At 74.1% G+C, this 53,915-nt stretch carries 56 protein-coding genes and 1 pseudogene; 25 read left to right on the forward strand and 32 right to left on the reverse strand.

Annotated elements, in window-relative coordinates; all coding sequences use genetic code 11:
• The 5 genes and pseudogenes from ACZ6NC_RS35360 to ACZ6NC_RS35380 all read right to left on the reverse strand — a co-directional run.
• Positions 1-96, reverse strand: a pseudogene (locus ACZ6NC_RS35360) (electron transfer flavoprotein subunit beta); the annotation flags it as partial.
• A gap of 215 nt (positions 97-311) precedes the next feature.
• Positions 312-1,118: a family 1 encapsulin nanocompartment shell protein gene (locus ACZ6NC_RS35365; protein ID WP_465737968.1), complete on the reverse strand. Its 807-nt coding sequence runs from the start codon at positions 1,116-1,118 to the stop codon at positions 312-314.
• Positions 1,115-2,188 (reverse strand): Dyp-type peroxidase, encoded by a 1,074-nt coding sequence (locus tag ACZ6NC_RS35370; RefSeq protein WP_465737969.1) that lies wholly within the window; start codon positions 2,186-2,188, stop codon positions 1,115-1,117. Before ACZ6NC_RS35370 ends, ACZ6NC_RS35365 begins: the two co-directional genes overlap by 4 nt.
• Positions 2,189-2,389: 201 nt before the next feature.
• Positions 2,390-3,013 carry an FMN reductase gene (locus tag ACZ6NC_RS35375; RefSeq protein WP_465737970.1) on the reverse strand — a complete coding sequence of 208 codons (624 nt, stop codon included), beginning with the start codon at positions 3,011-3,013 and terminating at the stop codon, positions 2,390-2,392.
• Positions 3,010-4,122: an LLM class flavin-dependent oxidoreductase gene (locus ACZ6NC_RS35380; protein WP_465737971.1), complete on the reverse strand. Its 1,113-nt coding sequence runs from the start codon at positions 4,120-4,122 to the stop codon at positions 3,010-3,012. The genes ACZ6NC_RS35375 and ACZ6NC_RS35380 overlap by 4 nt, the downstream gene beginning before the upstream one ends.
• Before the next feature lie 231 nt (positions 4,123-4,353).
• Between ACZ6NC_RS35380 and ACZ6NC_RS35385 the strand changes: the two genes are divergently transcribed.
• On the forward strand, positions 4,354-5,115 hold the full coding sequence (locus ACZ6NC_RS35385; RefSeq protein WP_465737972.1) for a PP2C family protein-serine/threonine phosphatase: 762 nt from the start codon (positions 4,354-4,356) through the stop codon (positions 5,113-5,115).
• Between the two features lie 112 nt (positions 5,116-5,227).
• Here the strand turns inward: ACZ6NC_RS35385 and ACZ6NC_RS35390 are convergent, their stop codons facing one another.
• Both ACZ6NC_RS35390 and ACZ6NC_RS35395 read right to left on the reverse strand, forming a co-directional pair.
• Positions 5,228-7,762 carry a collagenase gene (locus tag ACZ6NC_RS35390; protein WP_465738036.1) on the reverse strand — a complete coding sequence of 845 codons (2,535 nt, stop codon included), beginning with the start codon at positions 7,760-7,762 and terminating at the stop codon, positions 5,228-5,230.
• Between the two features lie 368 nt (positions 7,763-8,130).
• On the reverse strand, positions 8,131-8,700 hold the full coding sequence (locus ACZ6NC_RS35395) for a DoxX family protein (protein ID WP_465737973.1): 570 nt from the start codon (positions 8,698-8,700) through the stop codon (positions 8,131-8,133).
• 199 nt (positions 8,701-8,899) lie between these two features.
• On the opposite strand from ACZ6NC_RS35395, the gene ACZ6NC_RS35400 reads away from it, so the two are divergent.
• Together ACZ6NC_RS35400 and ACZ6NC_RS35405 are read left to right on the forward strand one after the other, a co-directional pair.
• The gene (locus ACZ6NC_RS35400) at positions 8,900-9,496 is read left to right on the forward strand and encodes a TIGR03086 family metal-binding protein (RefSeq protein ID WP_465737974.1); all 597 of its coding nucleotides are present in this window, start codon (positions 8,900-8,902) and stop codon (positions 9,494-9,496) included.
• Between the two features lie 161 nt (positions 9,497-9,657).
• Positions 9,658-10,119 (forward strand): hemerythrin domain-containing protein, encoded by a 462-nt coding sequence (locus ACZ6NC_RS35405; RefSeq protein WP_465737975.1) that lies wholly within the window; start codon positions 9,658-9,660, stop codon positions 10,117-10,119.
• Between the two features lie 13 nt (positions 10,120-10,132).
• On the opposite strand, the gene ACZ6NC_RS35410 is transcribed toward ACZ6NC_RS35405, so the two are convergent.
• The 12 genes from ACZ6NC_RS35410 to ACZ6NC_RS35465 all read right to left on the reverse strand — a co-directional run bounded on the left by ACZ6NC_RS35410 (position 10,133) and on the right by ACZ6NC_RS35465 (position 23,348).
• The gene (locus ACZ6NC_RS35410; RefSeq protein ID WP_465737976.1) at positions 10,133-10,921 is read right to left on the reverse strand and encodes a VOC family protein; all 789 of its coding nucleotides are present in this window, start codon (positions 10,919-10,921) and stop codon (positions 10,133-10,135) included.
• A 147-nt stretch (positions 10,922-11,068) separates the two neighbouring features.
• Positions 11,069-11,833: a hypothetical protein gene (locus ACZ6NC_RS35415; protein WP_465737977.1), complete on the reverse strand. Its 765-nt coding sequence runs from the start codon at positions 11,831-11,833 to the stop codon at positions 11,069-11,071.
• A complete protein-coding gene (locus ACZ6NC_RS35420) occupies positions 11,830-13,347 on the reverse strand; it encodes an ABC transporter ATP-binding protein (protein ID WP_465737978.1) in 1,518 nt (505 codons plus the stop codon). Before ACZ6NC_RS35420 ends, ACZ6NC_RS35415 begins: the two co-directional genes overlap by 4 nt.
• Positions 13,344-14,150: an ABC transporter permease subunit gene (locus tag ACZ6NC_RS35425; RefSeq protein ID WP_465737979.1), complete on the reverse strand. Its 807-nt coding sequence runs from the start codon at positions 14,148-14,150 to the stop codon at positions 13,344-13,346. Before ACZ6NC_RS35425 ends, ACZ6NC_RS35420 begins: the two co-directional genes overlap by 4 nt.
• The gene (locus tag ACZ6NC_RS35430; protein WP_465737980.1) at positions 14,147-15,091 is read right to left on the reverse strand and encodes an ABC transporter permease; all 945 of its coding nucleotides are present in this window, start codon (positions 15,089-15,091) and stop codon (positions 14,147-14,149) included. The genes ACZ6NC_RS35425 and ACZ6NC_RS35430 overlap by 4 nt, the downstream gene beginning before the upstream one ends.
• On the reverse strand, positions 15,088-16,665 hold the full coding sequence (locus tag ACZ6NC_RS35435) for an ABC transporter substrate-binding protein (protein ID WP_465737981.1): 1,578 nt from the start codon (positions 16,663-16,665) through the stop codon (positions 15,088-15,090). The genes ACZ6NC_RS35430 and ACZ6NC_RS35435 overlap by 4 nt, the downstream gene beginning before the upstream one ends.
• Before the next feature lie 4 nt (positions 16,666-16,669).
• On the reverse strand, positions 16,670-17,473 hold the full coding sequence (locus ACZ6NC_RS35440; RefSeq protein ID WP_465737982.1) for a class I SAM-dependent methyltransferase: 804 nt from the start codon (positions 17,471-17,473) through the stop codon (positions 16,670-16,672).
• Positions 17,470-18,675, reverse strand: coding sequence for an MFS transporter (locus ACZ6NC_RS35445; RefSeq protein ID WP_465737983.1), 1,206 nt, complete (start codon positions 18,673-18,675; stop codon positions 17,470-17,472). Before ACZ6NC_RS35445 ends, ACZ6NC_RS35440 begins: the two co-directional genes overlap by 4 nt.
• Positions 18,672-19,874, reverse strand: coding sequence for an enolase C-terminal domain-like protein (locus ACZ6NC_RS35450; RefSeq protein WP_465737984.1), 1,203 nt, complete (start codon positions 19,872-19,874; stop codon positions 18,672-18,674). Before ACZ6NC_RS35450 ends, ACZ6NC_RS35445 begins: the two co-directional genes overlap by 4 nt.
• Positions 19,871-21,001, reverse strand: a complete 1,131-nt coding sequence (locus ACZ6NC_RS35455) for a PLP-dependent cysteine synthase family protein (protein ID WP_465737985.1) — start codon at positions 20,999-21,001, stop codon at positions 19,871-19,873. The genes ACZ6NC_RS35450 and ACZ6NC_RS35455 overlap by 4 nt, the downstream gene beginning before the upstream one ends.
• Positions 20,998-21,939 (reverse strand): Rossmann-like domain-containing protein, encoded by a 942-nt coding sequence (locus ACZ6NC_RS35460; protein ID WP_465738037.1) that lies wholly within the window; start codon positions 21,937-21,939, stop codon positions 20,998-21,000. Before ACZ6NC_RS35460 ends, ACZ6NC_RS35455 begins: the two co-directional genes overlap by 4 nt.
• Before the next feature lie 95 nt (positions 21,940-22,034).
• The gene (locus ACZ6NC_RS35465; protein ID WP_465737986.1) at positions 22,035-23,348 is read right to left on the reverse strand and encodes an ATP-grasp domain-containing protein; all 1,314 of its coding nucleotides are present in this window, start codon (positions 23,346-23,348) and stop codon (positions 22,035-22,037) included.
• 176 nt (positions 23,349-23,524) lie between these two features.
• Here ACZ6NC_RS35465 and ACZ6NC_RS35470 point away from each other — a divergent pair, with 176 nt between their 5' ends.
• Together ACZ6NC_RS35470 and ACZ6NC_RS35475 are read left to right on the forward strand one after the other, a co-directional pair.
• Positions 23,525-24,082 carry a GNAT family N-acetyltransferase gene (locus ACZ6NC_RS35470; RefSeq protein ID WP_465737987.1) on the forward strand — a complete coding sequence of 186 codons (558 nt, stop codon included), beginning with the start codon at positions 23,525-23,527 and terminating at the stop codon, positions 24,080-24,082.
• Positions 24,083-24,189: 107 nt separating this feature from the next.
• Positions 24,190-25,281, forward strand: a complete 1,092-nt coding sequence (locus tag ACZ6NC_RS35475; RefSeq protein ID WP_465737988.1) for a terpene synthase family protein — start codon at positions 24,190-24,192, stop codon at positions 25,279-25,281.
• Between the two features lie 100 nt (positions 25,282-25,381).
• Here ACZ6NC_RS35475 and ACZ6NC_RS35480 read toward each other — a convergent pair whose 3' ends face one another.
• Positions 25,382-25,837: an SRPBCC family protein gene (locus ACZ6NC_RS35480; RefSeq protein WP_465737989.1), complete on the reverse strand. Its 456-nt coding sequence runs from the start codon at positions 25,835-25,837 to the stop codon at positions 25,382-25,384.
• Positions 25,838-25,993: 156 nt separating this feature from the next.
• Between ACZ6NC_RS35480 and ACZ6NC_RS35485 the strand changes: the two genes are divergently transcribed.
• From ACZ6NC_RS35485 to ACZ6NC_RS35500, 4 genes are all read left to right on the forward strand, one after another.
• Positions 25,994-26,467 carry a MarR family winged helix-turn-helix transcriptional regulator gene (locus ACZ6NC_RS35485; RefSeq protein WP_465737990.1) on the forward strand — a complete coding sequence of 158 codons (474 nt, stop codon included), beginning with the start codon at positions 25,994-25,996 and terminating at the stop codon, positions 26,465-26,467.
• Positions 26,468-26,572: 105 nt separating this feature from the next.
• Complete coding sequence (locus tag ACZ6NC_RS35490) at positions 26,573-27,241, forward strand: TetR/AcrR family transcriptional regulator (RefSeq protein WP_465737991.1); 669 nt, start codon at positions 26,573-26,575, stop codon at positions 27,239-27,241.
• A gap of 230 nt (positions 27,242-27,471) precedes the next feature.
• Entirely contained in the window at positions 27,472-29,004 is a 1,533-nt protein-coding gene (locus ACZ6NC_RS35495) for an MFS transporter (RefSeq protein WP_465737992.1), read from the forward strand.
• A gap of 401 nt (positions 29,005-29,405) precedes the next feature.
• Positions 29,406-29,846, forward strand: a complete 441-nt coding sequence (locus ACZ6NC_RS35500; RefSeq protein ID WP_465737993.1) for a PPOX class F420-dependent oxidoreductase — start codon at positions 29,406-29,408, stop codon at positions 29,844-29,846.
• Between the two features lie 218 nt (positions 29,847-30,064).
• On the opposite strand, the gene ACZ6NC_RS35505 is transcribed toward ACZ6NC_RS35500, so the two are convergent.
• Positions 30,065-30,253: a hypothetical protein gene (locus ACZ6NC_RS35505; protein ID WP_465737994.1), complete on the reverse strand. Its 189-nt coding sequence runs from the start codon at positions 30,251-30,253 to the stop codon at positions 30,065-30,067.
• A 47-nt stretch (positions 30,254-30,300) separates the two neighbouring features.
• Positions 30,301-30,570, reverse strand: coding sequence for a DUF1876 domain-containing protein (locus ACZ6NC_RS35510; RefSeq protein WP_465737995.1), 270 nt, complete (start codon positions 30,568-30,570; stop codon positions 30,301-30,303).
• Positions 30,571-30,758: 188 nt separating this feature from the next.
• Here ACZ6NC_RS35510 and ACZ6NC_RS35515 point away from each other — a divergent pair, with 188 nt between their 5' ends.
• Genes ACZ6NC_RS35515 through ACZ6NC_RS35525 form a run of 3 tightly spaced genes read left to right on the forward strand, consistent with a single transcriptional unit; the run spans position 30,759 to position 32,382 of the window.
• Complete coding sequence (locus tag ACZ6NC_RS35515; RefSeq protein ID WP_465737996.1) at positions 30,759-31,634, forward strand: YndJ family protein; 876 nt, start codon at positions 30,759-30,761, stop codon at positions 31,632-31,634.
• Positions 31,631-32,188, forward strand: coding sequence for a DUF1990 family protein (locus ACZ6NC_RS35520; RefSeq protein WP_465737997.1), 558 nt, complete (start codon positions 31,631-31,633; stop codon positions 32,186-32,188). Before ACZ6NC_RS35515 ends, ACZ6NC_RS35520 begins: the two co-directional genes overlap by 4 nt.
• A gap of 29 nt (positions 32,189-32,217) precedes the next feature.
• Complete coding sequence (locus ACZ6NC_RS35525; RefSeq protein WP_465737998.1) at positions 32,218-32,382, forward strand: hypothetical protein; 165 nt, start codon at positions 32,218-32,220, stop codon at positions 32,380-32,382.
• 31 nt (positions 32,383-32,413) lie between these two features.
• On the opposite strand, the gene ACZ6NC_RS35530 is transcribed toward ACZ6NC_RS35525, so the two are convergent.
• Genes ACZ6NC_RS35530 through ACZ6NC_RS35540 form a run of 3 tightly spaced genes read right to left on the reverse strand, consistent with a single transcriptional unit; the run spans position 32,414 to position 34,500 of the window.
• Positions 32,414-33,226: an anti-sigma factor family protein gene (locus tag ACZ6NC_RS35530; RefSeq protein WP_465737999.1), complete on the reverse strand. Its 813-nt coding sequence runs from the start codon at positions 33,224-33,226 to the stop codon at positions 32,414-32,416.
• Complete coding sequence (locus ACZ6NC_RS35535; protein WP_465738000.1) at positions 33,223-33,840, reverse strand: sigma-70 family RNA polymerase sigma factor; 618 nt, start codon at positions 33,838-33,840, stop codon at positions 33,223-33,225. Before ACZ6NC_RS35535 ends, ACZ6NC_RS35530 begins: the two co-directional genes overlap by 4 nt.
• Positions 33,841-33,861: 21 nt before the next feature.
• Positions 33,862-34,500: a hypothetical protein gene (locus ACZ6NC_RS35540; RefSeq protein WP_465738001.1), complete on the reverse strand. Its 639-nt coding sequence runs from the start codon at positions 34,498-34,500 to the stop codon at positions 33,862-33,864.
• 194 nt (positions 34,501-34,694) lie between these two features.
• Between ACZ6NC_RS35540 and trxA the strand changes: the two genes are divergently transcribed.
• A complete protein-coding gene (gene trxA / locus ACZ6NC_RS35545) occupies positions 34,695-35,084 on the forward strand; it encodes a thioredoxin (RefSeq protein ID WP_465738002.1) in 390 nt (129 codons plus the stop codon).
• Between the two features lie 155 nt (positions 35,085-35,239).
• Here the strand turns inward: trxA and ACZ6NC_RS35550 are convergent, their stop codons facing one another.
• A complete protein-coding gene (locus ACZ6NC_RS35550) occupies positions 35,240-35,896 on the reverse strand; it encodes a TetR/AcrR family transcriptional regulator (protein WP_465738003.1) in 657 nt (218 codons plus the stop codon).
• Positions 35,897-36,075: 179 nt separating this feature from the next.
• Between ACZ6NC_RS35550 and ACZ6NC_RS35555 the strand changes: the two genes are divergently transcribed.
• Positions 36,076-37,755 (forward strand): APC family permease, encoded by a 1,680-nt coding sequence (locus ACZ6NC_RS35555; protein ID WP_465738004.1) that lies wholly within the window; start codon positions 36,076-36,078, stop codon positions 37,753-37,755.
• Between the two features lie 89 nt (positions 37,756-37,844).
• Here ACZ6NC_RS35555 and ACZ6NC_RS35560 read toward each other — a convergent pair whose 3' ends face one another.
• On the reverse strand, positions 37,845-38,807 hold the full coding sequence (locus ACZ6NC_RS35560) for a helix-turn-helix transcriptional regulator (protein WP_465738005.1): 963 nt from the start codon (positions 38,805-38,807) through the stop codon (positions 37,845-37,847).
• 292 nt (positions 38,808-39,099) lie between these two features.
• Between ACZ6NC_RS35560 and ACZ6NC_RS35565 the strand changes: the two genes are divergently transcribed.
• The 6 genes from ACZ6NC_RS35565 (at position 39,100) to ACZ6NC_RS35590 (ending at position 44,528) form a co-directional block, all read left to right on the forward strand.
• Positions 39,100-39,849, forward strand: a complete 750-nt coding sequence (locus tag ACZ6NC_RS35565; protein WP_465738006.1) for an alpha/beta fold hydrolase — start codon at positions 39,100-39,102, stop codon at positions 39,847-39,849.
• A 198-nt stretch (positions 39,850-40,047) separates the two neighbouring features.
• Positions 40,048-40,566 (forward strand): OsmC family protein, encoded by a 519-nt coding sequence (locus ACZ6NC_RS35570; RefSeq protein ID WP_465738007.1) that lies wholly within the window; start codon positions 40,048-40,050, stop codon positions 40,564-40,566.
• Positions 40,563-42,116: a dihydrolipoyl dehydrogenase family protein gene (locus tag ACZ6NC_RS35575; protein ID WP_465738008.1), complete on the forward strand. Its 1,554-nt coding sequence runs from the start codon at positions 40,563-40,565 to the stop codon at positions 42,114-42,116. The genes ACZ6NC_RS35570 and ACZ6NC_RS35575 overlap by 4 nt, the downstream gene beginning before the upstream one ends.
• A gap of 150 nt (positions 42,117-42,266) precedes the next feature.
• The gene (locus tag ACZ6NC_RS35580; protein ID WP_465738009.1) at positions 42,267-43,361 is read left to right on the forward strand and encodes a WD40/YVTN/BNR-like repeat-containing protein; all 1,095 of its coding nucleotides are present in this window, start codon (positions 42,267-42,269) and stop codon (positions 43,359-43,361) included.
• 145 nt (positions 43,362-43,506) lie between these two features.
• Complete coding sequence (locus ACZ6NC_RS35585; protein ID WP_465738010.1) at positions 43,507-43,677, forward strand: hypothetical protein; 171 nt, start codon at positions 43,507-43,509, stop codon at positions 43,675-43,677.
• A 65-nt stretch (positions 43,678-43,742) separates the two neighbouring features.
• Entirely contained in the window at positions 43,743-44,528 is a 786-nt protein-coding gene (locus ACZ6NC_RS35590; protein ID WP_465738011.1) for a GNAT family N-acetyltransferase, read from the forward strand.
• Positions 44,529-44,671: 143 nt separating this feature from the next.
• On the opposite strand, the gene ACZ6NC_RS35595 is transcribed toward ACZ6NC_RS35590, so the two are convergent.
• Complete coding sequence (locus tag ACZ6NC_RS35595; protein WP_465738012.1) at positions 44,672-45,559, reverse strand: EamA family transporter; 888 nt, start codon at positions 45,557-45,559, stop codon at positions 44,672-44,674.
• A 53-nt stretch (positions 45,560-45,612) separates the two neighbouring features.
• Between ACZ6NC_RS35595 and ACZ6NC_RS35600 the strand changes: the two genes are divergently transcribed.
• Both ACZ6NC_RS35600 and ACZ6NC_RS35605 read left to right on the forward strand, forming a co-directional pair.
• A complete protein-coding gene (locus ACZ6NC_RS35600; protein WP_465738013.1) occupies positions 45,613-46,476 on the forward strand; it encodes a MurR/RpiR family transcriptional regulator in 864 nt (287 codons plus the stop codon).
• A gap of 76 nt (positions 46,477-46,552) precedes the next feature.
• Complete coding sequence (locus ACZ6NC_RS35605; RefSeq protein WP_465738014.1) at positions 46,553-47,584, forward strand: LacI family DNA-binding transcriptional regulator; 1,032 nt, start codon at positions 46,553-46,555, stop codon at positions 47,582-47,584.
• Between the two features lie 263 nt (positions 47,585-47,847).
• On the opposite strand, the gene ACZ6NC_RS35610 is transcribed toward ACZ6NC_RS35605, so the two are convergent.
• The 3 genes from ACZ6NC_RS35610 to ACZ6NC_RS35620 form a co-directional block, all read right to left on the reverse strand.
• Positions 47,848-48,345, reverse strand: coding sequence for a cupin domain-containing protein (locus ACZ6NC_RS35610; protein ID WP_465738015.1), 498 nt, complete (start codon positions 48,343-48,345; stop codon positions 47,848-47,850).
• 55 nt (positions 48,346-48,400) lie between these two features.
• Positions 48,401-49,039 (reverse strand): LysE family translocator, encoded by a 639-nt coding sequence (locus ACZ6NC_RS35615; protein WP_465738016.1) that lies wholly within the window; start codon positions 49,037-49,039, stop codon positions 48,401-48,403.
• Positions 49,040-49,217: 178 nt separating this feature from the next.
• Positions 49,218-49,739: a CGNR zinc finger domain-containing protein gene (locus tag ACZ6NC_RS35620; protein WP_465738017.1), complete on the reverse strand. Its 522-nt coding sequence runs from the start codon at positions 49,737-49,739 to the stop codon at positions 49,218-49,220.
• A 26-nt stretch (positions 49,740-49,765) separates the two neighbouring features.
• Here ACZ6NC_RS35620 and ACZ6NC_RS35625 point away from each other — a divergent pair, with 26 nt between their 5' ends.
• Both ACZ6NC_RS35625 and ACZ6NC_RS35630 read left to right on the forward strand, forming a co-directional pair.
• The gene (locus ACZ6NC_RS35625; protein WP_465738018.1) at positions 49,766-50,287 is read left to right on the forward strand and encodes a GNAT family N-acetyltransferase; all 522 of its coding nucleotides are present in this window, start codon (positions 49,766-49,768) and stop codon (positions 50,285-50,287) included.
• Entirely contained in the window at positions 50,284-51,642 is a 1,359-nt protein-coding gene (locus ACZ6NC_RS35630) for an MFS transporter (RefSeq protein ID WP_465738019.1), read from the forward strand. Before ACZ6NC_RS35625 ends, ACZ6NC_RS35630 begins: the two co-directional genes overlap by 4 nt.
• Here the strand turns inward: ACZ6NC_RS35630 and ACZ6NC_RS35635 are convergent.
• Positions 51,634-52,338 carry a helix-turn-helix domain-containing protein gene (locus ACZ6NC_RS35635; RefSeq protein ID WP_465738020.1) on the reverse strand — a complete coding sequence of 235 codons (705 nt, stop codon included), beginning with the start codon at positions 52,336-52,338 and terminating at the stop codon, positions 51,634-51,636. The two genes, ACZ6NC_RS35630 and ACZ6NC_RS35635, sit on opposite strands and share 9 nt — an antisense overlap.
• A 127-nt stretch (positions 52,339-52,465) precedes the next feature.
• On the opposite strand from ACZ6NC_RS35635, the gene ACZ6NC_RS35640 reads away from it, so the two are divergent.
• The gene (locus ACZ6NC_RS35640; RefSeq protein ID WP_465738021.1) at positions 52,466-53,875 is read left to right on the forward strand and encodes an MFS transporter; all 1,410 of its coding nucleotides are present in this window, start codon (positions 52,466-52,468) and stop codon (positions 53,873-53,875) included.
• The last annotated feature ends 40 nt before the right edge of the window (positions 53,876-53,915 follow it).

The following is a 53,915-nucleotide window of genomic DNA, read 5'->3' on the forward strand; positions in this document are numbered from 1 at the left end:
CACGCCCTCCCGGTCGGTGGTGTGGTCGTCCGCGAAACGACGGTCACCCGTCGCGTCCGGCACGTACTTCACACAGACAACGATCCTCAAGCTCATGAGCGGTTCTCCTGATGACGGGTGCACTGGATCCATGGCCTCAGTTCATGCCAAGGGTACTGAGTGCCAAGTCCGGCCAGGGTGCGGCCTGCGCGCAGCAAGCGCGACCTGGACCGGCAAGCCGTGTCGGCTCTCTTCGACTGGCGTCAGAGGCTCAACCGAGACAATACGGCACTCAGTACCCCGCGTAAAGGAACTCAGTACCCTTCGGCCGATCACCGCCCCTGGCCGCCCAGGGCGACGGCGGCCTCGCCGGTGTAGAGGCGGAAGGTCATCGACTCCTGGAGGTAGAGGGAGACGGAGTCGGCGTCGTGCGAGAGGTAGCCGACCGAGACGTCCTGGCCGAGGAAGAGTTCGAAGTCGCCGCCTCGAGCGGAGAGCAGGTAGGCGCCCTGGATGGCCGGGGCCCAGATGATCTCGCCGTCGAGGAGGCGGGCGATGTGGGCGGCGACGGGGTAGCCGTGGTCGCTGGTCTCACTGACGGCGGTGAAGGGGTCGGCGCCGAGGAGGAGCGAGTAGGGGCCGCCGACACCGGCCAGGCGCAGGGCGGTGAGGGCCTGGCTCACGGTGGTGGGGTAGTCGCGGACGTCGGCTGGGAGCGCGATGGGCGGGTTGGTGGCGCCGGCCCGGATGCCCTCGATGCCGGCGGCCCGGTAGCCCTCGAAGACCGCGCGGTCCTCGGCGAGCGCGAGGGTGCGGGCGGCGTCCTTGACGGGCTGCCAGTCGGAGTCGCGGGAGCCGCGTTCGACGTCGTCCACGGCGGCGCGGCCGACGGTGAAGGGGACGCGGAGCTCGACCAGCGGCTGGGCCTCGCGGGTGTGCGCGAGGACGCCGTCGGCAGGCGGGGCGATGCCGGTGAGGTGGCCGGTGCCGACGGCGGCGAGGGTGGCGCCGTCGGGGCCGTGCAGGTCGACCACGCGGCGGCCGGCGATGTGGAGCTTGAAGGTCTGCCGGGCCTCCTCCTCGATCTCCGCCCAGGCGTCGGCGGAGACGGGGGCCAGGTCGCGGTGCAGGTTGCTCATCGGGCGGGGGTCCTCTTCAGACTGCCGATGGCGAGCGAGCCATCGGGCACGGAGACGGTGGCATCGGCGGAGACGGTGGCATCGGCGGAGACGGTGGCATCGGCGAAGGAGGGCGGCGCGGGCGGCGGGTCGTCCAGGAAGTCGGCGGTCGGGACGAAGTAGAGCGACCCGGTGACCGCGGTGGAGAAGTCGAGCAGCCGGTCGTGGCTGCCCGGCGGCCGGCCGACGAACATGTTGCGCAGCATCTCCTCGGTCACCTCGGGGGTGCGCGCGTAGCCGATGAAGTACGTCCCGGCCTCCCCCGCCCCCTCGAAGGAGCCGAACGGCATGTTGAAGCGCATGATCTGCCGCTCCTTCCCGTCCGGGCCGGTGACGCCGGTGAGGGCGACGTGCGAGTCGGGCGGCTTGACGGCGTCGGCCAGCTCGATGTCGCCGAGCTTGGTGCGGCCGACCGCCCGCTCCTGCTGCTCGACCGGCAGGGCGTTCCAGGCGGCGAGATCGTGCAGGTACTTCTGCACGATGACGTAGCTGCCGCCTGCGAACTCCCCGTCCTCCGCGCCGACGGTGACGGCGGCGGCCGCCGCCCGGCCCTCGGGGTTCTCGGTGCCGTCCACGAAGCCGAGCAGGTCGCGGTCGTCGAAGTAACGGAAGCCGTGGGCGGCGTCGACCACGGTGGCGGCGCCGGCAAGACGCCGGGTGAGTTCGCCGGCCAGTTCGAAGCAGAGGTCCATCCGGGCGGCCCGCAGGTGGAGCAGCAGGTCGCCGGGGGTGGCCGGGGCGCGGTGGCGGGCGCCGGCCACCTCGTGGAAGGGGTGGAGTTCGGCGGGGCGGGGACCGGCGAACAGGCGGTCCCAGGCGTCGGAGCCGATGCCGGTGACGCAGGTCAGCCCGCCCTCCGGCGCCCGGAAACCGACCGCGCGGCGCAGGCCTGCCAGGTCGGGCAGCAGGTCGCGGACGGCCTGCTCGCCGCCGGGGTCGACGGTGAGGACGAGGAAGATCGCGGCACTGGTGAGCGGGGTGAGGACGGCCTGCGGCTGGGGTGCGGGCTCGGGCGGCACGGCGGACTCCACCTCAGGACTCCCGGGAGGGCGGGGCAGAACGGACCTGGGTAAATCTGATCATGCGTACGATTACACCCCAGAGCGGACATTCGGGCGAGGCGTAGGCGTAGACGGAGGCAGGAGCAGGGGCAGGGCCAGGCCAGGGCCAGGGCAGGAACGCCGAAGGGGCGGGCCCGTGGGCCCGCCCCTTCTGTCCGTCACCGGCGGCCGTCAGGCCCGCAGGGCCGCCAGCTGCTCGGCGAACGGCACGACCTGCTCCGGCAGTTCGGGTGCCGCCGGGCCGCGGCCGGCCAGCAGGGCGGCCAGCTCGCCCGCCGCGCGGTCGATCCGGCCCGGCAGGCCGTCGGTGTGCCCGTCCCCCGTCGCGCCCCAGTCGTCGGTGGCCGCGTACACCGCGGTGGGGACGACGACCGACCGCAGGTAGCCGAAGAGCGGCCGGACGGCGTGTTCCAGGGCGAGCGAATGCCGCGGGGTGCCGCCGGTGGCGGCGATCAGCACCGGCTTGCCGGCCAGGGCGTCGTGGTCGATCACGTCGAAGAAGGACTTGAACAGGCCGCTGTACGAGGCGGTGAAGATCGGCGTCACGGCGATCAGGCCGTCCGCGTGGGTCACCGTCTCGATGGCCTCGCGCAGCGCCTTGCCCGGGAACCCGGTCACGAAGTTGTGCGCGATGTCGGTGGCGAGGTCACGGAGCTCGATCACCGTGACCTCCACCGATCCGCCCGCCAGGCCGAGCTGACGGACCGTCGCCTCGGCGAGCCGGTCGGCCAGCAGCCGCGTCGAGGACGGCTTGCTCAGCCCTGCGCTGACCACCGCCAGCCGGTACGTGCTCACTTGGCCACCTCCGTCGTCTCCTCCTGCCGCCGGGCGGCGAGTTCGGCCGCGACCCGGGCGGCGTGCGTCGGCCCCTCCGGGACGTCGGCCGGCCGGCCCTTGGCGAACTCGGCCCGCAGCACGGGCACGACCTCCTCGCCGAGCAGGTCCAGCTGTTCCAGCACGGTCTTCAACGGCAGGCCCGCGTGGTCCATCAGGAACAGCTGGCGCTGGTAGTCGCCGAAGGACTCGCGGAAGGTCAGCGTCTTCTCGATGACCTCCTGCGGGCTGCCCACGGTGAGCGGGGTCTGCTCGGTGAACTCCTCCAGCGAGGGCCCGTGCCCGTACACCGGCGCGTTGTCGAAGTACGGACGGAACTCGCGCACCGCGTCCTGCGAGTTCCTCCGCATGAACACCTGCCCGCCGAGGCCGACGTACGCCTGCTCGGGCGTGCCGTGGCCGTAGTGGGCGTAGCGGGAGCGGTAGAGCTCGATCAGCTTCTGGAAGTGCCCCTTGGGCCAGAAGATGTTGTTCGCGAAGAAGCCGTCCCCGTAGTAGGCGGCCTGCTCGGCGATCTCCGGACTGCGGATCGAGCCGTGCCAGACGAACGGCGGGACGCCGTCCAGCGGGCGCGGGGTGGAGGTGAAGGACTGCAGCGGGGTGCGGAAGCGGCCGGACCAGTCCACCACGTCCTCGCGCCACAGCTGGTGCAGCAGCGCGTAGTTCTCGACGGCGAGCGGGATGCCCTGGCGGATGTCCTTGCCGAACCACGGGTACACCGGGCCGGTGTTGCCGCGGCCCATCATGACGTCCACCCGGCCCTCGGCGAGGTGCTGGAGCATCGCGAAGTCCTCGGCGATCTTCACCGGGTCGTTGGTGGTGATCAGCGTGGTCGAGGTGGAGAGGATGATGCGCTCGGTCTGCGCGGCTATGTAGCCGAGCATGGTCGTCGGCGAGGACGGTACGAACGGCGGGTTGTGGTGCTCGCCGGTCGCGAAGACGTCCAGGCCGACCTCCTCGGCCTTGCGGGCGATGGCCACCATCGCCTTGATCCGCTCGTGCTCGGTCGGGGTGCGGCCGGTCGTGGGGTCGGGGGTGACGTCGCCGACGGTGAAGATTCCGAACTGCATGCTGCTCACCACACTCCAGGTGAATCCCGGCTTCGGGATCCGATCGTCAAAGTTTCAACCACCTTAGCACCGGCCGCTCCGGCGATATTCCCCGAGCACCGCCCGCGGCGACGGCCTCGGCGGCACCGTGGCTCCGGGACCGGTCGGCGCAAGCCCCGGGCGGCGGGCCGGGGCGCGCGACAATGGGAGGGCAAGGACGGCCGGCCCGGGACTCCGAAGGGCGGCGAGCCGATGGCGGCCTACATCTCGGTGAGCGCGCTGAGCCACGAGGGCCTGGTGCGGGAGCACAACGAGGACAGCCTGACGATCGGGCCGTGGACCCTCTGTGCGACCGTGACCAGCAACCCGCAGACCCTGCTCTTCCCGCTCGGCCTGCCCTGTGTGGTCGCGGTGGCGGACGGCCTCGGCGGGCACCCCGGCGGCGAGGTGGCCAGCGCGCTGGTCGCGCGGGAGCTGGCGGCGGCCGGGCCCGCGCTGGACGACGAGGAGGCCGTCCGGGAGGCGCTCCAGTCCTGCAACCGGGCCGTGTTCGCGGCGGCCGCCGGCGACCCGGAGCTGGCCGCGATGGGCACGACGGTGGCCGGCGTGGTGCTGCTCCCCGAGCAGGCGGTGGTCTTCAACGTGGGCGACAGCCGGGTCTACCGGATCGACGGGGACGGGCTGCGCCGGGTCAGCGTGGACGACAGCCCGCCGCCGGCGCCCGGACGGCGCACCACCTCACTGGTCACCCAGACGCTCGGCGGCTCGCTCGGCCTGACCTTCGTCGAGCCGCATGTGCGCAGCGCCCCGCTGGCGGTCGGCGACCGGTACCTGGTGTGCAGCGACGGGCTGACCGACCCGGTCACCGAGGAGGAGCTGTCCGCACTGCTGGCGCGGACCTACGAGGACGTCGAACGGGCCGACGGGCGGGCCGCGTTCGAGCTCTGGAAGGCCGCGATCGAGGCGGGCGGCCCGGACAACATCACGCTGGCGCTGGTCCGGATCGGCGCGTAGGGCGCCGCGGGCCTACCAGCCCACGGAGAGAGGCGGGGAAAGGGGAACACCCCGGCGGGGCGCTGGGTGCGCTCCGCCGGGGTGCCCGCTCACAGGTGTGCCACAGGCGCGTCTAGTACTCGGCCTTGATGTTCACCCCGTTGAAGCCCTGCTCCGCGTAGAGGCTGAAGTACAGGTAGCCGGCGGGCGGATCGGTGACGGTCAGGGTCTCGGTGTTGTTGCTCTGGTTGGTGGAGCGGGCGGTGTACGCGTTGGTGTACGCCCAGCTGCTCGCATTGTAGTAGAGGTCGGCGTTGCCGGTGCCGCCGGTGCTGCTGACCTTCAGCTGCTTCGTCCCGGCCGGGACGTACAGGTAGAAGTGGGCGTAGTTGCCGGTGGTCGCCGCCACGTTGCTGCGCCGGCAGTTCTTGTCGAGCTGGCGGGTGTCGGCGCCCGAGCACTCCGGCAGCCGGGCGACGGTGACGCTCTGGCTGGTGCTCGCGGTGGCGCCCTTGTTGTCGGTCACGGTGAGCCGGACGGTGTAGGTGCCGGGCGCGGTGTACCACTTGGTCGGGTTGGCGGCGGTGGAGGTGGTGCCGTCCCCGAAGTCCCAGGCGCGGGAGGCGATGGTGCCGTCCGGGTCGGTCGAGCGGTCGACGAAGGTCACGGCCAGCTCGCCGACGGCGGTGGTGAAGGCCGCCTTGGGGGCCTGGTTGCCGGGCGGGTTGGTGGTGTTGCCGCAGGCGCCGCCGGCGCAGGCGGTCAGCCAGGTGTCGAAGTCGGCGTTGTAGCGGGTGCCGATGGTGGAGGTCAGGTACGTGCGGGCACCGTTCCAGTCGCCGGCGCGGTACTTGGCGAGGACGGCGTCCATGTCCGCGCGGTGCTGCTCCAGCATGTAGCGCACGGCCAGGTAGCCCCAGCGGTAGACCCGCTCGGTGTCGCTGTTGTCGTAGGTGGTGTCGAAGAGGGTGCTCAGGCTGTAGGTGTGGCGGCCGGCGGCGTCGATCGCCGCGTCGTACGACACCTTGCGGTAGGAGTAGGAGACGTACTCGGCGAAGCCCTCGACCCACCAGACGGTCGGCGTCACCATGCCGGCGTTGAAGTCGCCGAACATGTCGAACCGGCCGTCGAGGTAGTGGGTGTACTCGTGGTTGAGGTTCCAGATCTGGAAGTCCGGGCGCACCCACTCGGCCTCGTAGGCGAGGAAGCGCGGCTGGTTGCCGGCGGTGGCCGGGTTGCCCTCCAGGTACATGCCGCCGTTGTTGGTGTTGATGCCGTAGATCATCGCGGCGAACACGCCGTAGTCGAACCGGGTGTGGAAGACCACGACCTCGATCGTGGTGTTCTTGTCGTTGGCGACCGGGCCGTTGTCCTTGGTCACCCCGTGGAAGAAGGCGTCCTGGCCGGTCAGGCTGGTGCAAGCAGTGTTCAGCTGGGTCGCGTCCAGAGCCTGGGCGAGGATCCGGATGCTCGGGCTGCAGGTGTGGTTGACCGTCAGGTTGGCCGCCTTGAGCCGGTTGGCGGCGTCACAGGTGCCGTAGTACGAGCAGTTGCCGGCGTCGTACGAGTCGGCCATCTCGGCGATGGCGGACCACTGGTAGGCGGTCCGGCCGGCGACCGAGGACTGGTCGGCCAGGCCCTTCATCAGCGGCCGGTCCTTGGCCTGCAGGGGGGCGTACTGGACGAAGCGGCCCAGCTCGCGGGCGGCGTTGTAGACCAGGAAGGTGTAGTCGCCGCCGAGTTGGGCGTTGTTGGCGGTGGCGAAGTTGTACAGCGAGTCCAGCACGCTCGGGTCGGCCTGCACGGCGGACACGAAGGCGGGGTTCTGGTGGCCGCGCCAGAGCACGGTGAAGACGCCGTTGAGCGCGTTCCCCATGCCGGCCGGGTTGTGGGTGGCACTGTTGTAGTCGGCCAGCATGCGCTTGACCACGTAGAGGTAGCGGGCGTTCTCCTGCGCGCTGTCGATCAGGGTGACGGCCTCGCCGAGGGTGCCCGCGTTGTCCGAAGTGACGTCGCGGGAGTGCGAGTTGGCGAAGAACGTGTCCAATGCGCCGCGGATCGAGGTCTGCAGGGTGGTGCCGTAGGTGCCCACGTCGGCGGGGTGGTACCACTGCACGAAGTAGCCGGCGCGCAGGTAGAGCACCAACTGGCCGACGGAGGTGGTGTTGTTGCCCGGGTAGCTCGCGGCGGCGTCGCGCAGGGCGTCGGCCACCGTGACCATCTGGGCCTCGCGGAACGCCTTGTTGGCGTCGGTGCCGGTGAGGCTGAAGAGCTGGTTGACGCAGCCGAGGTCCACCGACTTGATCTGCTGGACGAGCGCGCTGCCGGTGCGGCTGGTGAAGTCACCGATGTTGCAGGCCGCGGCGGTTGCACTGCCGGTGGCACTGGGGGCCTGCTGCGCCGCGGACTTGGCGGACTTCGCCGAGTTTCCGGACGCCGGGTCATCGGTGGGCGCGGTGGCCGAGAGCGGGGCCCGGTCGCGGGCCGGAACCGGCTGGTTCCGGCCGTGGTCGTCCGGGGTGGCGCCGAGGGCGGGCTGCGGACCCGGGTCCGTGGGGGCGGCGGGCGTCGCGCCGCCGGACTGCGGCGAGGCCGGGACGGGGGCGGCCTGGCTGCGCGGGGCGAACAGGCCGACCGCCAGGAAGAGCGCCAGGGCGATCGTCAACAGTCGGGCAAGCTGGGGTATTTGCGACAGGGGGCGTGCGGTTCTCACGTGGGGGGCCTCCGGGCCTTCTGCGGCCGCGTTGGGGGCGCGACCGTACGAGGGTGAGGACCGTTGCGACGGCGCCGCACAGGCGGCTCCGGCCGGCACACGGTGGGGAGTGTGACATGTACCATGGCACACATCACATGACGGTGGGAAGCCCCCGGACACTGACCATCCGACACCGACCTTCCCCGCCGGGCCACGGACCGCCGGACGCGGCACACGCATACGCGAAGGGGCTGCCGGTCGGACGACCGGCAGCCCCTCTCAAACCCCGCGCCCCGACCGGATGCAGACGGCTTCCGCCGCCAACCCGTTGGGCCCGCAGGTCAGTTACGCAGCATCAGGATGGCACCGGCGGTCACCAGGCCGACCACGACGGCGGCCGCGCCGTACGCCAGGCGGTGGGCGCGCAGCACCGGCAGGAAGCGGTCCACCGCGTAGCGGCCGGGCCCGGTCAGGGCGAGCGCGGCGGCACCGGCGGTGAGCAGCAGCTCGTACTCGCTGCCCTTGGGGGCGAAGAAGCCGCCGCCCCAGGTGACGGCGAGCGCGTTGACCATGGTGCCGAGGATCGCGGCGCCGGCCAGCGGGGTCAGCAGGCCGACGGCCAGGGCCAGACCGCCGAAGGTCTCGGTCAGGCCCGCGACCACGGCCATCGTGTTGCCGGCCGGGTAGCCGCTCATGGTGAAGAACTGACCGGTGCCGTCGATTCCGCCGCCGCCGAACCAGCCGAAGAGCTTCTGGCTGCCGTGCGCGGCCATGGTCAGGCCGAGGGCGAGGCGCAGCAGGAGCAGGCCTGCGTCATAGGCGTGCGGGGAGGTCGTCGCGGGGTCGGGGGTCACCCGGCCCGGGAGGACGGTGGTGGTGGGGGCGGTCGTGCTCGGGCTGGCGCTCGGCATGCGCGTCTCCATCGATCGGGGTCGGTCAGAGCAAGGGAGGGTGGGTACGGGCAGCCGGGAGGTGGTGCTGTCGTTCAAATTCGAACCGGCCGCTTCTCGACCGTACCCCGGAAGTTCGAATTTGAACAACACGACCGAGCCGACGCCGCCCGCGCGTCGGCGAGTCGCGGGCGGCAGGAGGCGGGGGCAGGGTGGAGGCATGGCTCATCGCAGGGAACACCGGCGGGCCGCCGAGCCCGGCACGCCCTACGCCGAGGCGCTGGCCGCGTTCGGCGACCGCGTCCGGCTGGTCACGCCCGACCAGTGGGACGCGCCGACGCCGTGCGCCGACTGGTCCGTCCGCGACCTGGTCAACCACCTCACCGGCGAGCAGCTCTGGGTACCCGAGCTGCTCATGGGCTCGACGATCTCCGAGGTCGGCACCCGCTTCGACGGCGACGTGCTCGGCCCCGACCCGGCCGCCGCCTGGACGGCCGCCGCCGACGCCGCCCGCGCGGCGTTCGAGGTGTCCGGCGCCACCGAGCTGACCGTCCACCTCTCCTTCGGCGACGTCTCCGGCCAGTACTACCTGGACCAGCTCACCACCGACGCCGTCGTGCACACCTGGGACCTCGCCGAGGGGATCCGCCGCCGCACCCGGCTGCCGGCCGGACTGGTCGAGTTCGCGCTCGGCGAGTTCGCCGGCTACGGGGACCTCTCCGGCAGCGGGCTGTTCGACCCGCCGCTGCCGGTGCCGGACGACGCGAGCCCGCAGACCCGGCTGCTCGCCCTCACCGGGCGCCGCGACCGGCTCTGACGGCGCCGGCAGCTCCCCCCGCGGGATGCCGATCCGAGGAATGCGGATCCGAGGAAAGCGGCCCTGACCTGCGGTGATCTCTCGCACCCGGCCGGTACGCGCAGGCGACGCCGGATACTGGAGATGTCGGGGGGCAGCACCGGACGAGAGGCGGGCGTGCCATGAGCCGCAGGCCGGACATCCTCGGCGAGTTCACCGCCGACCACCGGGCGGTGACGGAGCTGCTCACCCGGATCGACGACGCACCGCAGGGCGGGCCCGGGCGCGCGGAGCTGGTCGGACAGCTCACCGACCTGCTGTTCAGCCACTGCGCCGCCGAGGAGGAGCACCTCTTCCCGGTCGTCCAGCACGACGTGCCGGACGGCGGGACCCTGGTGTTCACGAGCATCCACGAGCACCTGGCGATCGGCCAGTACCTCTCCGACCTGCAGGGTGTCGACCCCGGCGACCCCGCCTTCGGCACGCTCTACGAGGGGCTGGCCGACCTCGTCCGGCGGCACCTGGCCACGGAGGAGGAGCAGGTCTTCCCCGCCGCGCGGAAGGCCCTGCCGGCCGGCGCCCGCGCCGCGCTCGGGGACCGGCTGCGGGCCGATCGCGAGGCGGTCGCCGAGGCCGGGCCGTAGCGGGCCCGGGGCCTCAGCCCTTCGGGCTGATCACCGCGAAGCGCCCGCCCTCGCGGTCCTGGAGGCGCGCGACCCGCCCGTACGGCGAGTCGAAGGCCGGGCCGACCGCGGCACCGCCCAGCTCCTCGGCCCGGGCCAGCGCCGCGTCGGTGTCCGCCACCGAGAACGACACCTCCCAGTGCGGCGGCATGCCCGCCGGGCCGCCCGCCTGCTCCCTGGCAAGGGCGGCGACGCTGTGGCCCTCGGCCCGCAGCACCACCCGGTCGTGCTCCCACCGCACCTCGAAGTGCTCGGGGTCGCGGCCGTCCCAGCGGAACACCTCGCCGTAGAAGAGCGCCGCCGCGAACGGGTCCGGCGTGCGCAGCTCGATCCAGACCGGCGCGCCCAGCAGGTCCAGCTTCCGGGCCCGGCCCAACGGACCCTCCCAGATGCCGAACACCGCGCCGGCCGGATCGGCGGCGAACGCCATCCGCCCGGCGTCGAAGGCCAGCGGGCCCACCGCGAGGGTCGCACCGCGCTCGCGGACGGCGTCGGCGGCGGCATCCGCACTCTCCGTGCCGAAGTACGCCGTCCACGCCACCGGCATGGCCCAGCCGCCGCTCGCCACACCCAGACCGGCCACCGCCTCGCCCCCGGCCACCGCGTGCACATACGGTCCGAAGCGGTCCGGCCCGGGCTCGAACTCCCAGCCCAGCAGCGGCCCGTAGAACGCCTTCGCCGCGTCGAGATCGCGCGCCATCAGGCTCACCCAGCACGGAACGGCCGCCACACAGCGCACCCTGACGGTCTCGCCGCTGCCCATCGCGCACCTCCTCGACACCCGGCCGCCGGGCCCCTCCCGACTCCCGCGGCCGACCGGCCGCCCGGGCGCCTTCAGCCTAGGCCGCGGACCCGACCCGGGCGAGGCACGGCGCGCAGGGGGGAGACGGCGGATGGCCGACGGTACGCCTCAGAGCCGCGGGGCCTCCCCGAACCCGCCGTGGCCCGCGCCGGGCGCCGTGAGCGCCAGCCAGCCGTGGCCTCGGACCGGAGTCCCGGAGGTGATCGCGGCGGGGTCGAGGGAGAGGTGGACGGCGGCCTCGCCGATGCCCTGGACATCGGAGGCGTTGGGCTCGGGGTAGGCGTCCTCGTAGTCCTCCTCGTCCTCGAAGTCGGCCGCCGTGAGCACCTCCTCCCAGGGCAGTGGGTCGCCCGTCCACTCCGGGGCGCCGTAACGCCAGTAGCCGCGCAGCACGGTGCCGTGCTCGGCCGTGGCCCAGATCACCGAGTCGGCGAATGGGTCCTGGTAGTAGACCTGGGCCTTGCCGCAGGCCGCGCTGAGCCGCTCGATCACGTCGTGCGGCCACCAGGTGGTCTCCCGCAGCGGGGTCTCGGCGTAGATCAGGCGCCAGCCGGCGTACTCGGGCGTGACGAAGACCCGGTGCACCGCCTCCGGGGTGTACTTCTCGTCGTGCTCCTGGGAGGCGAGCCCGTAGTGGACGGTGACGGGTATCCGGTCGTGCAGGCCGAGCACCTCGAACGCCGCCTCGTACGTGGCGCCGGGGACGGCCAGCCACCAGTGGTCGGGCAGCGCGCCGGGCCGCTCGTCGGCGAAGGCGCGGCGGGCCGCCTCCTCCACGTCCGCGCGGTCCGCACCGGTGGTGTCCTCGGCGAGCAGGACGTCGACCAGGGCGGCGAGAGCCTCGGGGGCGGGCAGGTCGGTCACGGTGTTCATGTCGGCGACCTTAGGGCACTGGTCCGACATTCCGTCACCAGTACGGGTGAACCGGGCTCGAACCGGCCGTCCGTCATGGTGGCGACGGCGTCGGCGAGCTCCCCGGCGGCGGCGAGGTCGTGGGTGATGAAGAGCAGCGCGAGGCCGGTGCGTTCGCGCAGGGCCGCCAGGCGGGCCAGGATCACCGTCCGGGTGGCGGCGTCCAGGCCGGAGGTGATCTCGTCGCAGACCAGCACCGCCGGGTGGACGATCAACGCCCTTGCCAGGGCGGCCCGTTGCAGTTCGCCGCCGGAGAGGGCCGCAGGTGGGCGGGCCGCCTTGGCCGGGTCGAGGCCGAGACCGGCGAGCAGGGCGCGGGCCTCCTCGGCCGCCCGGGGCGTCCGCAGGCCGCGGAGCCGGACGGCGGCTCGGGCGACCTGCTCCACGACCGGCCGGTGGTCGGCGAAGGCGGCCCGGACGTCCTGGAAGACGTACTGCACGGAGGCCAGTTGGGCGCGGTCGCGGGCCCGGACGCTGCGCGGAAGCGCCGCACCGTCCAGGCGGACGGTGCCGTGGTGGCGCGGGTGCAGGCCGGCCAGGCAGCGGCCCAGGGTGGTCTTGCCGCTGCCGGAGCGGCCGACGAGGGCGAGGCACTCCCCCGCCCGCAGCGTGAGGCGGACATCGTGCAGGACGGTCGCACCACCGGGGTGGCGGGCGGTGAGGCCGGTGACGGCGAGCCGGACCGGCCCGGCCGGCGGCTTCGGGTGCGCCAGAACGGACGGCGCGACGGGCGGGGCTCCGGACGGCACACCGGTACGCGCGGCGGACGGCGCTCCCGCAGGCGCGGCGGCCGGCTCACCGGCGTGCGCGAGCGCGGTGGCCGGAGGGCCGGACCGCAGCACCCGGCCGGCCTCCAGGACGACCACCTCGTCGGCCAACTCCCCCACCACGTCCAGATCGTGGCTGAGCAGCACGATGCCGGTGCCGCGCCCGGCCAGGGAGCGGAGCAGGGCGGTGATCCGCTGCCTGGTGAGCGCGTCCTGCCCGGTGGTCGGCTCGTCCGCGACGATCACCCGTGCGCCGAGCAGCAAGGCCTGGGCGAGCACCACGCGCTGCTGCTGACCGCCCGAGAGCTGGTGCGGGAACCGTCTCAGGACGCCCTCCACGTCCGCGAGTTCGGCGTCGCGCAGCGCGTCGTGCAAGGCGTCGCGGACGGCGTGCGGGCCGGCGCCGGACCGACGGGCGAGGTCGCGCAGCAGCACGCCGACCCGGCGCACCGGGTTGAGCACGGTGGCGGGGTGCTGCGGGACGTACCCGATCGGGCCGGCCGGGGCCGTCACCGTGCCGGAGACCTCGGCCCCGGGCGGGTAGGCGCCGAGCAGGGCGAGCGCGGTCGTGGTCTTGCCGCTGCCGGACGGGCCGACCAGGGCGGTCACCCGGCCGGCCCGCACCCGCAGGTCGACGTTCCGTACGAGGGTCCGCCCGCCGGCCTTCACCGTCAGGCCGTCCACGCTCACCAGCACCGGGGCGGTCACCGCCGGCCTCCCTTCCCGCCACCGTGCAGGGCGGCGTCGAACAGCAGGTTGGTGCCGGTGGAGAGGCCGGCGATCAGCAGGGCGGGGACGACCACCGCCCAGGGCTGGAGGAAGAGGCCGGGCCGGTTGCGGTCGACCATCACCGCCCAGTCCGCGGCGTCCGGCTGCACGCCGACGCCGAGGAAGGCGGCGGTGCTGACCAGGTAGAGCGCGCCGACCAGGCGGGTGCCGGCGTCGGCGGCGAGGGTCCGGCGGATCGAGCGGGCCACCTGACCGAAGGCGATCCGCACCCACGATTCGCCGTGCAGCCGCAGCGCCTCGACCACCGGCCGGGCGGCGGCCTCCACGGCGGTGGCGTGCACCACCCGGGCGACGTCCGGCACGGCGGCCACCGCCACCAGGACGGCCAGCCCGGCGGCACCGGGCCGCAGGGCGGTGGCGACCAGCAGGACGAGCAGCAGCGAGGGCACCGCGATCAGCACGTCCAGCGGCCTCAGCAGCAGCTCCTCCAGCCAGGCCCGCCCGGTGAGCGCGGCGGCCAGCGCGAGCGGCAGCGCCAGCGCGTACGCGAGCGCCGTCGCGGCGAGCGCCACGAGCACCACCGGCCGCCCGCCGAGCAGGACTTGGCGCCAGACGTCCCGCCCGGTGAAGTCGGTGCCCAGCCAGTGGCCGCCCCCCAGGGTGAAGGAGACGGCGCGCGGCCCGGACTCCCCGGCGAACACCGGGCCGAACAGCGCCAACAGCAGTGGGCCGGACACCAGGACGACGCCCAGCACGTACCCGCGCGCGGGAAGGCCCCTCACACCGCCACCTCCGCCCGGGGCGCCAGCCGGCGGGCCACCAGATCGGCGGCCAGGTTGAGCAGCACCGTCACCACCCCGAACAGCACCGCCAGCCCCTGCACCACCGGGACGTCCCGCGCCGCCACCGCGTCCAGCAGCACCGTGCCCAGCCCCGGGATCACGAACAGCGCCTCCGCCACGATCACCCCGCAGAGCAACCAGTCGGCGGTGCGGGCCAGTTGCTGGACCGCCGGGGCGAGCGCGTTGGGGAGAGCGTGCGCCCGCCGGACCCGGGCGGGCGGGATGCCGCAGCGCAGGGCGTGGACGGCGTACGGGGCGGCCATCGCCTCGATCAGGCCGGCCCGGACCAGCCGGGCGACCGAGCAGACCGGCCGGGCCAGCAGCACCGCCACCGGCAGCACCAGGACGGCCGGCTGCCGCCCGAGCCCGCCGACGGCGGTCGGCGGCAGCCAGCCCAGCCGCAGCGCGAAGACCGCGGTCAGCAGCACGCCGAGCGCGAACTCCGGTACCGCGTACACCGCGAGGGTGACGGTGCTGATGGTGCGGTCCAGCGGGCCGCCCTCACGGCGGGCGGCGAGCATGCCGAGGCCGACCGCCGTCGGCACCAGCAGCGCCAGGGTGAGCGCCGCCAGCAGCACGGTCGGGCCGAGGCCGTCGGCGAGGTAGCCGGCCACCGGGCGGCCGCTGACCAGCGAGCGGCCGAGCTCGCCGTGCGGCAACCCGCCCGCCCAGTCGGCGAACCGCTCGACGGCCGGGCGGTCCAGCCGCAGGGCCGCCCGGATCGCGGCGATCCGCGCCGGGTCGGGGTCGTCCCCGGCGATCGTGACGGCGGCGTCGCCGGGCAGGGCCTCGGTGAGCAGGAAGACCAGCACCGGGACGGCGGCCGCCTGGGCCGCGCCGAGCACCAGTCGGCGCCCGGCCCAGCCGCGCAGGGTCGTCACGCCAGCCAGACCTTGTCGAAGCGCGCCCAGTCCAGGGTGTTGGCGGGGGCCTCCGCGGAGACGCCGCGCAGGCGGCGCCCGACGCCGACGATCCAGTCGGCGAAGCCCCAGACCAGGAAGCCGCCCTCGTCGTGGAGCCGGCGCTGCATCCGCCCGTAGAGCGCGGCGCGGGCGGCCGGGTCGGCGGTGGACTGGGCCTGGGTGTACAGGTCGTCGAAGTCCGGGTGGCGCCAGTGGGTGGCGTTGGTGGTGGAGCCGGAGAGCAGCCGCTGGGAGATGTGGGACTCGATGGGCAGCGCGCCGGAGCGGTAGGAGGCGAGCACGCCGCCGTCCAGGATGTCCTTCCAGTAGGTGTCCTTGCTGCCGACCTTCACCTCCACGGTGACGCCCGCCCTGGCCGCCTGCTCCTTGAAGATGCCCGCCGCCTCCACGAAGCCGGCCGCGACCGGAGAGGTGTCGAGGATGACCTTCAGCCCCTCCGCACCGGCCTCGCGCAGCAGGGCGCGGGCGCGGTCGAGGTCCTGGGTGCGCTGGGGCAGATCGGCCGGGTAGTACTGGGCGCCCTTGCCGAAGAGGTCGTTGCCGATCTCGCCGGCGCCGGAGAGGGCGCCGTCGACCAGCTCCTGCCGGTCGGCGATCAGGAAGAACGCCTGCCGCACCCGCGGGTCGTCGAAGGGCGGCCGGTCGGTCTTCATCACGAAGCCCTGCATCGCGCTGTTACGCAGCCGGACGATGCCGATCCGGCCGCCCTTCTCCTGTGCGCGGGCGGTGGCGGGGGTCAACTCGTGGGCGTACTCGGCTTGTCCGGCGAGCAGGGCGTTGGCGCGGGCCGACTCCTCGGCGGCGTCCAGGATCTCCAGCTCGTCCAGGTGCGGGGCGCCGTCCCAGTAGCCGTCGAACCGCCTGACCAGCAGCGAGCCGCCGGGCTTGAACGAGACGAAGGCGAACGGGCCGGAGCCGACGGGGTGCTGGAAGTCCTCGCTGCCCTCCGGGACGATGTAGGCGCCGAACGCGGCCAGCACGTTGGGGAATTCGGCGGATGGGCGCTTGAGCCTGAACTCGACGGTGGCCGGGTCGACGGCCCGGCTGGCGGCGAGGTCGATCGGTTCGAGGGAGGCACGGGCCCGGAACGCCCGCTTGGGGTCGGCTATCCGGCGGTAGCTGTAGAGCACGTCGGCGGCGGTGACCGGCCGGCCGTCGTGGAAGTCGGCCTTGCGCAGCCGGACCGTCCAGGTGTCCAGGGCCATGTTGGGTTCCCAGCCGCTCGCCAGCCGGGGGACGGCGGCGAGGTCGGAGCCGGAGTCGGCGAGTTTGTCGTAGAGGGCTTTGGCGCGGGCGGCGTCGGCGAACAGGTTGACCAGGTGCGGGTCGAGGGTCTCACCGGCGCCGCCCCCGGCGAAGACGGCGCGCAGCCGGCCGCCGGATCGCGGGGCGGCGGAGGCCTCGGAGGCGGCCTCGGAGGAGCCGGTGGACGGGGCGGAGGAGCAGGCGGCGAGGCCCAGGGTGGAGAGGCCCACGGTGGAGAGGGCGCCGCCGGCGGCGAGCAGGGTACGTCGGGCGATCGGACGGGTCATCGGGTCAACTTCGCTTTCTTGCCAGGGTGTCGAGCCGGGCGACCAGGTGCAGCCGGTCGTCGTCGACGGTGTCGGCGGCCGGGTCGCCGTCGGCCCAGCGCGGTTCGGTGCGCGGGCCGGGCCGGTCGTAGAGGGCGAGGACGGTAAAGCCGTTGGCCGCGAGCAGGTAGCGCAGCTCCTGCGGGAAGAGCAGCCGCCAGGCGGAGTGCTGTTCGACGGCCGGGGCGCCGTCGTCGCTGGTCCAGATCCTGGTGCGGCGCAGGAGTTGGACCGCGTGGTCGATCCGGAGCGTGGTGTGCGAGGTGAAGGTGGTGCCGTCGCGGGTGACGGTGTCGGTGCGCGGGGCGTCGAGGAGTTCGGTGCGGCCGAGGAAGAAGGCGCCGTTGCGCATCTCGGCGACCAGTAGTCCGCCCGGGCGCAGGTGGCGGCGGAGCCGGCCGAACAGGGCGTCGAGGTCGTCGTTGGTGTGGCAGTAGAGCAGCGCGCTGTCCAGGCAGAGCGCGGCGTCGAAGCGGCCGGGGAGCCGGAAGGTGCGCATGTCGCCGACGTGGTACGCGGGCCCGGGGTGGCAGGCGCGGGCGTGCTCGATCATCGCCTCGGAGCTGTCCAGGCCGGTCACCGTGCGGCCGGCGGCGCGGTGCAGCCATTCGGCGTCCCGGCCGGTGCCGCAGCCGAGGTCGAGCAGGTCGGGCCCGGCGCCGTACTCGCGGAGCACCGAATCGGCCCACCGGGCGGCGGTGAACCCCCGGTCGGGGAAGCGCAGTTCGTAGAGCTCGGGGGTGTCGGTGAGCAGGTTGCGGCCGTTCATCGGGCCTCGCTGGGGAGTGGGCGGGCGGGGGCGGGGAGGTGTCCGGCCCGGTGCAGCCGGGCGAGGGCGGCGGCGGAGCCGAGGCCGAGGGCGGTGCAGAGCAGCCAGGGCGCGGCGTCGGCGCCGTCCATGGCGCGGCCGACGGCGGTGTTGCCGAGGGCGGCGGCGACACCGGAGACCACGTAGTACAGCCCGTAGTAGGTGCCGGTGAGGCCGGGCCGGCCGAAGGCGGGGATCAGGGCGAGGACGAAGGGCTGGGCGGTCATCAGGCCGAGTTGGAGCAGCAGCACCCCGCCGAGGACGCCCGGCAGGCCGGGGACGGCGAGCGGGAGCAGGAAGCCGGTGCCGGCGACGGCGAGGCCGGGCGGGATCCACCGGGCGGGCGGGCCGTGCCGCTGGAGGCGGCCGGTGATGCGGAGTTGGAGGGTGAGGTTGGCGAGGGTGCTGGTGAGGAAGACCAGGCTGACGGCGCCCTCCCAGCCGGTGGCGCGGCGGGCGGCGTCCGGCAGCAGCAGGTAGAGCTGGCTCTCCATGCCGAACAGGCCGACCATGGCGAGCGCGAAGGCGAGGAACCGACGGTCACCGGCCGCCTCGCGCCAGTCGGCGAGCACGCCTCGCGGCGGCGGCGGGACGGGCCGCTCGGGGAGGGCCAGCGCCTGGGCGACGGTGAGCAGGGCGAAGATGCCGGCGGCGGCGAGCGCGGCGGCCCGGAAGTCGACCAGCAGCAGGACGCTGCCGAGCAGCGGTCCGGCCAGCGCCCCGGTGGTGGCGAAGACGTTGAACAGGGCGAAGGCCTCGGCCTTGCGGTCGGCGGCCTCGTGCGCGACGTAGGTGCGGACGGCCGGGTTGAACAGGGCTCCGGCCAGCCCGCTGAGCGCCGAGGCGGCGAGCAGCACCGCGAGCGAGTCGCCGAGCGCGAACAGCCCGAAGCCGACGGCCCGCAGCGCGCAGCCGGCGATGATGACGCGCCGGGCACCGAGCCGGTCGGCGGCCGACCCGCCGAGGATGAACAGGCCCTGCTGGCTGAGGTTGCGAAGCCCGAGCACGGTGCCGACGGCGAGAGCGGAGAGCCCGAGGTCCTGGCCGAGGTGGCCGGCCAGGTAGGGGATGAGCAGGTAGAAGCCGGTGTTGACGCCGAGCTGGTTGACCAGCAGCAGCCGTACGGGCAGCGGATAGGTCCGTACGGCGCGCAGTATCCTCACCGGCCGGCCGCCGGATCGCCGCCGGGCGCGGGGCGGCCATGAGGTGCGGGGCGGCCGTGCGGTGCGGTGCGGCCGCCGGGCGCGGGGTCCGCTCCCCCGGCGGTGGCGTGGCGTGCTCCTCCGGCCGGCGCGGGGCGCGTTCCGCCGGCGGTCCCCGCCACCGGCACCGGCAGGACTCCGAGCCCGGCCCGGTCCGAGGTGCGGACGGTGCCGTCCGTGCCGCCGATGCCCTGCCAGGGGTCGTGGGCGAGCAGCAGGTGCCCGTCGAGGTCGATCCAGCGGGCCAAGTCGGCGACGTGCACGGCCGGGGCGATGCCGAGCGAGCTGGCGGCGAGGCAGCCGAGCATCAGTTCGGTGCCGCTGCCGTGCAGGGCGGCCTGGATGCGCAGCACCTGGTGGACGCCGCCGCACTTGGCGAGCTTGAGGTTGACGCCGTGCACCCGCCCGGCGAGCCGGCAGGCGTCCTCGTAGCCGACGGCGTCCTCGTCGGCGATCAGCGGGATCGGGGAGCGTTCGGCGAGGGCGGCCAGAACGGCGGGGCGGCCGGGCGCGATCGGCTGTTCGACGGCCTCGACGCCGGCCGCGGCGAAGACCGGGAGCAGCCGGTGGGCCTGGTCCTCGGTCCACGCGCCGTTGGGGTCGAGCAGCAGTCGGGCGTCCGGGGCGCTTTCGCGGACGGCCCGGACCCGGGCGAGGTCCTCGGCGGGGTCGGCCGCGCCGGCCTTGATCTTGAGCAGCTGGAAGCCGGCGGCGGCGAGCAGGGCGGCCTGGACGGCGGCGCGGGCGGGCGGCTCGATGCCGATGGTGCGGGCGGTCGCGGCGGCCACCGGGGCGAGCCGGCCGAGGAGTTGGTGGACGGGCGCGCCGGCCCGCTTGCCGACCAGGTCGAGCAGGGCGGCCTCGACGGCGGCCAGCACGCCGGCCGGCAGCTCCTTGAACGGGGCGGCGCCGCGCTGGAGTTCGACCAGGGCGGTCTCCGGGTCCGGGTAGCGTTCGAGGTCCGGCCGGAGTTCGTCGGCCTCGCGGCGGATCAGGTCGGCGGGCAGCCGCAGGTAGCCGCTGCTGACGGCCTCGCCATGGCCGGTCAGGCCGCCGTGGCGGACGGCGAGCTGGACGGCGTCGCGCTCGGCGGTCACCGAGCGGGAGATCCGCAGCGGTTCGGCGAGCCGGAGCCGTACGGTGCGGACGTCGAGCCTCATCGGTCCTCCTCGGGGCGGCCCCGGCGGTCGGCCTGGTCCGGTTGGGCCCGGTGCTCCGCCGGGTCGGTGTGGCCCGGCCGGCCGGTGCGGCAGCGGGCCCACCCGGAGACCTCGACGGCGGCCGGGTACGGGATCTCGATCGGTCGCAGCGCGGCGCGCTCCGGCTCCAGGCCGTGCCGGTGGCAGAACGCGTCGTCGTAGACGGTGCCCAGGTAGCGGTGCGGGCCGTCGGGGAAGACCGTGGCGACGGCCGCGCCCGGGTGGACGCGGGCGGCCCAGGCGGCGACCAGGGCGACCGCGCCGGTGCTCCAGCCGCCGCTGACGAAGGCGCCGCGGGCCAGCCGCCGGCAGGCGTCGACCGCCTCGGCCGGGCCGACCCAGTGGATCTCGTCGAAGGCCTCGTGGGCGACGTTGCGCGGGTGGATGGAGCTGCCGAGGCCGCGCATCAGCCGGGGGCGGGCGGGCTGGCCGAAGATGGCGGAGCCGACCGAGTCGACGCCGATGATCCGCAGCGCCGGCCAGCGGCGCCGGAGCGGTTCGGCCAGCCCGGCGCTGTGGCCGCCGGTGCCGACGCTGCACACCAGGACGTCCAGGTGGTCGAGTTCACCGGTCATCTCCTGGGCCATCGCCCGGTAGCCGGCCGCATTGTCGGGGTTGTTGTACTGGTCCGGCCAGTAGGCGCCGGGGAGTTGGTCCAGCACGGCGCGCAGCCGGGCGAGCCGGGCGGCCTGCCAGCCGCCGTGCCGGGCGGGCCGGTCGACCAGCTCCAGCCGGGCGCCGTACGCGCGGAGCAACTGCCGTATGGACGGTTCGAGTTCGGCGTCGCCGACCAGGACGACCGGGTGGCCGAGCGCCTGTCCGGCGAAGGCCAGGCCGATGCCGAGGGTGCCCGAGGTGGACTCCACCACGGTGGCACCGGGCCGGAGTTCGCCGCGGGCGTGGGCCCCGCGGAGCATGGCGACGGCGGAACGGGCCTTCATGCCGCCCGCGGCGAGGCCCTCCAGCTTGGCCCAGAAGCCGGGGTGCGGGTGCGGCAGCGGGGTGCTGATCCGGGCCAGCGGGGTCCGGCCGAGCAGCGGCAGCAGATCGGGGTTGCCGACGGCGGCCGAGGCGAGCAGGGCGGTCACCGGGCGCCGCCTCCCGCCTGGTCCTCGCCGCGCGACTCTCCCCCGTGCAGGTCCTCCCCGTGCGGGCCCTCCCCGTGCGGGTATCGCCCGTGGGGGAATCGCCCGTGCGGGCCTGCCTCGCGCAGGCCTCCCCCGTACAGGTGGAGCACGGTGGGGCCGCCGTCGAGCCAGAAGAACGGGTACGGCTCGGCGCTGACGGCGCTCACACCGTGGCCGAGCAGACGCGGCAGGACGGCGCTGCCGGTCTGGGCGAACAGCACCAGCGGTTTGCCGGTGGCTCGGGCGTGGGCGAGCAGCGGGTCGAGCGTGCCGTTGCCGAGGGTCATGCCGGAGGCGAGGATCGCGTCGCAGTCGTCCAGGTAGGCGAGGGTGTCGGCCTCCACCGGCTCGCCCCACTCGGTGGCGCCGCCCTTGAGGTCGCACGGAACGTACTCGACTCCGTGCGACCGGAGCTGCTCCAACAGGGAGTTGACCACGCCGACGACCAGGACCCGGCGCACCGAGGCGAGCGGGAGCAGCCCGGCGACGGCGCGGGCCCGGGCGCGGGACTTCTCCAGCGAGCCGCCGGCCGGGACGGTCACCGGCCGGGCGCCCTGGGCCGGGGTGTGCGGGCGGCAGTGCATCAGGTAGGCGTCGAGGGCGGCGACCCGGACGGGGGTGAGTGGGTGGCCGAGCAGCTCGTCGACGGTGGCGCCGACGCAGTCGGTCAGCGCGTCCGCGGGCAGTTCGCCGGGTTCGACGGCGCAGGAGCCGACGGCGGCGCCGAGGCGCAGGCCGAGCACCTCGTTGCGGTACCCGTGGGCTCGGCCGGCGTGCCGGACGGCCTGGGTGGTGGTGAAGGCGAGGGCGATCCGCTGCCCGGCCGGGTCGGGCCCGTACGCACCGGCGCGGGCCTGTTCGGCGATCAGCTCCAACGCGCTGCCGGGGGCGACGGCCAAGGTGGTGGCGGGGACGGGGACGGGGGCCGGGGTCGGGGCGGGGACGACGACCGAGGTGGTGGCCGGGGCGCTCGCGCCACCGGGGGCGGCGGCGGTCACGCGGGGACCACCGCGGCACCGGCGGGACAGTCCGCGGCGGGGGCCGCGTCGCCGGCGTACCGTGGCGCCAGCGCGGCGAGCAGCCGCTCGGCGTCGCGGCGGGCCCCGGCGCCGGCGGTGTCGGCGGTCATCACGTGTCCGAGGTACTCGTTGTTGCTGGTGGCGGGCCGCACGTCGCGACCGGGCCCGGCGAGGGTCAGCTCGACCACGGCCGGGTCGTGCCGGACGGCCGCCTCGCCGTCGAAGCCGTCCAGCAGTCCGGACGCCCCCTGCCCGGGGACGAGGAAGGCGATCGCGGCGCTGGCGACCCCGGTGGGGTGGACGGTCAGGTCGGGCCGGCGGCCGAGGGCGACGTCCACGCAGGCGGCGGCGAGGTCGACGCCGGTGACCCGCCGGACCAGCTCGGTGATCCGGTTGCCGGCCGGCCGCGGGTTGACCTCCACCACCCGGGGCCCGGCCGGGGTGAGCTTGATCTCGGTGTGTGCGACGACCTGGTCCAGGCCGAGCGCGGCCAGCGCGGCGACGGCGGTGTCGGCGGCGGCCGCCGCGGCGGCCGGGTCGAGCGCCGCGGGGAACATGTGGCCGGTCTCGATGAAGGCGGGGGCGCCGTCGATGGTCTTGTCGGTGACTCCGACGACGTGCACGGCACCGTCGGCGGAGACGGTCTCGACGCTGACCTCGGGCCCGGTCAGCAGCTCCTCCAGCAGCACCACGGGCGCCCGGCGCTGCCCCCGCGCGTTGACCGGGAACGCGTCCAACGCGCGGAGTGCGGCTCCCAGTTCGCGCTCGTCGGCGACCTGCCGGACCAGCATCCCGGCGCAGAGGTCGACCGGCTTGACCACCAGCGGGAAGCCGATCACCCGGGCGGCGGCGAGCGCCTGCTCGCCGTCGGCGCAGAGCGCGTACGCGGGCCCGGGGACGCCGGCCCCGGCGAGTGCGCGCCGGGTGAGGTCCTTGCGGCAGGCGGCGGTGACGGCCTCCGGAGCCGGGCCGGGCAGCCCGAGCCGGTGGGCGACCTGTGCGACCAGCGGCAGGTAGTAGTCGCAGGAGGAGAGCACCCCGTCGAAGCCGAGCAGCTCGTGCAGCCGCTCGGCGTACGGGAGGAGGACGGCCGGGTCGTTGGTGTCGGCGGTGAGGATGTTCTCGGCGGCGAGCAGGGGGTGCGGGGTCGCGGCGGCGGGGGCGGCACGCAAGTAGTGGTGCAGGTCGCGGGTGAGGAAGGTGAAGCGATGGCCGCCCTCCCCCAGTGCCCGGGGCAGCAGCCCGCTCATGGAGCCGACCCAGCTCTCGATCACCAGCAGATGCGCCACAGTTCTCCCTCTCGACGGCGGCGGCAGGCCGGTCCGACGTGCCGAGGGAGAAGGTAACGGCATTCGTTTTCATTTTCAACACGCTGCGAGCGGCACCCCGCCGGAGCGTCAGATGAAAGTCGTTTTCATGTAGGCTCTCGGACATCCACCCCCTCCCCGACCAGCGGAGCCCCCTGATGGATCGTCAGAACGCCTACCAGATCAGGTATGCCCTCCCGGGTGACGTGCCGGGCGCGCGCCGGCTGATTCTGGACACCTTCTACCGCGAGTTCGGCTACGGCTACGTCCCCGAGTGGCACGCGGACGTGGTCGACCTCCAGGGCCACTACCTCGACCACCCCCGGCACGCCCTGCTGGTCGCCGCCCATCACGGCGAGGTGGTCGCCACCACCGCCCTGCACTCCACCGGCCCCGCCCACCCGCCGCACCCGCGCGAACTGGTCGGGCGCTACCCCTCCGGCAGCACCGCTCAGCTGGTCCGGGTGTACGTCCGGGCCGAGCACCGCCGGCACGGCCTGGCCCGCGAACTGGTCCGCCGCGCCTGCGAGTTCGCCGCCGCCGAGGGCGGCTACGAGCGGCTCTACCTGCACACCAACACCGCGGTTGCGGGTGCCGAGGCGTTCTGGCGCAGCCTCGCCGAGGAGGTCTACGACGCCCGCCCGAGCGGCGAGCACGGCCCGGGCGTCGCCACCGTCCACTTCGAGATCCCGCTGCGCCGCCCGGCCGTGGTCTGAACCGCGCGCGGCGTCCCCCGGGAGGGTGAACCGACGGATACCGCCTTTCACGGGGGGCGGGCCTGCGCCAGGCTGGCGATCACCCGAGGGGAAGGGTCCCACCAGCGATGACCACCCACACTCCGGCACTGCCCGGCGTCTTCACCGGCCTGCCCGAAGGCCTCGGCCACTCGGCGCAGCGTGCGATCGCCGCCTTGGCCCGCCCGCACGCGGCCCCGGGCCTGCCACCACGCCCGCCCGTCTTCGCCATGCCCTACCCGGCCCGGCTGAACCCGCACCTGGAGGCGGCCCGCGAGAGCGCGGACGAATGGGCCGGGCGGACCGGCCTGACCGGGCCGGACGGCGTCTGGGGCCGGGAGCGCTTCGATCTCCTCGAACTGGCGCTGTTCACCGCGCTCACCCAACCGGACCTGCCCCGCGAGGAGTTGCTGCTGGTCGGCGACTGGAACGTCTGGGCCTTCGCGGTCGACGACCACTTCCTCCGGTACAAGGCGGCCGCCGACGAACCGGGCGCGCAGCGCTTCGTGACGCGTCTCGCGGCCTGCATGCCACTGGACTCCGCCGCCGCACCGGCCTCACAGCACCCGGTGGAGGCCGCACTGGCCGACGTCTGGACCCGCTCCGCGCCCGCGCTCCCCGCCGGGCTCCGCCGCCGGCTGCGGGACGCCGCACTGGACTTCGCCGCCGCCAACCTCTGGGAGCTGGCCAACAACCTGCGCGGACGTATCCCCGACCCGGTCGAGTACCTCCAGATGCGCCGCCGCACCGCCGGCACCCCGCTCTCCACCGTGCTGCCGCTGCACGCCGCGGGGCAGGACCTGCCGCCGGAGCTGCTCGCACACCCGATCGTGTCGGCCCTGATCGACGCCTTCGCCGACAATGTGGACCTGCGCAACGACCTCTACTCCTACCGCAAGGAGACGGAGCTGGAGGGCGAGTCGAACAACGCCGTCCCGGTGTTCCAGCGCTTCCTGCGCTGCCCGCTCCAGACCGCCGTCGACACCGTGGGCGATCTGATGAACGCCCGGCTGGACTGCTTCGACCGGCTCATCCGCGAGGAACTCCCCAAGCTGGCCGACGAGTTCGGCCCGGAGGGATACCGGGTGGTGGCAGCCTTCGCCGACGGCCTGAAGGACTGGCTGGCGGGCGACCACGCCTGGTACCCGCGGACCGGCCGGTACACCGCCGGCCTCGACTGAACCGCCGCCCGACAGAGCCCGGCACCCCGCCCGCCAGGCACCCCCGCCCGTCGGACAGCCCGGCCCGCGACGCAGCCCCGGGCCGTCACGCGCCCACGGCTCACCCCGCGGACCGGACCGCCTCGCGGGCCAGCTCAAGGGTGGTCTGCAGGGCCCGCAGATAGCCGGACCGCATCCGCTCGGCGGCGGCGTCCTCGTCCGGACCGCCGCCGAGCTCCAGCTCGCCGCGGAAGGTGAGCGCGAGGCCGTTCTCGTCCTCCTCGATGTCGTTGTGGATCACCCAGGCCGCCCTCTCGTCGTCGCGGAAGAAGCTGACCCTGGTCTTCGGCCGGAAGGCGACCTCCTCACGGACCCGCTCGCCGTGCTCGCCGTGGAAGACCACCTCACGGACCAAGCCGTTCCCGGTGCGCTCCAACACGGTGCACTCGTCCATCGCGGCGACGAACGGCACCGCGTTCTCGGCCTTCCGCTCCAGCGCCGCCCAGACGTCGTCCCGGGTGAGGCGCACCTGCTCGGCCGGCTCGTTGACGCGCACGCTCTGGCTGACGACTCGCATGACTGTTCTCCTCTTCGGCCGACCTCGACCACATTGCTTGTGCGGCCAAGTAAATGCTTGTGCGGCCAAGTAAACGCTCTGATCCCGCTGGACGCAAGGAACTCCAGGAACATCCACGAGGATCCCGAGGCGGCCGCTTGCGCGTACAATCACCGCGTGCGCGCCCACCAGAACCAGCCCCAGGACCAGCCCCTCGCCGACGCTGGCGGCACCAGCCAGGCCATCGCCCGGGTCGCCCGGCTGCACCGGGCCACCGCCGAGCGACTGCTGCGCCCGCACGGGCTGCACGCCGGGCAGGAGCTGCTGATGATGCTGCTCTGGGACGGCGGGCCGCAGCCCCAGGCCGCGCTGATCGAGCAGCTCGGGATCGACGCCTCCACCGTCACGCGCATGGTGCAGCGCCTGGAGCAGGCCGGGTTCGTCCGTCGCCGGCGCAGCGAGAGCGACCGGCGGGCCGTGCTGGTCGAGGCGACGGCGGCGGCCCGCGCGCTGCGCGACCAGGTCGCGCAGACCTGGCAGGAGCTGGAACGGATCACCCTGGCCGGGCTGGACGAGACCGAGCAGGCCGAGCTGGCCCGGCTCCTGGGCCGACTGGAGGAGAACCTCGGCCGCCCCGCCGCCGAGATGTGACGCAGGTCACATCCAGGACTGAAATTTCCGGGGACTGGATCCCCGTTTGCTCCTACGTAGGCCTAAGCGGGGAAAACTTCCCCGTTATGCTGGGAGGAGCACGCAGTGAGCAGCACCGCCGCCGTCACGCCGGCCCGCACCGCGGAGCCCGTCCGTGCGCCCAAGCTGCGCGCGGACGCGACCCGCAATCGTGAGCGGATCGTCATGGCGGCACGGGACGCCTTCGTCGAGCACGGTGCCGACGCACCGCTGGACGAGATCGCGAAGCGGGCGGGTGTCGGCAACGCGACGCTGTACCGGAACTTCCCGGACCGCACCGCGCTGATCCGCGAGGTGGCGCTGCTCGTCAAGAACCGCATCCTGACCCTCGCCGAGACGGCGTCGGCGGAGAGCGACGGTCCGTTCGACGCCCTCCAGCGGTTCGTGCACGCGACGGTCGCGGAGAAGGTCGGCGCCCTGTGCCCGATCCTCACCAACCGGATCGACCCGAACGACCCGGACCTGGTGGACGCCCGCCTGCGGCTGACGGCCACCGTGGGCGACCTGATGGAACGCGCCCGGCAGGCCGGCGAGCTGCGGCCGGACGTCGACCACGGTGACCTGTTCATCGCGATGAGCCAGCTCACCCGCCCGCTGCCGGACACCTCCTGCCAGCTCCTGGAGGAGTTCGTCCACCGGCACCTGCAGCTGTTCCTGGACGGCATGCGGGCGCCGGCCCGCTCGACCCTGCCCGGCCGGGCAGCGACCTTCGAGGACTTCCACACGGACCACTGACCCACGGCCGCCCCGGCGGCCGGCACCAAGCACCGACGACCGCCCGCGCCGATCCGCCGTGATCCCGCGTCCGCGCGATCCGGGCCGGCGTGATCCGGGCCGGCGCGATCCCGGCCGGCGCGAGCTGGTCCATGCCGACGCGCGCCGATCCGCGACACCGGCCGCCGAAAACCCTTCGCACACCGACCGCCCCTGAACCGCACACCACGCACCGTGAAGTGAGTACCCCCATGCCAAAAACCGACGCCCTGCCCGCCACGCAGCCTGATCCGAGGCGCTGGAAGGCACTGATCTTCATCGGGCTCGCCCAGCTGATGGTCGTCCTCGACGCCACCATCGTGAACATCGCCCTGCCGTCGGCCCAGAAGGACCTCGGCATCACCGACGGCAACCGCCAGTGGGTGATCACCGCGTACGCGCTCGCCTTCGGTGGCCTGCTGCTGTTCGGCGGCCGGATCGCCGACCTGTGGGGACGCAAGCGCACCTTCGTGGTCGGCCTGACCGGCTTCGCGCTCGCCTCCGCGCTGGGCGGCGCCGCCGCCAACACCGCCATGCTGCTCGGCGCCCGTGCCCTCCAGGGCGCGTTCGGCGCACTGCTCGCGCCGGCCGCGCTCTCGCTGCTGGCCGTGACGTTCACCGAGGCCAAGGAGCGCGCCAAGGCGTTCGGCATCTACGGCGCCATCGCCGGTGGTGGCGGCGCGATCGGCCTGATACTCGGCGGCCTGCTGACCGAGTACATGAACTGGCGCTGGACCTTCTTCGTCAACATCCCGTTCGCCGTGGTCGCGGCGGTCGGCGCGGTGATGGTGATCCGCGAGCCCGCCGGGGGCCGCAACCGCAACCGGCTGGACATCCCCGGTGTCGTGCTCGTCACCCTCGGCCTGGTCTCGCTGGTCTACGGCTTCACCCGTGCCGAGTCGGACGGCTGGTCCTCCGGCGTGACGATCGGCCTGTTCGTCGCCGCCGCACTCCTGCTGGCCGCGTTCGTCCTGGTCGAGCGGAAGGTCAAGGCGCCGCTGCTGCCGCTGCGGGTCGTCCTGGACCGCAACCGTGGCGGGGTCTACCTGTCGCTGGGCCTGGCCGTGATCGGCATGTTCGGCCTCTTCCTGTTCCTGACCTACTACCTGCAGATCGTGCTCGGCTACAGCCCGGTCCTGACCGGCGTCGCGTTCCTGCCGATGGTGGCGGGCATGATCACCGGCTCGACCCAGATCGGCGCCCGGCTGATGACGAGGGTCCCCGCGCGCTACCTGATGGCGCCCGGCTTCCTGGTCGCCTCGATCGGCATGCTGCTGCTCACCCAGATCGGCCTGGACACGTCCTACCCGGCGCTGATCCTGCCCGGCCTGATCCTGATGGGCCTCGGCATGGGCACCGCGTTCATGCCGGCGATGAGCCTGGCCACGCACGGCGTCCAGCCGCGCGACGCGGGCGTGGCGTCCGCCATGGTCAACACCTCGCAGCAGGTCGGCGGCGCCATCGGCACCGCGCTGCTGAACACCATCGCCGCCAGCGCCACCGCCACCTGGCTGGCCGCCCACGCGGGCGCCGCCACCACCCCGGCCGCGGCCAAGGCGGTGCAGTTCCAGGGAATGGTGCAGGGCTTCTCGACCGCGATCTGGTGGTCCTTCGGGATCCTGGTGACGGCCGCCGCGATCGCCTTCGTCCTGATCAACGCCGGCCGCCCCGGCGACTCCGCGGCCGTCTCCGGCTCGGGCGCGGGCGCGGCGGAGAACAACGACGTGCCGGTGCTGGTGCACTGATACCTCAGGGGCGACTCGGCCGACCCGGCCGACTCGGGTGCGAAGCGGCCCGTCCGGTGTTCCGACACCGGGCGGGCCGCCCGCCGTTCACCCGCTCTGGACTCGTCCTGAATCCGTCCTGCGCCGGCTCACCGCACACGGGCGGCCCCGGCCCCTCGAACTGTCGGCCCCGGTGGACGAGAATGGAGTCGCCCACACGGCCGGTGTGCTCACACCCGCACCCGTGCCAGGCTGTCCCGTGGGCTGCACGGCAAGGGCGCCGGGATCGCCGGGCCCACCGCCAGGGAGAACCACGAGACGCCGGCGGCCACGGCCACCGGGGCGCCGCCCGGGCCACTGCGACCCGGCGCGCGGAACAACCGGCGACACCGACCCTGCCCTACCCGCAAAGGGAGGACATCGTGCACGACCGTACCGACCTGCTCGCCGACAGCAGATACCTCCTGCTCACCACCTTCGGCGCGGACGGCAGCCGGTCGCGCTCGCCGATCTGGGTGGTCGCCGACGGTACGGCGCTCGGCATCTGGACGCCCGCCCACTCCGGCGAGGCCGAACGCATCCGGCACCACCCCAGGGTGCTGGTCGGCCCCTGCGACTCCCACGGACGCCCCACCGGCCCCCAGCTCCCGGCCCGCGCGGCCGTCTGCGACGAGGACGCCACCGCGCGCTACCGCACCTCGCTGATCAACAAGTACGGCATGGCGGCGCTGATCGCCCTGGCCCGCAGCCGCCTCCGGCTCGGCCTGGCCGGAACCGTCGGTATCCGGATCACGCTCAACGAGCTGGAGCAGCGGCTGATCGGGCCGGAGTGGCAGCTGCCGACGACGTACTGCCCCAACTGACACGTGGACACGTGGACGCGCGGACGCGTAGACGGGTGAACGCGCGGACGCGTAGACGGGTGAACGCGCGGACGCGTAGACGGGTGAACGCGCGGACGGGTGGAGGCCTGGCCTGGACGGGTAGCCACGCAGGCCACAGAGCGCCGGCAGCCGGCAGCCCACGTCCCGTCGGACGTGGGGGGCGTCCGTCCGGCCTCAGATCCCGTTCCCGTCCGGCCTCAGATCCCGTTCTCCGGCGCCTTCGCGAGGTCGCCCGGCTCGCAGGCCTCCCGGCCGGTGCCGACGTGCACGACCTTCACCGCCCGCCCGGGGCCGCCCGGCACCACCTGCTGCTCGTGTCCGCAGCGCGGGCAGATCAGCGGGATGCGTGGACTCCGGTGCTCCGGGGCGGCGGGGCCGGTGGACATGGCAGGTCCGGCGGACGCGCCGCGCCCGGCGTCGCGGTCCGGCGTTGTCACGTCAGCGGGTGGGTCGGGACCGGGCTGACCGCCTGGATCTCACCGTGGGCCTTGGTGAGCAGCTGCGAGGCGAGGTCGTTGAGCGCGCGGGCGGCCGCGATCTCCTCGCCGACCCGCAGCTGTTCCGGGTCCGACGGGTGGCGGCTGGTGTAGCCGTGTGCGCGCAGCTCGGAACCGTCGCCCAGCCGCAGCAGGGCGGCGGCTGCCGTCCGCGGCCCCTCTTCACGGAACTCCATCTCGATGTGCCAACCGACAAGAGTCTGCATGGCGGATCACCTCCAGCGGTTACTCCTCCAGGGTGCGCCGCACCCAGCGTGAACACCAGACGAGGGCGGCCGGGCGGCACCCCGAGGACGACTTGAACGCGTTCAACATTGCGGCGTAGAGTCACCGGCGCAATGTTTGAACGCGTTCAAGACGGTTCGGGCGAACTTGGGAGAAGGGTGCGTCCACCATGGGCAGAGGCGCCACAGAACTGGTTGACCTCCTGGTCCTGCTCGGCATGGGCGCCATCATCCCGCTCGGCCTCGCCCTGATCGACGAGCCCGGCCTCGCCCGCGTCCGCCGGCTCTGGCCGCTGGCCGCCGTCCCCGGGGCCCTCTCGCTCTGGCTGCCGCGCGGCGGCCTCGCCACCGGCTGCGCCGTCCTCTACGCCCTCGGCACCCTCGCCGTGGCCGCCCACGCGCCGCTCCGGCTCGCCCGCACCCGCTCGCTCGCACCGGCGGAGATCGCCGTGCTGACCGCGCTCGCCACCCCCTCCGTGGCCGGGCTCGCCCTGGTCGCCGAACGCTCCGGGCACCGGCTGTTCGGCTTCGACCTCGACATCCTGGCCCTCACCGTGCCGCACTTCCACTACGCCGGGTTCACCGCCGCCCTCGTCGCCGGACTGGTCTGCCAGGCCCGGCCGAGCAGCGCCGCCGCCCGGTTCGCCGCGCTCAGCGTGCCGCTCGGCACCCTGCTCGTCCTGGCCGGCTACTTCATCGACGACTGGGCCGAACTCGTCGGCGCCCTCGTGCTCACCACCGGAATGTGGCTGGTCGGCCTGCTCACCTGGCGCGAGCTGCGCGCCCGCACCCCCGACCGGACCGCCGCCGCACTGCTCGGCACCGCGTCCGCCGTCCTCGCCGCCACCATGGTGCTCGCCCTCTGGTGGGCACTCGGCGAGGCCTCCGGACTCCCCCACCCCACCCTGACCTGGATGGCCGCCACCCACGGCGTCGGCAACGCGCTCGGCTTCGCCCTCTGCTCGCTGCTCGCCTGGCGCCGGCTCACCCCGTCGCCTCTCCCATTCCCACTTCCGCTCCCGTTGTCGAAGGACGTCGCACGATGACCACCCCTGCGGCCACCGACCTCAACTACCCCGAGATCGGCGCCAGCGCCACCCCCGGCCGCCCCCTCCCCGCCGGCTACCACCACCTCCGCCACCGCGCCCTGATCGGCCACGGCCGCGCCGCCCTGGAAGCCGCCGGAACCGCCGTCCTCTGCTGGCAGATGCACCGCGCCGCCGGCGTCCGCATCACCACCGACGCCGGCCGGGCCGCCCCCGGCGCCGCCGTCCTCTGCGCGATCGGCATCGGCCCGCTGCGCGCCGCCGCCCCCTGCCGGGTCATCTGGACCACCGACGGCCCCGACCGCTACGGCTTCGCGTACGGCACCCGGCGCGGCCACCTCGCCATCGGCGAGGAGACCTTCCTGGTCGAGATGGGCCCCGACAAGGCCGTCTGGTTCACCGTCAACGCCTTCAGCCGCCCCCGCAGCTGGTACGCCCACCTCGCCGGCCCCCTCCTCCCCCTGGCCCAGCGGTTCTTCGCCCACCTCTGTGCCCGCGCCCTGACCCGCATCGCGACGGCCGCGGCCACAACCGCCACAACCGCGAGCCGGTGAGCCTGCGATCCTGTGAGCCGGTAATCGGAATGGAGAAGCGCCGGCGGCGGCCGCTCTCGCCCGCGCGCTCGACCTCGCCCCGACACCGCGTCGACCCGGTGGCCGGGGCCGGCTGGGCCGCACTCTGGCGCCGCGACCACATGACCGACGCCGGCACCCCGAACCCGTACTGGTCCGGCGCCGCGGCGGCCTGAAACCTGCCCGGCCGCCGCGGGGCCCGACGGCTCAGGCCGTGCGGGCCGGGACGGTGACCAGCAGGGTGGCGCCGTCCAGGGTGCGGATCTCGAAGTGGTCGATGTCGGCGGGCTGGAACCCGGCACCGCCACTGGTGTGCAGGGCGGCCGGGGCGGCGCCCGTGGTGCCGTAACCGGCGGCGGGGACGCTCCAGGTGGTGACGGTCTGACGCTCGCCGGCGCGCGAGACGGCGACCAGGTCACAGGTCAACGACCCCTGCACGTGCGAGAGTTCGAGGCTGATCTGACTCCCCCAGGTCTTGGCGTCGACGCCGACGGTGGCCCGGGCGCCGGTGGCCTGGTCGGTGGCGGAGAACTGCTGGGTGGCGACGGCGACGACACCCGGCGTGCTGTCGGCGGTGACCACGATCGCCGTGACGGCGGGGCCGGCCACCAGCATGACCGCCGCCGCGGCGACCAGCACCAGCCGGCGGACCCTGCCCCGGCGGCGGCCGGCCGTGACCTCGCCGACCAGCCGGTCCAGCAGCAGCGGGTCCGGCCGGGGAGCGGGGTCGGCCGGGTCCAGGCCGGCGGCCTCGGCGGAGGCCGCGTACTCGGCCAACAGTGGTTCCATGAAGCCGAGTTCGCCCACCTGCTCGGCGCACTGCGGGCAGTCGGCGAGGTGCTCCTCGAAGGCGGCGCGCTCGGCCGGTTCGAGCAGGCCGAGGACGTAGGCACCGACGTCCACGTGCTCGTCGCCCGGGACGTGGTCGCGCTCGGGGCGGGCGGGGCCGGTCGGTCCGGACGGGCCAGTAGGACCGGTGGGGCCGGTGGGGCCGGCAGGACCGGGCTTGGACGCTGTCACGATGTCACTCCCCGTTCCTCCAGCGCGAGCTTGAGCGAGCGCAGCGCGTAGAACACCCGCGACCGTACGGTACCGGCCGGGACGCCGAGTTCGGCGGCCGCCTCGTTGACCGTACGGCCCATGAGGTAGGTCGCCACGATGACCTGGCGGTGCGCCTCCGACAAGTCCCCGAGCGCCTCGGAGATCGTCATCAGCCTCAGCGCGCGGTCGAGTTCGTCCTCGGCGGGCAGCAGCTCCAGCGGCGCCGCGTCCACCTCGCGCGGGCGGGCCAGGCTGCTGCGGTGACCGTCGATGACGATCCGCCGCGCCACCGTCACGAGCCAGGGCCGCAGCGAGCCGGCCGCCGGGTCGAGCCGGTGGATGTTGCGCCAGGCCCGGACCAGCGTCTCCTGGACCACGTCCTCGGCCCGCTGGCGGTCACCCGCCACCAGGTGGAGCACGAAGCCGAACAGCGGCCCCGCGTGCTCCTGGTACAGGGCGCGCATGAGGTCCTCGTCCGGTGCGCCGGTGCCGCGTGCGGCCGCACCGCCGCCCGGGTGCTCCTCGGTCACGACGCCATCTTCGCGCACCCGCACCTCCGGGTCGAGAGTTCCACGTCCGGTCCGGACTGTCATCGATACCGATCCCGGTGCCGCTCAGTAACCGCCGTAGCCGCTGCCGGGGGTGCTGGGCGCCTTGGGAGTGCTGGGCATCGTCCCGCCGGAGGGGGCACTGGCGGGGGCTCCCGCCTTGCCGCCGGTCGGGGTCAGGGCGAACCAGGTACCGCCGACGCCCTGACCCTTGGTGTCGCCGGGCTTCGTGTCGGGCGCGTAGCGGTAGGCCGGCCAGCCGTTCAGGGTGAGCTGCTTGCTGCCGTCGGCGCGGGTGACGGTGCCGACCAACTTGCTGTCGATGCCCTTGACGGTGACCGCGCCATCGGCCGCGACGGGCGGCCAGGTCGAGGCGCAGTTCCCGTTGCAGTTGGACATCGGCGGGTTGGCCGTGTCCTTGTCGAAGCGGTAGAGGGTGAGCCCGGCACCGTCGGTGACGATGGTGCCGAGCTTGGGGTCGGTGGCGGTCTGCAGGGTGGCGGCGCCGGCCGATGAGCTCGAGCCGGAGGGGCTGGGGCTGGCCGGGCTGCTCGGGGTCGCGGGCGCGGTGGCCGTGGAGCCGGAGCCGGAACCGGACGGCGTCGAAGAGCCGCCGGACGACCCGCAGCCGGCGACCAGGGCGGCCGCGGCGATTCCGGACGCGGCGAGTACGGCGATCCGGCTGGTACGACTGTTGCTGCGCATGGTGTTCTCCCCCGGTTGACACGCACGGGCGCCTCTGCCGGCGCGCCGCGCTGAAGCGGACACCCACCTGTACGGACGGGAGCGGCGGAGTACTCAACGGGCGGCCAAGATTCTTCGGAATAGCGCGCGGGCGGGCGCGGTTGTCGCGGGCACATGGCCTGAGCCGCCGCCTCCCGAAGGGCAGGAATCGCGACATGAGCAGCACGGTCGAGCTGACCAAGGAGAACTTCGACGAGATCGTCCCCGGCCAGGAGGGCAAGGATTTCGTCTTCATCGACTTCTGGGCGGCCTGGTGCGGCCCGTGCCGGCAGTTCGCCCCGGTCTACGAGAAGGCCGCCGAGCGCCACTCGGACCTCGTCTTCGCCAAGGTGGACACCGAGGCGCAGCAGGAGCTGGCCGCCGCCTTCGGCATCCAGTCCATCCCGACGCTGGCGATCATCCGCGAGGGCGTGCTCGTGTTCTCGCAGGCGGGTGCGCTGCCGGAGGCCGTCTTCGAAGATCTGATCGGTCAGGCCCGGAAGCTGGACATGGCCGAGGTGAAGCGCAAGGTAGCGGCGGAGCAGGACGGTGGCCACGAGGCCTGACCGGCCCCGTCCGATGATCTGACGGACCGACGGTTCCCGCGACGGTAGGCCCGGGGTGACGATGCCCCCGGGCCCGTCGGCGTGCGCACGTACAGGAGCGAGCCAGGCGCGGCGCCTCATGCACGGGGCAGGCGCGGCACCTCAGGTCCGGCGTCTCAGCCCCGGGGCGTCAGGCGGGCCGCGAGGCCGTCGAGGAGCAGGCGCAGGGCGAGTTCGAAGCCGCGCTCGTCCAGTCCGGGCTCGCCGGTGCCCGGCCCGCCGCGTTCGGCGGAGGCCTCCAGGGCGCCGGCGAGGGCCGGGTAGCGGGGGCGGTAGTCGACGGCGGGGCTGGTGAAGCCCGCGCTGAAGGTCTCCAGTGCGGAGCCGAGCACCAGGTAGTCGAGCGCGGCGGCGGCCTCGGCGGCGTCGGCGGGCGCGAGGCCGGCCCGGCCGAGGGCGGCCAGCAGGGTGTCGTAGCCGAGCAGTTGGCGTTCGGCCCCGACCCGGCGGCGGGCGAGCAGCGCGATGGTGTTGGGGTGGCGCAGGAAGGCGGCGCGGTAGCCGCGGGTGTAGGCGGTGATGCCGGCCCGCCACCCGGTGTCGTCGGCGCCGGTGAGCGGGCCGAGGTCGATCTCGGCGTTGACCAGTTCGGCGAGTCCGTCGATCAGCTCATCTTTGCCGCTCACGTGGTTGTAGAGGGAGGCCGCCTTCACGCCCAGGCGGTCGGCGACGGCGCGCATGGTGAGGCCGTCCGGGCCCTGCTCGTCGACCGTGTCGAGGGCGGCCCTGGCGATGATCTCCCTGCTCAGCAATGCCCTGCTCGGTCGTCCCACGCCTGTCGCCCCTCGCTGCCGGCCGCGTCGCCCACGGCGTCCGGCTCACGTTATTACAGCCCGGTCTCGGCTCTTCCGCTGCCCCGGGGCGACGCGTTACCGTCCCTGACTAACAAAGTTAGTTTTCCATGGCGGAGCCTCCCCGGGCCCGCCGCGGACGACGGCAAGGTGGACGCCCCATGACCGAGAACCCCCCAAGATCACGGATCTCCCAGGCCTCCGGCACAGGCGCCGGGTCCTCCCCGGGCTCGGCCCCCGCGACGGACACCGCCGCCGGCGGAGGCATCGGCGCAAGCGGCGGCGCAGGCATCGGTGGACGCATTGCCACAGGCATCGGCACAGGCATCGGCACAGCCGCCGCCACCGACGCCGAGCGGCTCGCCGCGCTCGGCTATCGGCAGGAGCTGCGCCGCAGCCTCGGCGTCCTCGGCAACATCTCGATGGGCTTCGCCGTCGTCTCCCCCGTCGTCGGCCTCTACGCGGTCAGCCAGGTCGGCCTCGGCGTGGCCGGCGGCGCCTGGGTCTGGGCGCTCCCGGTCTGCCTGCTCGGCCAGATGCTCGTGGTGGCGGTCTACTCCGAACTCGCCTCCCAGTGGCCGCTGGCCGGCGGCGCCTACCAGTGGAGCCGGCGCCTCGCCGGGCCGACCTTCGCCTGGCTGACCGGCTGGATGTGGCAGTTCGCGGTGATGTTCGCCAACACCACCGTCGCCTACCTGGCCTCGCCCTGGTTCTTCGCCCTCTTCGGGCTCACCCCGACGCCCGTCCAGCTGGTGCTGGTCTCGGCCGCGTTCATGCTGGCCTGCACGCTGGTCAACGCCTACGGCATCAACCTGCTGCGCCGGTTCGTCTCACTGGGCATCGCCGCCGAGGCCGTCGCCTCCGTGGTGGTCGGCTTCGCGCTGCTGCTGTTCTTCCGGCAGCACGGCTTCGGCCTGCTCACCGACCTCCTGGACGCGCCCGCCACCGCCGGGGTCTCCACCGGGGCGGCCTTCCTCGCCGTCGTCGCCGTCGGCGGCTGGGCGTTCATCGGCTTCGACGCCTGCGTCTCCACCGCCGAGGAGACCAAGGACGCCGGCCGGCAGGTGCCGCGGGCGATGTGGTGGGCGCTGCTGAGCGTCGGCGTGGTGGTCATCCTGAACGCCGTGGCCGTCGAACTGGCCCACCCGGACCCGGCCGCCGTGGTCCGCGGCGAGGACCTCGACCCGGTCACCACCGCGGTCACCACCGCGTTCGGCGACTGGTCGGCCAAGCCGTTCGTGGTGGTCGTCCTCGTCTCGTTCACCGCCTGCCTGATGGCCTCGCAGGGCGGCGCCGCCCGCGGCCTCTACTCGCTGGCCCGCGACGGCGTCTTCCCGTTCTCCGCCCAGGTCCGCCGGGTCAACCGGCACAAGGCGCCGATCGGCGGGCTGGTCGCGGCCACCCTGGTCAGCGCGGCCGCGCTGCCGCTCGGGCTGGAGTCCACCGCGATGGGCAGCCTGATCACCTTCGGCACGGCCGCCACCTTCCTGCCGTTCTTCCTGCTCAGCCTGGCCGCCCTGCTGGCCCGGCTGCGCGGCGCCTGGCGGCCGTCCGGCGCGGTCTCCTACGGGCGCGCCGGGACGGTGATCAACGCCCTCGCGGTGCTCTGGACCGGCCTGGAGGTGGTCAACATCTGCTGGCCGCGCACCATCCTCGCGCCGCCCGGCGCGCCCTGGTACCAGGTGTGGGCCGCGGTGCTCGGCGTGGGCCTGGTCACCCTGGCGGGCCTCGGCTACCTGCTGGTCCGCCGCCCGCAGCGGCTGATGCGCGAGCCCGGAGCGGGAGACGCACCCGGCGGGCGGCCGGGTGACGCGGACGAGCTGGCTCCGGCGGTGCACTGACGGGGGGCCGTCCACCGGCGGAGTACCGGGGGGAGCCGGGCCCAGCAGGATCGGACCGCCGGCCGGACCGGCCTCAGGACACCAGGACACTAGGGCGCGTCCTCGCTCCACCCGGTGAGCCGGGCGGCGAGGGCGCGCACCTCCGTGCGCAGGGCGTCCGGGCTGCGGACGGTGAACGGCCAGCCGAGGCCGGCCAGCATCACCGCGCAGCCGGCGAGGTCCTGGGCCCGGGCCCGTAGCAGGACGCGGCCGTCCCCGGTCTCGGCGAGGCTTCCGGCCGTCGGCGGGATGCGGTGCCGAGCCTCGGCCAGGGTGGTCGTGAGCACCACCTCCACCTCGTGCGTCCACGGCACCGAGCCCAGCGACTCCATCACGCGCTGGACGGCGTCGAAGCCCTCCGGCGGTTCGAAGCCGGCCTCGCCCTGCTCGGCGGCCTCGATCCGGTCCAGCCGGAAGGTGCGCAGCTCGCCGCTGCGGTGGTCCAGCCCGGTGGTGTACCAGCGGCCGGAGTGGAAGACCAGCCCGTACGGGTCGAACTCGCGCTCGCCGGCCGCACCCAGGCGGTTCCGGTAGCCGAGCCGGACGCGGCGCCGGCGGCGGGCCGCCTCGGCGAGCGTGAACAGCGCGGCGGTGTCCGGGCTCGGGCCGGCCGCGGGCGCCGAGGTCAGCCCGAGCGTCTGCTCCACCGCTGCGACCCGCTCGCGCAGCCCCGGCGGCAGCACCCGCTGGATCTTGGCCAGCGCCGACTCGGCGGCCTGCTCCCCCACCGACAGCCCCGAGCGGCGCCCGGCCAGCAGCCCGAGCACGACGGAGGCCGCCTCGTCCCCGGTGAGCATCAGCGGGGGCAGCCGGAAGCCGGGCATCAGCCGGTAGCCGCCGTAGCGGCCGCGGTCGGCCTGCACCGGGATGCCGAGACCGGCCAGCCGGGCCGCGTACCTGCGAACCGTGCGCTCGTCCACGCCCAGCCGCTCGGCCAGCTCGGCGCCGGTGAGGCCGGGCCGGGCCTGGAGCAGCTCCAGCAGGGCCAGGACGCGACTGACCGGGTGATCCATCGACGCTCCTTCGATCCGGCCGGAAATCCGGTCGGGTTCTGTCCGGATTCGATCCTAGGGTCGGCGTAGCGGCATCGGCGTAGCGGCATCGGCGTAGCGGCATCGGCGTAGCGGCATCGGCGTAGCGGCATCGGCGTAGCGGCATCGGCGTAGCGGCGGGCAAGCCCGTGATGTCGTCGGTGCGCCGATCGTCGCTTGCACGGCCGAGAAGCAAGGACAGCAGGACCAGCAAGGAAGCAAGGCCGTCAGCACCGTGCTGGCGGCAAGGTTGCCCGGAGAGGACCGATTCACCATGAGCACGTTCGTACTCGTCCCCGGTTTCTGGCTCGGCGGCTGGGCCTGGGACGCGGTCGCCGCACCCCTGCGCGCGGCCGGGCACACCGTCCACACGGTGACCCTGCCCGGTCTCGCCGAGCGGGCGGGCGAGGCCTCGCCCGAGGTCGGCGCGGAGACCCACGTCGCCGACCTGACCGACCTGTTGACCCGCGAGGACCTCCGGGACGTCGTGCTGGTCGCCCACAGCGGTGGCACGATCGCCGTCTCCGGCGCGGCCGACCGGGTCCCCGAGCGCATCCGGCGGGTCGTCTTCGTCGACTCCGGCCCGCTCGACGACGGTGTCGCGCTGAGCGATCTCTGGGACGGGGCCTACCGCGAGACACTGGAGGCCTCACTGGTCGACGGCTGGCGGCTGCCGCTGCCGACCTGGGAGGTGCTGGCCTCCGGCGGGGCCAGTGCGGAGGGGATCGACGAGGCCGGGCTGGCCAGGTTCCGTGAACTGGCCACCGACCAGCCGGCCCGGACGGTCGACGAGCCGGTGCGGGTGGCCGGCCGGGCCGAGAAGCTGCCGAAGGCCCTGATCTCGTGCTCCATCCCACTGGAGCAGGTCCGGGGGATGATCGCGACCGGCCACCCGTACTTCGCGGCGCTCGGCGGCCCGGAGTGGGAGCTGCGTGAGGTGCCGACCGGGCACTGGCCGATGTTCTCCCGGCCGGCCGAGACGGCGGCGGTGCTGGCGGAGTTGGCGGAGCTCCCGACGGCGTGAGGCGTTCCGGGCTGTCCGCCCGGGCGCGTCCACCCGGCCCGGCTTGACCGTCAGACTTGTCTCCGGGGGGCCAGGGTGTGTACCGGGAGCGCATCGTCCGCGTGTTCGGCTGCGCCGAGCGGGCGAATCGTCGCAGGATGGCCACGGCGTCGGCACCCGGCCCGGCGCCGACCCACCGACAGCGAGGGCAAGCCCGCGATGAGCCAGAACCCGACCAGTTCGACCGTCAGTGCAGCCGTGGACGGGAGCACCGCGCCGGGCGCCAGGCAGGGCGCCGCCCAGGCTGCCGTGCAGGCCGACGCCCCCGAGTTCCGGCGGGTCACCACCGCCTTGGTGACCGGCAGCTCCGCCGACGCGCCGTTCCATGTGGACGTGAAGGCGGGCACGCACCCGCTCACCTCCGACGAGCCGGTGCGGCGCGGCGGTTCGGACAGCGGGCCGGAGCCGTTCGCCCTGCTGCTCGCCTCGCTCGGCTCCTGCACCGCGATCACCCTGCGGATGTACGCGGAGCGCAAGGAGTGGCCGCTGGAGTCCGTCCGGGTCAGGCTCGGGTACGAGACGGACGGGCGCAACGGCCGGATCACACGCCGGGTCGCACTCAGCGGCGCGCTCGACGACACCCAGCGCGCCCGGCTGCTCGACATCAGCGAACGCACACCCGTCACCCTCGCCCTGCGCGCCGGGGTGGCCATCGACACGACGGAGGACCACGCGTGACGACCACTTCTTCCGCCTCGGCCGCGCCCGAGGAGTACGACGTCATCGTGGTGGGCGCCGGCCCCACCGGTGAGAACGTGGCCGACCGGACCGCCGCCGCCGGCCTGCGCACGGTGATCGTGGAGGCCGAGCTGGTGGGCGGCGAGTGCTCGTACTGGGCGTGCATGCCGAGCAAGGCACTGCTGCGGCCGGTGGCCGCGCTGGCGGGTGCCCGGGCGGTGGCCGGCGCACGCGAGGCCGTCGGCGGCGGGGCGCTGGACCCGGCCGCGGTGCTGGCCCGGCGTGACTCGTTCACCTCGCACTGGCAGGACGACGGCCAGGTGAAGTGGCTGCGCGACACCGGCATCGCGCTGGTCCGCGGCCACGGCCGGCTGGCCGGGGTCCGGACCGTCACCGTCGAGGCCGAGGACGGCAGCGAGCGGGTGCTCACCGCCCGGCACGCCGTCGCCGTCTGTACCGGCAGCCGACCGGTGCTGCCGCAGGCCGTGCCCGGACTGGCCGAGGCCCGCCCCTGGACCAACCGCGAGGCGACCGGTTCGCCCACCGTCCCCGGGCGGCTCGCGGTGGTCGGCGGCGGGGTGGTCGGCGTGGAGATGGCCACCGCATGGCGGGCGCTCGGCTCCGAGGTGGTGCTGCTGGTCCGCGGCGACGCCCTGCTGCCCCGGATGGAGCCGTTCGCCGGCGAGCTGGTCGCCGAGGGCCTGCGGGCGGCCGGGGTGGACGTGCGGTTCGGGGTCTCGGTGGCTTCGCTGGAGCGGGTGGACGGCTCCGGCGCCGACGGTTCCCACATCACCCTGGTGCTGGCGGACGGCGAGCGGCTCACTGCCGACGAGGTGCTGTACGCCACCGGCCGGGCGCCGCGCACCGCGGACGTCGGCCTGGAGCAGGTCGGCCTCAAGCCCGGCTCCTGGCTGGACGTGGACGACAGCTGCACGGTGCTCGGCGTGGCCACCTCGGACGGCCCGGACGGCTCGGGTGGCCCGGACGGCTCGGGTGGCTCGGGTGGCCCGGACGGCTCGGGTGGCTCGGGTGGCGCCTGGCTGTACGCGGCCGGGGACGTCAACCACCGTGCGCTGCTCACCCACCAGGGCAAGTACCAGGCGCGGATCGCGGGAGCGGCCATCGTCGCGCGCGCCCAGGGGCGGCCACTGGACACTTCGCGCTGGGGCGCGCACGCCGCCTCCGCGGACAGCGCCGGTGCGCCGCAGGTCGTCTTCACCGAGCCGGAGGTGGCGGCCGTCGGCCTCACCCTGGACACCGCCGAGCGGCTGGGCCTGCGTGTCACGGCGGTCGACCACGACCTCGGCGCCGTCGCCGGAGCCTCGCTGTACGCCGACGACTACCGCGGGAAGGCCCGGGTCGTCTTCGACCTGGACCGGGAGGTGCTGGTCGGAGCCTGTTTCGTCGGCCCCGGGGTCGCGGAGCTGCTGCACTCGGCCACCGTCGCGGTGGTCGGCGAGGTGCCGATCGACCGGCTCTGGCACGCCGTGCCCGCGTACCCCACGATCAGCGAGGTCTGGCTGCGGCTGCTGGAGGGGTGCCGGGGGTGAGGAAGCGTCCCGCCGTGCGGGCCGGCCCACGCGTCCGACGTCTGCCGGTCACCGGCGCGGCGAGATGTGCCCTCGGGTGGACGGCGGGACACTGGCCGGTGGAGGGGGTGTCCGGACGGGGGCCGTTTCACCGACCAGGTGGTGTGTGGCATGACCGAGGTGCTGTTGGCCGTCGGAACCGAGAAGGGCCTCTTTCTCGGCCGCAGTCGCGACCGGCTGAACTGGGAGTTCAGCGGGCCGCACTTCCCGATGAACGCGATCTACTCCGTCTCGATCGACCGCCGGGCGGCGCGGGCCCGGCTGCTGGCCGGCGCCGACAGCAGCCACTGGGGCCCGTCGGTCTGGCGCTCGGACGACCTCGGCGCGAGCTGGTTCGAGCCGCCCAAGCCCGCCATCCGCTTCCCCGAGCACACCGGCGCCTCGCTCACCCGGGTCTGGCAGCTCCAGCCGGCCGGCGACGAGGCGCCCGGGGTCGTCTACGCGGGCACCGAGCCCGCCGCGCTGTTCCGCTCCGAGGACGGCGGCGAGACCTTCGCCCTGGTCGAGTCGCTCTGGGAGCACCCGCAGCGCACCGAGTGGGGCGCCGGCTACGGCGGCCAGGGCCTGCACACCATCCTCACCGACTCGCGCGACGCCGGCCGCCTGCTGGTCGCCGTCTCCAGCGGCGGCGTCTACCGCAGCAAGGACGGCGGCGGCAGCTGGGAACCGTCCAACACCGGCCTGCGCGCGGAGTTCCTCCCCGAGGAGAACCAGTACCCGGAGTTCGGCCAGTGCGTGCACAAGATCGCCCGCGACGCCGTCAACCCCGACCGCCTCTACCTGCAGAACCACGGCGGCGTCTACCGCAGTGACGACGCGGGCGCCAGCTGGCAGTTCGTCACCGACGGCCTGCCCGCCGACTTCGGCTTCGCCGTCGCCGCCCACCCGCGCCACGCCGACACCGCCTACCTCTTCCCCCTCGGCGGCGCCGACGACCGGATCCCCCCGGACCGCCGCTGCCGCGTCTTCCGCACCGACAACGGCGGCGACAGCTGGCTCCCGCTCAGCAAGGGCCTCCCCGGTGAGGACCACTACGGTGTCGTGTTGCGCGACGCCCTCCGCACCGACGACGCCGACCCGGCCGGCATCTACTTCGGCAACCGCAACGGCGACGTCTACGGCAGCCCCGACGAGGGCGAGAGCTGGTCCCTGCTCATCTCCCACCTGCCGGACGTGCTCTGCGTCCGGGCGGCGGCGGTCGGTTGAGACCGGGAGCGGCGGCGGTCGATTGAGACCGGCGGCGGGGCCGGGGTTGGGGTGCGGGGACGGGTGCGGGGACGGGTGCGGGGACGGGTGACAACGGGCGGCTGCCGACGCCGTCCGCCCGCACCTGGACGAGATCCCGCCCGTCATGCCGCTCGCCGCCCCGGAGGTGTACCCGCGCAACGGCCTCACCGCGCTGCCGCGCGGAGCCTTCGCCGCCGAGGCCCGCCGGAAGCCCGGGTGCGCCACCGCGGTTCTCGTTCGCGACTTCGGCTTCCTCGGCCTGCTCGGTAGCGGCCCGGGCGAGCAACCCGCTTGATCCCGAGGCAGGTGCTCGCCGAGCATGGCGGGTGGACGGCGGCCCTCGGAGATCGGACGGATGGCATGGCGGAGAAGGCAACTGACTGGGAGTTCGGATGCGGCATCGACGGCCTTCCTGTGGTGCGGTTCGTCCGCAGTGAGCGGGAGGGGCGGCCCTGGGCCAGCCTGCTGGAGGTCCTGGCGCCGGGCGAGGCCGGCGGCGCTGCCGTCAGCACCGCCGATCCGGTGGAGTTCGTGCTGGCCTCCATGACCGGCTGGATGGTCTCCTGTTCCGTCGAGTTCGGCGAGCAGCTGCGCGGCCGCGGGGCGACCCTGCTGCGCCACGGCCACAGCATGCACCGGGACCTCGCCGGTGATCCTCCTTCCGTCGGCTGGGCCGAGTGGGCGCAGACCCCGCTGCGCGACGGGTTCCGCGCGGTGCCGTGCGACCGCGACGCCGGGGCGATGCTGGCGGCGTGCCGAACCGCCTTCGGCCCGGGCCACCCGGACCACCGGCCCAACCGTGACGAGCAGCTCCAGGAGGAGCTGGACCGCCTCCTCTCCGGACAGATCATCGGGCCGCTGCTGCCCGCCAGCTCCCTGGTGGTGGACGCCGGTGACGAGGTCGTCGGCGGCCTCGTCCTGACCCACTTCGACGGCGTGCCCTGGGTCGCGCAGATCTTCCGCGACCCGGAGCGCAGCTACCCGGGCCTCGGCCGCGAGCTGCTGCACCGCACTCTGGGCGACCTCGCCGGCCAGGGACGGAGCACGGTCGGACTGGCGGTGACGGAGGGAAACCCCGCCCAGCGCCTGTACGAATCGCTCGGCTTCCGGGTGACCAACTCCACCCTGACGGTCATCGTCCCCTGAGCTTCGAAACCGGGCCGGGGTCGGGCCGGGGTCGGGCCCGGCCGCGACGGCCCACGGCGCCGTAGCCGCGTAGCCGCGTAGCACGCCCCCGTAGCCACGCACCCCGCCACCCCGCGAACCCGGCCGCTGAGGCGGCGGCACGGCTACGGGTGGGCCAACTCCAGGACCGCGATCCCGGCCAGGACGGTGGCACTGGCGGTCATCCGCAGCCGGCCGAGGCGCTCGCGGAAGACCACCGTGGCTATCAGCGCCGCGATGACGATGCTCGTCTCACGCAAGGCGGCGATGGTCGCCAGGTTGCCCCGGGACTGCGCCCAGACCACCAGCCCGTAGGCGGTCAGCGAGAGCACCCCGCCGGCGATCCCGACCCGCACCACCGAACCGTCGACCCCGGCGAGCATGCCCCGCCCGCGCCGGAGCCAGGCGATCAGGGCCAGGCTCGGCCCCTGCAGCAGGAAGAGCCAGGCGACGTAGCCGCCGACCGTCCCGGCGTGCCGCACACCGCCGCCGTCCAACACGGTGTACCCGGCGATCATCACACCGGTGCCGGCGGCCGCACCTAGAGCGGGCAGCTGCGCCCGCCCGGGTATCCCCTTGGCGAAGGCGAGCCCGATCAGGCCGCAGGAGATCACCACGACGCCGAGCAGCTCCCCGCCGCCGAGGCCCTGCCCGAGCACCGTCACCGAGAGCAGCGCCACCAGCAGTGGCGCCGAACCTCGGGCGATCGGGTACATCTGCCCGAAGTCCCCCAGCTGGTAGGCCCGGAGGAGCAGGATCTGGGACGTCACCTGCATCGCCACCGAGGCGAGGAGGAACGGCCAGGCCCCGGCGGCCGGCAGCGGATTGAGCGCGACCAGGACCACCGCACAGGCCGTGTAAGAGAGGTTGATGAGGGCGAAGCCGGCCAGCTTGTCCTGGATCCGGTGCGCCAGCCCGTTCCAGACGGCGTGCAGGACCGCGGCGGCGAGGACGGCTACGGGCACGGCCGCCGACGACCCACCGCCCGGCAGCGCGAGCGCGATTGCGGGCATGGCAAAGCTCCCTCCAACAGGTCTGGAACTGAATTCCACGTTACACTGGAACCATGGAAGAGCGTTCCGATTTTTCTCCCCTGGAATCCCAGCTGGCCGCCCACATCCGCGCCCACCTCGGCGAGCTGCGCGGCACCGAGGCCCGCGTCGCCCAGGTCGTCCTGGACCGGGGAGCCGATCTGGTGCACCTGAGCGTGAGCGACGTCGCCGAGCTGGCCGGCACCGCGTCCTCGTCCGTGGTCCGGGCCTGTCAGCGGCTCGGGTTCCGCGGCTACCAGGAGCTGAAGATCGCGGCCGTCCGGCAGGCCCCGGCCCCCGCGCCGTCCCCCGCCGACCGGCGGGACCCGGCTGCCCGGGCACTCGCCGACACCGTCCGGGCCGCCCGCGAGGCGCTCGACGGGATGGCCACCACCCTCGGCGCGGACGACCTGCGGGCGGCGGCCGAGGCGCTGGACGCCGCCGGGCACGTCCTCCTCGTCGGCGCCGGCCTCTCCGGCGCGGTCGCCCTCGACGCCGCGTACCGCCTGCGCGCCCTCGGCCTCCTGGTCGACGCCCCCGCCGACCCGCTCACCGCCCAGCTCGCCGCCGCCCAACTGCCGCCCACCGCGGTCTGCCTGGTCGTCAGCCACACCGGCGCGACCCGGACGGTGGTCGACACCGCCCGCTGCGCCCGCGACGCCGGCGCAACCGTGATCGCCCTCACCAGCTACGCCCGCTCCCCCCTCACCGAGGTGGCCGCCCACACCCTCGTCGCCGGCGGCCAGGACCTCGTCTTCGGCCTGGAGACCACCGCCAGTCGCATCGCCCACCTGACGGCGGTCGACGCACTGACGCTCACCCTGCTGGCGAGGAGGGGGGAGGCGGCGCAGCGGACGCTCAACCTGTCGGCGGACGTCGTGGCCGACCAGTTGTACTGACCGCGGCGGGCAGGGCCGCCGAGCGGCGGGGAAATGCCAGGCAGGCCGGTCAGAGGTGGTGTGTAGGCTCGCGGACATGGCGAGGGTGACGCGGGACGATGTGGCGAGGGCGGCGGGGACGTCCACCGCGGTGGTCAGTTATGTGATCAACAACGGGCCGCGGCCCGTGGCGGCGGCGACCCGCGAGCGGGTCCTCGCGGTGGTCGAGGAGCTCGGGTACCGGCCGAACCGGGTCGCGCAGGCCATGGCCCGGCGGCGGACCAACCTGATCGGCATGGTCGTCCCGGACGCCCGGCAGCCGTTCTTCGCGGGGCTCGCGCACATGGTCGAGCAGGCGGCGGCCGAGCGCGGCCGGCTGCTGCTGATCGGCAACTCGGACTACGCGGACGAGCGCGAGGCCCACTACATCCGGGCGTTCCTCGGGATGCAGGTGGACGGCCTGATCCTGGTGACGCAGGACCCGTCCGTGCCCGGGGTGGCCGGGATCGAGGCCGCCGACGGCACGCCCGTCGTGCTGTTGCACCACCGGGCGGAGACCGAGAGCGGTGTGGCCGTCGTCGCCGACGACGAGGGCGGGGCGCAGGAGGTGGTGCGCCACCTGCTGGCACACGGCCACGCCGAGGTGCACTGCTTCGGCGGCACGTTCGCGCTCAGCCACAACGACCCGGTGACCGCCCGGACCGCCGGGTGGGCGGCCGCCCTCGCCGAGGCCGGTCTGCCGGCCGACGGGCGCCTGACCCCCGCACCGTTCGACCGCGTCCGGGCGCACGCCGAGGCGCACGCGCTGCTGAGCCGCCCCGACCGCCCCTCCGCCGTCTTCTGCGCGACGGACGACCAGGCGATCGGCCTCCTGCGGGCCGCCGACGACCTCGGCATCCGCGTCCCGGAGGACCTCGCGGTCGCCGCCTTCGACGACATCGCCGAGGCCGTCATCGCCGGGCCTCCGCTCACCACCGTGGCCGCCGCCCAGGACGAGATGGCGCGCGCCGCCGTCGACCTGGTGCTGCAGGCGCGCGCGGACGAGGTACCCGCCCCCGCGGGTGCCCGGACGTTCCCCGCGCGACTGGTGGTCCGCCGCTCTTGCGGCTGCCGGCCGGAAGACGGCTGATCCGGCAGGTCGGTGCGACGCTGGGCGTGGCGGTGATGGGGGCCGCCGTCGCGGCGGGCACGGCATGGGCGCTGCTGGTGTCGGCGGCGGTGTGTGCGGCCGCCTGGCGCGTGTTCGCCGTGGCGGGCCGCGGGGAGGGCACAACGGCCTGACCCGGGTCGCCGGTTCGGGGGCGGCGGCGTTGCCCGGGCGGGCTCCGCCTGCCTCCGGAAGGGCGAGGGCCTCTCTTTCGGATGCGCCTGGCGTGATCCGAAAGAGAGGGCCTATCCGCGGGCGGCGTCCCAGACGGCGCTGGTCCCGAAGTAGGAGTCGTACAGCTCCTGGACCTCCAGGAGGCTCTCCGGCGGCACCTTGCCGTAGCGGATGCGCTCCAGATGGCGGAAGTACTCGAACCGCTCCACCCCGGGCGTGATGATGACGAGCATGTCCGCGATCTCGCCGGGGGCGGCGGCGAAGGCGTGCTGCGTGCCGGGCGGTACGACGACCACGTCGCCGCGCTCCGCGGTGACCACCTGGTCGCCGGAGAGCAGTTGGGCGGTGCCGTCGAGGACGTAGAACATCTCGGCGGACTTGCCGTGATGGTGCGGGCGGGCGCCGTTCGCCCCCTTGCCGAGGGTGACCCGCATGGTGGAGAGCGCGCCGCCGGTGGCCGGGCTGTCGACGAGCAGCTGGTTGGTCACCTCGCCGCCCGCGCCCGTCAACTCGGCGTCGGCGGCGCGTACGACGACGGTTTCGTCGAAGTCGGGGATGAAGAGGGACATGGCTCGCTCCTGAACTGTCGATCCCGTCGAACGTACGCCAACAGCAGCGCCTCTGTCAGTCCTTACGGCCCGTCACGGCGACGGTGACGCCGAGGCCGATCATGGTGAGCCCGCCGACCCCGCCGACCAGGGCGAGCCGCTGCGGCGAGCGGGCGAACCAGCTCCGCGTGGTGGCCGCGACCAGCCCCCAGAGGCTGTCGGAGACCACCGCGATGACGTTGAAGATCAGGCCGAGCAGCAGTATCTGCACCGTGACGTGCCCCCGGCCGCGGTCCACGAACTGCGGGAGCACGGCGGCGAAGAACACCATGGTCTTGGGATTGGCCACACCGACCGCGAACCCCTCCCACAGGGTGCGCAGGCCGCCGCGCGCAGGGCCGTCGCCGGCGAACGCGGCCTGCAGCGAACCGCGTTGCCGTACCGCCTTGACGCCGAGGTGGACCAGGTACGCGGCGCCGACGAGCTTCAGCCCGGTGTAGACGAGGACCGAGCGCTCCACCACCGCCCCGACCCCGAACGCCACGGCCACGACGAGTACGTAGGCCCCGAGCATGTTCCCCACGACCGTGGTCAGCGCGGCCCGGCGCCCCTGCGCCAGGGCCCGCCCGATCACGAACAGCACGCTGGGGCCGGGGATCACGATCAGCAGGAAGGACATGGCCGCGAATGCCAGCAGTCGGTCGGTCGACACCATGCGGCCCATGTAAGCACGGGGCCGTTCCCCGGCCACAGCGCTTTTCCGCCACGGCTCCGGCTCCATCGAGTCATGAGCAGCACCGGGGCGTGAGCGGTATCGGGGCCTCAGCAGCACCGGGGCGTCCGCAGTATCGGGGCCTGAGCAGCGCCGGGGCGCAGCGTGCGCTGGTGTGCCGTCATCGCGCGTACCTCGCGCGGTGCCGGCGTACCGCGTCGCGGTTGGCGCAGCGCTGGGAGCAGTAGCGCTGCCGCCCGGTGCGGGAGGTGTCGGCGAAGATCGTGGTGCACTCGGCGACCGCGCACCGGCCGAGGCGGTGCATGCCCCGGCCCACCAGGTGCAGCGCGGTGCCGACGGAGATCAGCGAGCAGAGCAGCCGGCCGAGCGACTGCCGGTCGTCCCGGTAGTGCAGGTGCCAGCCGTCGCCGGAGTGGTCGGTCAGCCTCGGGTGGTCGGAGGCGGCGGCCAGCATCCGGTTGAGCAGCTCGGCGCGGTCGCTCGCGTCGGCGGCGTCGACGACCTTCTCCCAGGTGTCCAGCGCGTCCGCCGTGCGGTCCAGATCCTGCGGCGTGGTCGGGCCGTCCACCACGAGCCCGGCCGCGCGGCAACGGTCGGCGAGCTCCTCGGCGGTGGTGGGGCGTCGGTTGGCGAGGTCGGCGGCCAGGTTCACGGCGTCTTCGCCGTAAGGGTTGAGATGCACAAGACCATGACAACACTCTGGTCGGCATGAGTCACCCCACCAGTCACCAGACCAGCCACCCCAACGGACACCACTCGCCGGTACGGCCGGCCACGGAGCACGACATCGCCGAACTCGTCCGCCTGCGGGCGTTGTTGTTCGAGCAGCTCGGCGGCGAGTACTTCAACCCCTCGTCAGGGGACGACATTTGGCGGGACGCGCTGGCCGACGTCCTGAAGCGGCAGCTTGCCGCGGACGCCATGCGGATCCTCGTCGTGGACGGCGACGACGGTGACGGCCTCGCCGCCTGCGGCATCGGATCGGTCGAACAGCGGCTGCCCGGACCGCACTTGCGCAACGGCCGGGCCGGACTCGTGATTGGCGTCGTCACTGCCCCCGCGTACCGTCGGCGCGGGCACAGCCGCGCGATCATGCGTGGCCTGCTCGACTGGTTCCGCGAGCGCGACGTCGCCCGGGTGGACCTGTACGCCTCCCACGAGGGCGAACCGCTCTACCGTGAACTCGGCTTCGTGGACCACCCCGACCCGGCCCTGTACTGGCGCCCGTGACCGGCCACCACCTGCCCACCGCCGGTGTCGCCGCCGACGCACCCGCCGCTGCCGCGACCGACGCACCAGACACACCCGCCGCAGCCGGTGCGGGCGCGTCACGCGGCGGGCGGTACCGGTGGGCCGTCCTCGGCATCGCCACCTTCACCCAGGCCGCGTCCTGCTTCTTCGTCCAGGGCATCGGCGCGATGGGCGTCCCGCTCCAGCGCGACCTGCACCTGAGTACTGCCCAGCTCGGACTGCTGCTCTCGGCGGCCCAGTTGGTCCCGTTGGTCGGCCTGCTGGTGGCCGGGGAACTGCTGGACCGCTACAACGAGCGCTGGGTCGTCGGGATCGGCGCCGGCGTGGTCGCCGCGGGCCTGACCGCGGGCAGTCTGGTGCAGGGCTACGGATCCCTGCTCCTCGTGCTGCTGGTGGTCGGCGCGGGCTACAGCACCGCGCAGCCCGGCGGGAGCAAGTCGGTGGCGTCCTGGTTCGACCCCTCCCGGCGAGGCCTCGCGATGGGCATCCGCCAGGCCGGGCTCCCCTTGGGCGGGGCGCTTGCGGCAGCCGTCCTGCCCTGCCTCGCCGAGGCGTTCGGCCTGTGGGCGGCGTTCGCGGCCGGCGGAGCCGTCGCACTGCTGGGGGCCGGCGTCTTCATGGGCCTCTACCGACAACCGCCCCCCTTGAAGGCCCCCTCCGCCCCGGACCTGCCGGCCGCCCCGGCTGCCCGCCCCGGGACGGGGCCGCGCGACTCGCTCGCGTCGCGACGCGGTGGCCGGGTGCGGATGCTGCGCGAACCGGCCATGGTCAAGATCATGCTGTCCGGCATGAGCCTGGTCTCGGTGCATTGCGGCATCGGCGTCCTGACGGCGCTGTACCTCCACGACGTGACGTCGCTCGGAGCCGGCCCGGCGGCCGTCGTCCTCGTCGTCACCCAGTGCGCGGGCGCGGCCGGGCGCATCTGCCTGGCCGCCTGGAGCGACCGCAGTCGGTCCGGGCGCTACGCCCCGGTGATGACGTGCATGGCCGCGGTGGTCGTGGGGATGGCGGCGCTGATCACGCCCGTGGGCCACTCCCCCGTGGCAGCCTGCGTGTTGTTCACCTGGCTCGGGTTCTTCGGCATCGGCTGGTACGGCCCGTGGGTCGCCTGCGTGGCCGAGTCGGCCCCGCCGGGCAGGACGGGATTCGCCCTCGGCCTGGCCATGGCGGTCACTCAGATCGCCGTCATCCTCGTACCGCCCGCCCTCGGCCTGCTCAAGGACTCCACACACGGCTTCGCGCCGGCCTGGGGTGTGCTGGCAGCGGTGACCGCTCTCGCCCTGGCGGTCACGGCCGTCGGAAACCCGACGGGCTCCGGCGGGGGCTCACGGTGACGCGTGTGCCGAGGACGGCCCGGTACGGACGACGGCCTGATCGCCGTGCGGCCCGAACAGGTGCAGGATCTCGACGGCGTTCGCGCCGGCCGGGCCGAACCAGTGCGGCTCGCCGGTGTCGAACTCGGCCACCTCACCCGGACGGAGGGTGAACTCGCGTTCTCCGATGAGGAGGCGGAGTTCGCCGGCCAGAACGTAGAGCCATTCGTAGCCGAGGTGGGTCACGAGCTTCGGTTCACGGGGCGCGAGTACCTGCTTGAAGACCTGGACCCGTCCCGGGTACTGCGTCAGCGGCACCAGCACGCTGCCGCGCTCCCTGCGGCGGGGCTTCAGGTGGACACGGGGGTCGCCGGTGGCCGGCGCCGCCACCAGCTGGTCGAGTGCGACGCGGTGCGCGCGCGCCAGCGGGATGAGCAGTTCGAGGGTCGGGCGGCGCTTGCCGGACTCAAGGCGGGACAGCGTGCTCACCGAGATGCCGACCTCGGCCGCGAGCGCCTCCAGCGTGAGTCCGCGGTCGCGGCGCAGGGCGCGCAGCCGCGGCCCGATGCCGTCGAGGATCTCGGCGAGCTCGGCTTCCGCGACCCCGGCCCGCACGGGTTCGGACTGCACGGGTTCGGACTGCACGGACCGGGCGCGTTCGGCCCGGGCGCGTTCGGCCTGTACGGGTTCGGCTGGTGGTACGGGTTCGGCCTGCATGAATTCGGCTCCCTCTGGTTCGGCATCCACACGTCCAGTTTTGCAGTCTCCGCAAATTCGGTGGGCCCACGCCCACGCCCGATCCGAGCATGGGCACACCGGAAATCCCGGACTGGAAGGTGGGCCCGTGAGCACAACATCCCTGGCTGTCCGACCCGCACTGAGTGTGCGGCGGCGTTGGACGGTGCTGGCCGTCTGCGCGCTGAGCATGTTCCTGGTCGGCCTGGACACCACCATCGTCAACGTGGGCCTGCCGACGATCGGGCGTGGCCTGGGCGTGGGGACGCGCGGTCTGGAATGGATCGTGGACGCCTACACCGTGGTCCTGGCCAGCCTCCTGATCTCGTCCGGCGCGCTCGCGGACCGCTTCGGACGCCGCCGCGTGTTCCAGTGCGGACTGGTGGTCTTCGGCGTGGCCTCCCTCGCCTGCGCGATCGCCCCGTCGATGGGCGTCCTCGTCGCGGCGCGGGCCCTCCAGGGGGTCGGGGCCTCGATGCTCAGCCCGGTGGCCCTGGCGATCGTGGTGAACGCGATGCCCGACCCGAAGGAGCGCGCGCAGGCGATCGGCGTGTGGGCGTCGGTCTTCGGGCTCAGCATGGCGGCCGGGCCGGTCACGGGCGGGGCGCTGATCGCGGCGTTCGGCTGGCGGTCGGTGTTCTGGGTCAACGCTCCGGTCATCGTCGCCGCCGTCGTCCTGAGCGCCGTGTTCGTGCCCGAGTCCCGCGCGGAGCGCGCGCGGCGGCCGGACCTGCCCGGCCAGTTGCTCCTCACCGTCGCCGTTCTCGTCACGGTCGGTGTGCTCATCGAAGGGCCCCGCATCGGGTGGACCTCGCCCCTGGCGCTGACCGGCTACGTCCTGGCCGTGGCGGCGGCGGCCGGATTCGCGCGGGTCGAACGGCAGCGGAGCGAACCCTTGATGGACCTCGGGCTCTTCCGGCGGCCGGTGTTCACCACGGCGGTCCTGGGCGCCGTGGCGGTGTTCGTCGCGCTGACCGTGAGCCTCCTGCTCACCACGTTCTGGCTCCAGCACGCTCGCGGTTGGACGCCTCTCGCGGCGGGCGCGGCGACCCTGCCCATGGCGCTGGGGGCGACCGTCTGCGCACCGCTGTCCGGCCACCTGGTGGGGCGCGTCGGAGCACGACGGCCGCTCCTCCTCGCGGGTGGCTTCATCACCGCCGGGGGAGCGCTCTGCCTGCTGAGTCCGGAGCAGGGTGTGAACCTTCCGCTGCTCCTGGCGGCCTACCTCCTCATCGGTACCGGCTTCGGCTTCGCCAACGCGCCGATCACCAACACCGCCGTGAGCGGTCTGCCGCCGGCTCGGGCGGGCGTGGCCGGGGCGATCACCTCCACGGCCCGCCAGATCGGTTCGGCCGTCGGCATCGCCGTCGCCGGGGGGCTGGTCGCGGGTGCCGGCCCGGACGGTCTCGTCCAGGCGTCCCGGCCCGGCTGGCTGGTCGTGGTGGCCTGCGGACTGTTCCTCTTCGTCGTGGCACGGTACTCCCGCACGGCCGTTCCGCCCGCCCGCCGGGCGGGATGACCCGCACCGGCGCGGCCGACCGGGCTGGGCCGGCCGGGCC

The organism is Kitasatospora sp. NPDC041988 (genome assembly GCF_055588525.1).

What these genes read in the sequence shown, in the direction of transcription:
- ACZ6NC_RS35365 (WP_465737968.1), bottom strand. Translation starts at nt 1,118, where the DNA reads ATGAGCAACCTGCACCGCGACCTGGCCCCCGTCTCCGCCGACGCCTGG.
- ACZ6NC_RS35380 (WP_465737971.1), bottom strand. Translation starts at nt 4,122, where the DNA reads ATGCAGTTCGGAATCTTCACCGTCGGCGACGTCACCCCCGACCCCACG.
- ACZ6NC_RS35385 (WP_465737972.1), top strand. Translation starts at nt 4,354, where the DNA reads ATGGCGGCCTACATCTCGGTGAGCGCGCTGAGCCACGAGGGCCTGGTG.
- ACZ6NC_RS35395 (WP_465737973.1), bottom strand. Translation starts at nt 8,700, where the DNA reads ATGCCGAGCGCCAGCCCGAGCACGACCGCCCCCACCACCACCGTCCTC.
- ACZ6NC_RS35400 (WP_465737974.1), top strand. Translation starts at nt 8,900, where the DNA reads ATGGCTCATCGCAGGGAACACCGGCGGGCCGCCGAGCCCGGCACGCCC.
- ACZ6NC_RS35405 (WP_465737975.1), top strand. Translation starts at nt 9,658, where the DNA reads ATGAGCCGCAGGCCGGACATCCTCGGCGAGTTCACCGCCGACCACCGG.
- ACZ6NC_RS35410 (WP_465737976.1), bottom strand. Translation starts at nt 10,921, where the DNA reads ATGGGCAGCGGCGAGACCGTCAGGGTGCGCTGTGTGGCGGCCGTTCCG.
- ACZ6NC_RS35415 (WP_465737977.1), bottom strand. Translation starts at nt 11,833, where the DNA reads ATGAACACCGTGACCGACCTGCCCGCCCCCGAGGCTCTCGCCGCCCTG.
- ACZ6NC_RS35435 (WP_465737981.1), bottom strand. Translation starts at nt 16,665, where the DNA reads ATGACCCGTCCGATCGCCCGACGTACCCTGCTCGCCGCCGGCGGCGCC.
- ACZ6NC_RS35440 (WP_465737982.1), bottom strand. Translation starts at nt 17,473, where the DNA reads ATGAACGGCCGCAACCTGCTCACCGACACCCCCGAGCTCTACGAACTG.
- ACZ6NC_RS35450 (WP_465737984.1), bottom strand. Translation starts at nt 19,874, where the DNA reads ATGAGGCTCGACGTCCGCACCGTACGGCTCCGGCTCGCCGAACCGCTG.
- ACZ6NC_RS35470 (WP_465737987.1), top strand. Translation starts at nt 23,525, where the DNA reads ATGGATCGTCAGAACGCCTACCAGATCAGGTATGCCCTCCCGGGTGAC.
- ACZ6NC_RS35475 (WP_465737988.1), top strand. Translation starts at nt 24,190, where the DNA reads ATGACCACCCACACTCCGGCACTGCCCGGCGTCTTCACCGGCCTGCCC.
- ACZ6NC_RS35480 (WP_465737989.1), bottom strand. Translation starts at nt 25,837, where the DNA reads ATGCGAGTCGTCAGCCAGAGCGTGCGCGTCAACGAGCCGGCCGAGCAG.
- ACZ6NC_RS35495 (WP_465737992.1), top strand. Translation starts at nt 27,472, where the DNA reads ATGCCAAAAACCGACGCCCTGCCCGCCACGCAGCCTGATCCGAGGCGC.
- ACZ6NC_RS35505 (WP_465737994.1), bottom strand. Translation starts at nt 30,253, where the DNA reads ATGTCCACCGGCCCCGCCGCCCCGGAGCACCGGAGTCCACGCATCCCG.
- ACZ6NC_RS35510 (WP_465737995.1), bottom strand. Translation starts at nt 30,570, where the DNA reads ATGCAGACTCTTGTCGGTTGGCACATCGAGATGGAGTTCCGTGAAGAG.
- ACZ6NC_RS35515 (WP_465737996.1), top strand. Translation starts at nt 30,759, where the DNA reads ATGGGCAGAGGCGCCACAGAACTGGTTGACCTCCTGGTCCTGCTCGGC.
- ACZ6NC_RS35520 (WP_465737997.1), top strand. Translation starts at nt 31,631, where the DNA reads ATGACCACCCCTGCGGCCACCGACCTCAACTACCCCGAGATCGGCGCC.
- ACZ6NC_RS35525 (WP_465737998.1), top strand. Translation starts at nt 32,218, where the DNA reads ATGGAGAAGCGCCGGCGGCGGCCGCTCTCGCCCGCGCGCTCGACCTCG.
- ACZ6NC_RS35535 (WP_465738000.1), bottom strand. Translation starts at nt 33,840, where the DNA reads ATGACAGTCCGGACCGGACGTGGAACTCTCGACCCGGAGGTGCGGGTG.
- ACZ6NC_RS35540 (WP_465738001.1), bottom strand. Translation starts at nt 34,500, where the DNA reads ATGCGCAGCAACAGTCGTACCAGCCGGATCGCCGTACTCGCCGCGTCC.
- trxA (WP_465738002.1), top strand. Translation starts at nt 34,695, where the DNA reads ATGAGCAGCACGGTCGAGCTGACCAAGGAGAACTTCGACGAGATCGTC.
- ACZ6NC_RS35555 (WP_465738004.1), top strand. Translation starts at nt 36,076, where the DNA reads ATGACCGAGAACCCCCCAAGATCACGGATCTCCCAGGCCTCCGGCACA.
- ACZ6NC_RS35560 (WP_465738005.1), bottom strand. Translation starts at nt 38,807, where the DNA reads ATGGATCACCCGGTCAGTCGCGTCCTGGCCCTGCTGGAGCTGCTCCAG.
- ACZ6NC_RS35565 (WP_465738006.1), top strand. Translation starts at nt 39,100, where the DNA reads ATGAGCACGTTCGTACTCGTCCCCGGTTTCTGGCTCGGCGGCTGGGCC.
- ACZ6NC_RS35570 (WP_465738007.1), top strand. Translation starts at nt 40,048, where the DNA reads ATGAGCCAGAACCCGACCAGTTCGACCGTCAGTGCAGCCGTGGACGGG.
- ACZ6NC_RS35580 (WP_465738009.1), top strand. Translation starts at nt 42,267, where the DNA reads ATGACCGAGGTGCTGTTGGCCGTCGGAACCGAGAAGGGCCTCTTTCTC.
- ACZ6NC_RS35585 (WP_465738010.1), top strand. Translation starts at nt 43,507, where the DNA reads ATGCCGCTCGCCGCCCCGGAGGTGTACCCGCGCAACGGCCTCACCGCG.
- ACZ6NC_RS35590 (WP_465738011.1), top strand. Translation starts at nt 43,743, where the DNA reads ATGGCGGAGAAGGCAACTGACTGGGAGTTCGGATGCGGCATCGACGGC.
- ACZ6NC_RS35595 (WP_465738012.1), bottom strand. Translation starts at nt 45,559, where the DNA reads ATGCCCGCAATCGCGCTCGCGCTGCCGGGCGGTGGGTCGTCGGCGGCC.
- ACZ6NC_RS35600 (WP_465738013.1), top strand. Translation starts at nt 45,613, where the DNA reads ATGGAAGAGCGTTCCGATTTTTCTCCCCTGGAATCCCAGCTGGCCGCC.
- ACZ6NC_RS35605 (WP_465738014.1), top strand. Translation starts at nt 46,553, where the DNA reads ATGGCGAGGGTGACGCGGGACGATGTGGCGAGGGCGGCGGGGACGTCC.
- ACZ6NC_RS35610 (WP_465738015.1), bottom strand. Translation starts at nt 48,345, where the DNA reads ATGTCCCTCTTCATCCCCGACTTCGACGAAACCGTCGTCGTACGCGCC.
- ACZ6NC_RS35615 (WP_465738016.1), bottom strand. Translation starts at nt 49,039, where the DNA reads ATGGTGTCGACCGACCGACTGCTGGCATTCGCGGCCATGTCCTTCCTG.
- ACZ6NC_RS35625 (WP_465738018.1), top strand. Translation starts at nt 49,766, where the DNA reads ATGAGTCACCCCACCAGTCACCAGACCAGCCACCCCAACGGACACCAC.
- ACZ6NC_RS35635 (WP_465738020.1), bottom strand. Translation starts at nt 52,338, where the DNA reads ATGCAGGCCGAACCCGTACCACCAGCCGAACCCGTACAGGCCGAACGC.